Source organism: Lactobacillus kitasatonis DSM 16761 = JCM 1039 (assembly GCF_000615285.1).
In the GTDB taxonomy this organism is placed as follows: domain Bacteria; phylum Bacillota; class Bacilli; order Lactobacillales; family Lactobacillaceae; genus Lactobacillus; species Lactobacillus kitasatonis.
The window spans coordinates 1-57671 of sequence record NZ_BALU01000006.1 but is presented as its reverse complement, the minus strand read 5'-3'; the positions used below and the strand labels follow the sequence as shown (position 1 = coordinate 57671).

The following is a 57671-nucleotide window of genomic DNA, read 5'->3' as shown; positions in this document are numbered from 1 at the left end:
ACCGTATCAGAAAAGCAAAACGCTATTATCAAGATAATTTGCCTAAAGTAGAATATTGGACTACAGCAGGTAAGCAAAAAAGAGACCTTAACTCTTTGAACGTGCTTAAAAGTGCTAGTCAAGCGTTAGCGTCTCTTATGTTTAATGAACGTTGCAGCATTAAGGTAAACGATTCAAAGCTACAGAACTTACTAGATGGAATTTTCAAAGATAATAACTATTACTTAGATCAAGAAACTCACCTAGAAACGTGGATTGCGTTAGGAAGTGGCGCTATTCGGCCTTACGTTGAAAATGATAAGATCAAATTATCGTGGGCTAATGCTACTGAAGTATATCCGCTTGACGCAAACACAACCAAAGTTGATCAAATTGCTATTTCTCGTAAGTTACAAAAAGTCGAAAATAACACGGCCGTTTATTACACGTTGATAGAGTTCCACCAGTGGGGCAACTTAACAACAGACGAAAAAGGCCGTCAATATAGACCGTACACAATCACTAATGAACTATATAGGTCAAATGATCCAAACGTTGTCGGTGAGAATGTACCACTTGACTATATTGATGAATACGCTGGGCTTTCACCAAGTACGACATTCAACTATTTGGAAAAGCCTCTGTTTGCGTTTTATCGTAATGCAGGCGCTAATAACAAAAATCTTGTTAGTCCTTTGGGTATTGGCTTGTGTGATAACTGGTTCTCAACTGTTGATGACATCAACATGGTGCATGATGGCTTTGAATGGGAAGTTAAGACAGGCTATAGACGTGTATCTATTCCTAGAAGTTGGGTACGTCGTCAACAAAACATGAATGGTCATACAATTCCTGAAGATCAACAGTACTTTTGGGATCCTAATGATGCTGTTTTTGTTCCAGTGAATGCAAAAAACGATGACACAACAACGGCGTTTAGAGATTTGAGTATCAATATCAGAAATGAACAGTACGAAGGAGCTATGGATTTCTTCTTACGTGAACTAGAAAACGATTTGAAGTTAAGTCCTGGTACGTTCACTGTTACACCTTCAGGAGTTCAGACGGCAACCGAAGTGGTAACTAACAATTCTAAGACGTATCAAACACGTTCCAGTTACCTAACAATGCTAGAAAAGACAATTGATCAGCTTGTTTATGCTATTGCTGAATTATTGCAAAATGGTGACTTATGGTCAGATGGTAAAGCACGTTGGAATGGTGACTTAGACAACTTAGTTATTACTCCAGACTTTGCGGACGGTGTATTTGTTGACCGTGAAGCTCAACGCTCTGCAGATTTGCAAGCTGTTCAAGCTTCTGTAATGCCTAAAATACAGTTCATCATGAGAAATTATGACTTAGATGAAAATGAAGCACAGAAATGGCTACAGCAAATTCAAGACGAACAAAGCCCAACGCCACCAGATCAAGAAATGAGTATGTTTCCAGGTGAAGGCGGTGTAAACCGTGAACAAGAAGATAACTCAAGCTCAAATGATGCAGAAAGCGGATCAAATAGCTGATTATTACGCTTATAACGAGCAAGAAATGTTTTACATTCTTATTGATGCGTTTAAGCAAACACGGCCGGAACTGATGAATGCTGAAAAAGATCCAACCAAAATAATGGAGTGGCGTTTAAAAGCGTTGTCTCAAATTGGTGGGCTAACTGATAAAGTAATTAAGCTCATTAGCAAAAATTCCGGCTATTCAGAACAGGCTATATACGATTTAATCGAAAAAGACGGGCTAACTGTTACAAAGCAATTTAATAGACACTTAGCTAAAACGCTAAAAAAGCCCGTTAGAGGTATTTCTGCTAATTCAAGTGTAATTATACGAAGTTATGCTGAACAAACGATGAGAGACGTAAATAATTACGTCAATCAAACGTTATTAACTAGGAACTACGGTAAAAATTCCGCTGCTAGGACTTATCAAGAAATAGTCAACAAAACTGTTCTTGATGTGACACTAGGACGCAAAACACCGCAAAAAGCATTGTTTGACAATATTTATCAGTGGCGTGACAAGGGTATGAGTAGTTCATTGATTGATAAAGCAGGACATAAATGGAGTTTAGAGGGCTACACACGTATGGTGTTACAGTCCACAACGTCCAGAACTTACAACGATTTGCGTATTCAGTCGATGAAAGACTACGACACTGTTCTATGCACAATGAGTTCACACCCAGCAGCTAGACCGGCGTGCGCTCCGATACAAGGTAAAGTAGTTTGTATTGTGCCACACAGTGATCCACGTTGTGACAATGATTATCCAAACATTTATGATCATGGTTACGGCACACCAGCAGGCACTCAAGGAATAAATTGTTCCCACATTCTTAATCCTTATATCAAAGGAGTGTCTCATAACTATGCTGAACAGTTTGACCCAAAACAAGCGGTCGAAAACATGAAGATTCAGCAGAAACAAAGATATTTAGAACGTGGTGTACGTAAGAATAAGCGTAAATTGCAACTAGCCAAGCGTTTAAACGATTCTGACGGTATTTCTAAGTATTCCGCTAGTGTTAGAGGGTATCAGGGTAAATTGCGTCAAATCGTAAAAGAACACGACTTCCTAGCAAGACAATATTCAAGAGAGAAGATAGCAAAATGAAAATTAAACCACCAACACAAGATGAAATTAGATTAGACGACTTGAAAAATGAAAAGGCTGAAGTTGATACTAAGCTGCTTAATTTAGATAATTTCTTATTTGAACACCGTGGCGGTCTTGAATATGAAGAAAAGCGCTTATTACGAGTGCAAAGAACAATTATGTATTCTTATTCAACCGTACTTGGTGAACGTATTACAGCTTTGAAGGAAACAATTAGAAAATACTACGAAAATTAATAAACCGTGTTCCCTAGCATGAACACGTTAATCAAAAAGGCTTATTTTTTATGCTCTGAACGAGGTCGTCCCTCGTAAATTACACGTTAGGAGAAAACAAATGGAAAGAGAATTTCTTGAAAAACAAGGCCTTAATGCTGACCAAATTTCAGCGATCATGGCTCAATATGGCAAAGATGTTAACGGTATTAAAGACGGCTACGAAAGCAAGTTATCTAGCTTAAATAGCAATGTCGAAACGTTAAAAGGTCAAGTAACTGATAGAGATAAGCAAATTAAAGACTTAAGTTCTGCAGCTAAAGACAATGAAGAACTCAAAGCTAAGTTTGCTAACGCCCAAAAAGAAATTGCTGAAAGTGACAAGAAATACAAAGCCCAACTTTTAGATCAAAAGAAGGACTTCGCTATTCAGCAAGCATTGACTAAAGCCGGTGCTTATAACAATAAAGCTGTTATGGCTATCTTAGACGCTGATCAAATCAGTGTAGACGATAAAGGCAATATCTTACACGTTGAAGACGCTGTAGCGCAAGCACAAAAGGACTTCCCTCAAGGATTCAAACCCCAAGAAAAGGAAGAAACAAAGCCAGCTCCGAAAATTGTTACAACCGGCAATGCTACTTCCGAAACTGTTGAAAAGAAACCATCTGAAATGACTTTGCAAGAACAAAACGACTTGTACCGCAAAGACCCACAAAGATGGTCTCAATTATTTGATAAATAGAGGAGTTTTTAAATGGCTGAAACACATTTAAAAGATATGATCATTCCTGAAGTCTTCAACCGTTACGTACGTAACAACTCAATGAAGACTAACAACTTAATTAGTTCAGGTATTATTCAAAATGATGACTGGCTAGGCGGTCAATTAGGTCAACCTGGTACCAAGATCACCATTCCATATATCAATGACTTGGACGGTAAAGCTGACAATTGGACTGATACTCAAGATATTGGCGTAGAAAACTTAACTTCAGGATCACAATTGGGTATGAAGTTCTATCAAACTAAGGCCTTTGGTCAAACTGATATTTCTACCTTGCTTTCAGGCGCACCTATTCAAGATCAAATTGCTTCACGTTTCTCAAACTTTTGGAATACCAATGATCAATACATGTTATTTGCTGTTTTGAAGGGTATGTTCCAAGTTGATGAAATTGCTAACTCAAAGGTATTGGATTTAACTGCACAATCACCAACTGATTCAGAATTTTCAGCAAAGGGCTTTATTGCTGCACTTTCATTAATGGGTGATCAACCTGAAAACATTCTTTCATCAATTGCCGTTAACTCAACTACTTACGCAATGATGAAGTCTCAAAACTTAATTGACACTATTCAACCATCAAACGGCGGTACTGCTATCAATGTTTACAACGGTAAGCAAGTTGTAGTTGATGATGATATTCCAACTGATACTTCAGGCAAGGACGCAACTTCAGTAGCTTACTTGTTTGGTACCGGTGCTATTCGCTACTCAACTCAAATGTACGGTACTGAAGTTGTTACCGAACCATTGAAGCAAGGTGGTCGTGAATCAGTTGTACAAAAGCGTATTGGTTGTATTCACCCACTTGGTATGTCAATTGCTCCAGACTTTGCACCAGCTACTCCAAACTTCCCAACTCCAGACGACTTTGCAAAGAAGGAAGCTTGGACTATGCCTAAGGACGTTGATGTAAAGCATGTTCACTTAGTTCAATACAAGTTCAAGCTTGATCCATTCTTTGTTTTGAAGCAAAAGTCACAAAACGCCGTAGCTGCAGCTAAGACCGCTGGCACTGGCACACCTGGTACTGGCAAGTAATAGAGGTGTTCTAAATGCTACTTTCGTTCGCTGAATATCATGAAATGGGTGGCACGACACCTACTGACAAGTACGAAAAACTAGAGCAAGACGCTGAAGATTTAATCAATCCGATCACAAATGATTATTATGTTCTCCATTCAATTGACGACGATGAGGATAAATACCGTGTTCAATGCTTTAAAAAGGCGTTAGAACTGCAGATTAACTTTAGCTTTGAAATTGGAGCGTCAACTCCTTACGAAATGTCAAATCAAGACGTAAAAAGCGTATCAGTTGACGGCACTACCGTAACAAAAGGTACTACACCAACTAATTTTGTTACTAATGGTGTTTACAATTTAGCCCGTGATTATTTATACAGGGGCGGTTTCTTGTTTAGAGGTATTCCACATGCTTAGACCACCTAAAACGATGTTTCAAGACACTATCACTCTTAAAAAGCTTGTTACTGATCCTGATGATCCATACGGCGAAAAAGAAGTAGCAGAAGAAATAGAAATACAAAATTGTCGGTTTACGTTGCGGACTGTCTACAGTGGCACAAACAACGACCGACAAGTTGTATCTAATGCAAGTATCGTTTTGATGTCTACTTATACAACGCCGTTTATTGACTTTGATGACAGTTACCAGGGCGCAAAGATCGTTTTTAATGGTCGTGAGTACACGATTACAACAATTAATCGTGATATAGAGCCTTTTAGTCGCAAAGTCTATCAATACAAGCTAGGAGTGATCTAGTTGGGTGTTCATGTAAAAATCGACCTTGCAAAACTCAAAGAAAAAACTAGCTCTGCAGCATTTCTGAAAGCTAGGAGAATAGTTGCTAATGAATCGTTAGCAGCTATGGATAAGTACGTTCCGTATTTAGAGGGTAATTTGAGTAAACAAGTTTATATTGCTATTGACGGCTCAAAACTCGTTTACACAATGCCGTACGCTAAAGCCCAGTTCTATGGCCTTGTTGGCCCGAAACCGGGCTATCCGGTAAAGCATTGGACTACAGCAACACATAAGCTTGCAACAAAGCGCTGGGACTTGGCTATGAAGGGCAACAAGGAAGATATGGAAAAAATCATGGATAGTTATGTAAAGGCTATGAAGTGGACTAATGATAATTAACGACTTGCAAGAAACAATAAGACAAAGCCTTAACGAGCAGATACAGAATGGACTTTTTGAAGGTGATCTTTTTCCTGACCCCAAAAAGCCTATTTTTATTAGATATATGGATAAAGATGACACATTATGTTTTGTGCCTAATCCGGGTTCTCACGTTGTAGAACAAGACTACAGCGGTGTTCAGTATAAGCAATATAATTATGCTTTTACTATCAGAACAACAAACGGAGCGATGGCTAAGACACGTCTCTTTAAAATTAGTCAATATCTGCAAACGTTAAGCGATTTAAAAAGTATAAGCGGTGCGCATTGGCGCTTTGATCATATCGAGGTACCAAGTGAACCGGCCGAAATATTACAAGATTTAAAAGGAGCAGTTACGTACTCAATGGACGTAGCTGTTTTTATTTACACAAATAAAGGAGTTCTTTAAACATGGCAGAAGAAAATAAAGCTGCACAAACTAAATTTCTACCTGGTACTGATACTGAAAAGGGTGGTTTCCCAGAAAACTTTGTCAACAAGGTATTTATTGACATTGATCCAAAAATGAGCGATGCCGGTGACGTTGATTTAAACGACGTTACAACCGGTAAATGGGCTTGGGTGGCTTCAGGTATCAACAACAACACACCAAGTGCTAACGAAACTTCAACAAATGACGCTTACTACGACGGTGGCGGTTTTACTGAAACTGATGTTACTGGTAAACAAGTTCAATTAGCTATTTCAGGCTTTCGCAAGGTTGGTGACCCAGCTCAAGATTATGTTGACGGTTTGTTCTTAAAGTTTGGTACCGCTCTTAAGACCCGTGTTATTTGGGTAAAGAACAACTTACCAGTTATTTCAGAATGTACTATTTCTAATATTGTGCCTACTGGTGGTGCTGCTAATGCAAAGCAAACTTTCTCATTCAACATTGACTTCAACGGTCGTCCAAAGATTTTTGCTGGTCAATTAACTTTGAATCAAACCGCACAAGCCAAGGTTTATGCTGCAACTGTTGATACTTCAAAGACACCAACAGATGACCAACCAATTTTGCCAGCTATTATCAATGAAGAAACATCTTCAACTACTCCAAAGGTTGACGACAAGGGCACTGGAATCCATGCTTAACAATTATTTCTAGGAGGTCTATTAAATGAGCGTAATTTCTTTAGATAATTTCAAGAAGTTTAATAACGAAAAGGAATTGAAGTTCCTGGTATTGAAACTACTTGGAAGGTAACTTTTGACGACAAGTATAGAACTGAAGCAGCATTTGTCGCTTCAAAAATCGAAAAAATGTACAAAGAACAACAATCAAGCGACTTGGAAGACAAGTTATTGGCTATGACTGATAGCGCACGAAAAAAGGCACTTGAAAAGCAATTAGGCGATTACAAGGACGCATGTATTGAAGGAATTAATACTTTATTGCATGACGGAAAAGCCGGCCAACAATTGTATGACCACTTCGGCCACTCAACCGAAGTTTTGGCACAAATTATCGAAGCTATTAACGAAGCTGCAGATAAGACTTTAACTTTGGATAATGACCGTCAAGCTCTTTCAAAGTACGACGCAGAAAACTAGTGATTTATTATGCTAAGTTTAACGAAGAGCCCAACCACCGAAATGGCTTGGCACGGCAAAGTTTATAAAGTTAACTTGGCGTTTGACCATGTTTTGCTATTCCTTGAAATGCAAGAAGATACCAGTCTTGATGAATTTCAGAAGTTTCAGCAAACATTTAAGTTGTTTTTTGGTGAAAATGAAAGTTTGCCAAACGATCCTGACTTTTATGAAAAAGCTATGGAGCAAATATCTAAGGAAATCACGGATAGTCCTTATGGAACAACAGTAAAAAACGATGATGGAGGCGTAGAGACCACTAAGCAGTTCGATTACAAGCGAGATGCTGGTGCGATCTACGCTTCTTTTTTTGATCAGTACGGAATTGACCTGAACAAAGAACGGGGCAAAATGCACTGGTCTATTTTTAAGGCTTTGTTTGACGGTTTAGGGCCTAAAACATACTTTCAACGTATTTTGTCTATCAGGCAAGAAGACGCTTCAAAGATCAAAGACCCAACCGCTAAAAATGAACTTGTTCAAGCTCAAAACTACTACGCTGTTGACGGTGCAAAGACTGAAGAGCAATTGGAACAAGAAAGCCTTAACAGTGATTCACTTAGTCGATTGTTTGACAGCTTATTGGAGCAAGCAAAGAAAGGAGGTAACTAATTGGCTGACGGTACAATCACAATTGATGTTGATATTCAGAAAAATAAGGTTAAATCAGACGTTCAAGCAATCAATGAAGAAGTCAACAAAATTGGCAATAAAGCCGGTAACAAGCTAGATGAAAATTTAGATAAAAACCTAAATAAGGCCAAATCTAAGGCTAGCCAAACTGGTAAAGAAATTGATAGAAACTTAGGTAAAGACCATAAAACCAAAATAACGGTTGAAGATTCTGAAGCTAAGCACAAAGCTAATGAATTAAAGTCTGATTTGAATAAATTGCCTAAGGATCACAAAGTTAAGATTAATGCTGAAACTGGTGAGACTACTGAAAAAGTTGATTCAGTTAAGCATAAAATTAATCAACTTCCTGAAAAACATAATACTGAAATAAACGCCACGGATCACACCGAGGGCGTTTTTGCTAGGATCAAAAGTCACTTTGATAAGGTCAACGATGAAGGCAAAGAAACACACTCAATCTTTAAGAGTGTATTCAGTGCAAATATAGTTTCTGACGCTGTAAAAGGCGGATTTAGCTATATTCGTGGCGCATTGGGTGGAATGATTGGCGAAGCCAAGCAATATGCACTAGAACAACAAACTATGAACGCTACTTGGCTAACGCTTACTAATAGCGCAAGCAAGGGACGGGCTATGGTAAATCAAATTAATTCAATGGCGGCCGCTGCTCAAAACAGTACCCACATGGTTGACCAACTTTCTCAAAAGTTTTATGCAATTAATAACAGTGCGGAACAAACAGGAAAGTTAACTAAGGCTGTTTTGACATTGCAAGATGCGTTCGGTCAATCTGATGCAGCAGTTGAAAACTTTGGTACTCAATTTGCTCAAATGATGGCTAACGGTAAAGTTTCAGCTCAAGACATGATGTCTATTGTTAACACATTTCCTAAGTTGAAACCTATGTTGCTGGACTATGAACGACAAATACATCACGACAAGAATATGACTATGTCTGAAATGTCTGATCTTATGAGTAAAGGTAAGATTAAGTCTCAAGATATGATCAATGTTGTTCTTGAAGCTGGTAAGAAGTTTAAAAAAGCAACTGGTAACTTTACCGCTACTATTCCTGGTATGAAGCGTACTATTGACGCTCAAATGCCTAGATTATTGCAGTCATTTGAAAAACCATTTGTCAAAATGCAGAGCCCTATTTATGGTGCTGTTTCTAAGTGGGTATCAAGTAAGAAGACTGAAAATGAGTTCAGCAAGTTAGGTAAAACAGTATCTAACGGTATGAGCAGTGTTATTAAGGCGTTTAATCCTGGCAAGTCGGTCAATGTTACCAAAACTCTTGATAATGCTATCAACGGTATCGATAAAGGCTTGCAAGGTGTGTTTGGCTGGATAAGCGGACATGCTAAAGATCTTAAAACAATTGCTTCAAGTATTGCGTCCATTGGCGGTCAAATTGCTAAGGCCGTGTGGAAAGACTTCGCAAGTATTATCACTACGATAGGTAACATGTTTGGCTTAACCGCTAAAAACGGTAAAAGTTCAGCAAGTGCTATTCATGTTATTGCGGAATTTTTAAATCATTTAGCTAAAAACAAGCTGGCAATTCAAGCAATTTCTAAGGCTATAGTAGCTATGGCTGTTGTTAAAGGCCTTGACAAAGTCGGTGGCGGTTTATTTGCTATCGGTGAAAAAGGCTATGGTGCTTATAAGAAGCTAAAAGCACTTAAGGGTGGTCTTAAGGGCCTTAAACTTGCAGAAGAAGCAAGCAAAGGGGAAAAAGCTTGGTACAAGTTTGGTAAGAGACTATCTTCTTTACCTGAAATAGCCAAAAAAGCTGCTCGTGGTATTAAAAAGACTATGAACTTCAGCATGGGCAAGCGTCTAGCCGTTGGTGCTGTTTCAGGTGCAGCAGTAGCAGCTCCTGAAATTGTAAACGCCGTAAAGGATAGACACTCTGCAGATAAACGAAGTCAAGATATTGGCGGTGCCGTTGGTGCATTAGCTGGCGGTACGCTTACATCAATGATTCCGGTTGTTGGGCCTATGCTGGCACCAATTGGGGCTGTTATTGGTAAATATGCTGGACGTTGGGGCGGTCAAGCCGTCAACAACTTTACTAAGGGCTGGCAACGTAACAAGCCACCTAAACATTTTTGGAGTTTGGAGAACTTAGGCTATTCCGCTCACAATATGTGGAATGGCTTTACCAAAGGCGTAACCAACACAATTAAGTGGTTTAAGAAAAACTGGAAAGAAGTCGGCCTTTACTTTATTAGTCCGTTAGCTGGTGCTATCAACTCACTGTATAAACATAATCCTAAGTTTAGAAAGTGGGTCAAGGGCCTAGTTAAAGGCTTCAAAGAAGCATGGCACGGTGTAGGCAAGTGGTTCGGCAATATCGGTAAAGATATTAAAAAATCATGGCGTGGAATGACTAAATTCTTTAGCAAGTTAGGTTCTAACATGGCTAAAGGTTTAAAGAAGTCATGGCACTCAATGACTAAGTTCTTTAGTTCCATTGCTAAAGGCGTACGCAATGCCTGGCACAATATGACGGCTTGGTTCGGTCGATTAGGCCGGAATGCCGCTAACGGCTTGAAACGTGCATGGCGCAACATTGCCAAGTGGTTTAGTTCTATTTACCGTGGTGTGACAAGAGCATGGCACGGTTTAACTAGTTGGTTTACTAATTTAGGCTCTAATGCTGTTAAGGGATTCAAATCAGCATGGCACGGCCTTGTAAGCTGGTTCAAAGGTATCATTGACGGTATTAAGAATGCTTGGGACAACTTCTGGGACAAAATTTCAGGTCCTATCAAGTTTTTAGGCAAAGTATTCAGCGGTAAAGCGTCAATTGGTGGTATTCACTTTGCAAACGGTACTGATTGGCGTAAACGTCGTGATTTAACACCAGCTATCCTTAACGATGGTACAGATAGCCCGGCTACTCATAACCGTGAATCAATTATTCATGGTGACGGTAGCTGGGAACTGTTACCGGATATACCATTCTTACGGCGTTTCTTACTTCCTGGCGATGATGTTGTTAACGCAAAAGATACGGCAAACATGTTTAGCCGTGCTTATCATTTTGCAAACGGTACAGTTGGCCTTAACAAGTTAACTATTGATTTAGCTAAGCCTGATAAGGACAACTTAAACAAGATTTTAAGTACAGTAGTTAAGCAGTACAATCTTGATACTACTGAAGCTACTAAACGCCACCAGCGTGAACGAGATAAGGACGCAAAGGAACGAAAGCGGAACGCAACCGCAAAAAGTGGGAACGCTAAGGAACGCAAAGACAACTTCAAGTGGAATATTGATAACAAACGTCAAAAGGGCGACATTTTAATTGATAAGGGTCTTTTGACTGGTGCTCGTAAAGAGACTGGTAAACAAACTTGGATCAATGAAAAGCTCTTCAAACGTTTGATGTCATACACCAAGGCTAGACCTATCAAAGTAAGTAAGCATAGCCGTATTAGATACCGTGCTATTCCTGCTAAACGTGATGGTAAAGATTACCTTGTTGATAGTCATTGGTTGACTGGTGGCAAATCAAACACCGGTAAACTTGAAAAGATTACACGTGAAGGCTTCTTAAAGTTATTACAGTTCACTAAGAAAGAACGTAAATACAAACTTCCTAAAAAGAAGCGTAAGAAGACTGAACGCAAGAAGACAAGAAAACGACGTTCAAGTTCAAGAGAACGTGAAAGCAGATCATATTCAACTAGACGGTCAAGTTCACGTCGTAGTTACTCATCTGGTTCATATTCTATTGGCTCTGCAAGTTCTCGCATTAGTGCTAGTGTATCTGGTCTTAAAGAAGTTAGAGCGCTCTCGAAAGCTGTTAAGGCTATCAAGGGCAAAAAGGTAAAAATTTCAGCAAAGGCTAGTGGCACTAAGTCCGTTAAAGGTTTAGCAAAAGCTGTTAAGGCTATTAAGAGCAAAAAGCGCACTGTAGTTGTTAAGGCTAAGGGCACTAAGGCTCTTAAGTCGCTTTATAGAGCAACTAAGCGCATCAAAGGCTCAACTCATAAAGTAAGAGTTAAGACCTATGGTGAATCTGCTCTTAAATCACTAAGAAAGAATATTAGCGAAGTAGGCAAGACGGCCGAAAACCTAACTAAGACACTTAGGGGCAAAGGCAATTTTGCCAAAGAAATTGACAAGCTAGTTAAATCTAGTGATAAAGCTTTCAAGTCACTGCATTCAAATGCTACTAAGTCATTTAAATCAATGTGGTCACAACTTGAAAAGAACACTAGAAGTAGCGAACGATCAATTACTAACCAAACTAATGGATTTGCGGATAAGTTCAGAAAGCAATTCAGAAGTATTCAAAATGGTATTGAAAAATCATTCGGTCACTTCTGGAACTCAATGAAGTCTGAAGCTCGTAAAGGCCTTAATGGTGTTATTGGTGTATTAAATCAAGCAATTGGCAAGATTGATAATGTTGTTGGTCAATTCGGTGGCTCTAAGAGCGCTGTTCATAAGGTACAAGGGCTTGCAACCGGTACTGGTGCATTAGGTGGCGGTGTTCGTCGTCCTATTGTTTCACCTACCTGGGCTATTCTTAACGACGGTAACGATAGCCCCGAAACTGGCAACCGTGAAGCCGTTTGGAACAGATACACCGGCAATGTTGATGTAATTCAAGGTAGATTCACACCACGGTACATGAGGCCGGGTGAAGAAGTCTTCAATGCTACTGAAACTAAGGCACTTGGCTTAACTGTTCCTCACTTTGCAACTGGTACTGGTGCATTAAAAGAGCTTTACCATATCGCAAAGCACAACTGGGAAAAGCCAAAGCAAACAGGACAAGCTCTATTTAGCTCAATCAATGGCTTAAAGGGTGCTATTAATGCAATTGCTCAAGGTGCTAATGCTAAGGGCGAAAAAGCTGGCGTTAACTGGTGGTCTCAATTATGGAAGATGGTTGAAGACAAGGTTGACGACGATGATCTAGGCCCTGCAAGTGGTTTATTAAAAGCCGTTGAAAAATTAGGTAGAGGTACTACTTATAGTCAAGCTAGACGTTATGGCCCTGATTCATTCGACTGTTCAGGGCTAGTTTCTAAGGCTATGAACGAGTATTACCACAAAAATTGGGGTGCTTTAACCGTTGCTGGTTTGTGGCCTCATGCTCATAGAATTAGCAAAGAAGAAGCTAGACCCGGCGATCCTATTTTCTGGTTGCCTAACTATCATGTTGGTGTTTATGCCGGACACGGTATGTATTATTCAGCATTTAGTCCTAATGCACACCCTCAAGTTGGTATGCACTCAATTGCTGAATCAGTTCCAGGAGTAAGACCAACCTATGCTAGATTTAACGGAACTAACACCGAAGGCAATAAATCAGATAAAGACGTATCTGTTAAGGCTAACGGTAAGCTTCAGAAACAAATCAAAGGTCAAGTTGGTAAAGGATTTTGGCGTACAATTCAACGCATTGCGGATAAGTACGGTGAAAGCAATATTCCTGGTACAGCTACACCGGAACAAGCTAGACGAGTAATTGAAAGGGCTATGGATATTGCTGGTGTTTCTGGTTCTAACTGGCTTCACGGACTTGAAACAATTGCAGCGCATGAATCTAGTTTTAGAAACGTTGTTAACACTTGGGACAGCAATGCAAGGGCCGGAACACCTTCGGCCGGTTGGTTCCAAATGATCCAGTCAACTTTCGAGGCTAACCATAAACCTGGCTATAACAAGTGGCGTAATCCATTAGACCAAGCGATTTCAGCAATTAGGTATATCAAAAACAAATACGGCGGTATTAACAATGTACCTGGTATTGTTTCATTAGCTCACGGTGGCCCTTATAAAGCTACGCACGTGGTGGTATTGTTACTAATCCTCAAGTTGCTCTTGTTGGTGAAGGCAACGGCCCTGAAAGCATTATTCCGTGGGATCCAGCGCAACGTGATAGAGCATTAGATATTATGCTTTCAACCTTGACGCAATTTAAGGCTCAAGACGGTAAAACTCAACAGTTCCAACAACAAGGCCAACAAGTCGTGGACTTGTCTCAAACCAATGCTGAAATTCAAGTAATCAATGAGAAATTTGATCAGGCTTTGGCAGCACTAGGAATACTTACATCACAAAATGACGTGATCCAGGTAAATAACTATCTTGATAAGAACAAGATTGGTGAAGCTATGTTTAGCGTTATGAAGCGCTTAAACATGAGATCAACAAGAAATACGAGGTACAACATCAGTGGACATTAGAACTTATGACATTGTATTTCACAACCGAAGCTCAACGAGTTTCGGCTTGAAGGTGCTGTTTCCTTTTAACCCGTTGTCTCCAACACCTAACAAACAAATGCAGACAATACCCGGAAAATCAGGTGACTGGGCTGACAATAATCACACCTATGGGAGTGTAGAAACTCAAATTAATGCGGTTATTCATATGCCTAGACGCTACAACGATTGGGAACAGTTAAAAGGAGATATTGAAGATTGGTTATATGGTGATGAAGATTGGTTACGATTTAAAAGCGATTCAGATTATTTGTATCGTGCTCAAATTGTTACTGCTCCAGTATTTACACCTGTTAACTTTGAAAGAATTAACGCAACATTAACATTTCACTTTCAGCCATTTAAATATGATGCTGATTCAATTCATTGGGTGCCACTACCTAAAAGCGGTGTGGTAATCAATCCAGAGCCTGAAGTTGTGCGTCCTGACTGGCACATTAACGGAACGGGCTCTTTTTTGTTGAAAGTTAATGACATGCCGTATGAATTTAATGATATTGACGGTGACATTTATTTGGTTGGTGAAGAGGGTAACGCTTATTCATCTGATCCAACTAAGAGTTACTTAACTGATAATCTGCTAAATAGTCATTTGCGACTAGCTAATAATTCCACTCCTGAACTTCTTAGTGCTGGTAATGGTAATAATACAGTCACAATTGAAGCTATGAATGCAGATTCAAAACTAAATACTGCGGAATTTATACCAAGATGGAGGCGACTAGTTTAATGGCTGATACAACTGCGACGGTTGATGATACTGGTTACGATACCGGCCTAGATCGTGATGCGTCTGATTATCAAGACGTGCTGGACGCTCCAATTTTGTTAGATAACGCCGTAGATGATGATAGGACACAAGGAGTTTGTGTCCTTTTTGATTACAAAGAATGTAAGGTTACTTGGAATAGCAATCAAGTGCCTACATTGCAATTGATCTATCCAAGTTCCGGTAAGTTTGTTAGCAAATTACAAGCGGAAAAAGTGATTTTAGGTGATATTAACAGAATCCTAACTCACCAAAAATTTAGGATCACTGACGTGGTTAACACTGATCAGGACGTAACTGTTAATGCTACTCACATTTTGGGTGAGTACTTAGCTAAAAATCCTATCAAGGGCGAGAATATTACCGCTGCTAATGTTTCGGCTTCATATTTGTTAGGTCAAATCTTAGGCCACTTGGCTAAAGAAGTACCGGAAATTAACTATGATAGTGATGTTTCTAAAGTCGTTAACGTTAATATTGATACTTCAAGCACTGACGCTTTAAATGCTATTTTGGATCCAGACCAGCAAGGTGATAAGCCTGCTAACTCGGTATTAGCTCAATTTGGCGGTGATTTTTATTTTGATAACACAACTATCTATCATCGTGAAAATGCCGGCAGAGACACTAATATTACTGTTAAATACGGTAGTAATTTAAATTCTTACTCACAAGAAAAAAATATTGCCGATATGTATGTGGGTATTTATCCTTTTGCTAACTATGATCCAGGCCCAGCGCTTGCAACCGCTGATAACGTTGATTGGGCCGGAATAGCAAGTCAAGATACCACCAGTGTTGCTTCTGTTACTTATAGTGCAGCCGGTGGTGTTGATATTTACAGCGCACCAGTTAAAGGCGGTACTATAGTGGGTAGACTTAGCAACGGTGACCAAATTAGCTTGGGCAAACCTATTTCAGATGGTCAAATGGTAGCAAGTTCTACTAAGCCTGGTGCTCAATTGCAAGTTAACACGATTAACGGTGATCAATGGTACCCGGTGCTTAGCCCTATCATTGGTTGGATTGATGGCACATTCATCAACTTTGATAAAACTGGTGACTATGTAGTTAACAACGTTGTTGGCCACATTCATACTGCTATTTCATCATCAGGTGCTTTGATCAGATACCCAGTGAAAGGTACTGGTACAGTTTCTTACACTCAAGGTAATAAAAAAATTCATATTTATTACTCACCTGATCAAGGCCCAGGTCACTATCGACTTAAAGATAAGAATGGTAAGGAAAAAACCTTAAAGAATGGTCAAAAACTTAAATATACTCACGTTGAAAAAGATGAGAATGGCCACCTATGGTACAGAATAGGCCCTCACCAGTGGGTATATGGTGATCACTTCACTACTAACAAAGATGGTGACGTTCAAGTTTATGATTCTCAAGGCTATGGTCTAATTAAAAAAGATGCTAAAAAGTATTACATCAATACTAAGACCGGTAAGGTAACACAACCGCATGAACATTTAAGTATGACTGCTGCAAGAAAACAGCATAAAAAGAAATACAAATATGTTTATCGTGGTAAGGGTAAACATCGCAAACCATACCGTATTCCAAACCCAGATTATCAAGTTGGTAAGCCTTTAAAGCAAAAGCATAAGTATTACAACTTGAATTATGGTCAAGTTAGAGTTGGTGGTGTTCTTTACTACAAATTAAGTAATGGATCATACGTTAAAGCTTCAGATATTGACACTAAGGCTTCTAAAACTCGTAAACCTGATTCACCTGAAAAAATTATCAATCGTTCTACCCAAAATAATGGGAAGATTGAAATGTATTCAACACCATCTAAAGGATCGGCCGAAAACTGGTCTGTTCCTGCTGGTCAAGCGTTTGATATTACTAAGAGTGCTCAAGGTGCGGATGGTAAAACCTGGTATCAAATTACCTATGCCGGTCACACTGGTTGGATTCCTGCAGAATACACCAGTTCAAGCGCTGCTGAAGATTTAGAGCCTGAAGCACCTGATGACAGTCACAATTCATATGATGACAGTGATGATTCAGCAATTCCTACTATTGCAGATCAAACTGTTCATGTTGAATTAACTGATGATTTAGACGGCGTAGTTAATGGTGTTCTTTATCCTCAAGATATGACTATTCCACCTGAAAATACTCACATCATGAAGCTTGATATGAGTAATTATATTAAGCACAATGATCAGGATTTATCAGGTTTACAAGATGATGGTACTTATAAGGCAACCGCTGACGATATTCAGCAACTTTACTCTGCAGCACTCGGAGCATTGAAAGAATACGATATTGGGACAATTCCAATTAGTATGACTGTTTCTTACTCCGATTTAGATGGTACTAAGGCGGATTTACTAGCACTTAACATGTATGATCGTGTTAATGTTGATTTCTCTAAGTTTGACAAAATAGAACAAGGAAAAATAACTGGTACCGTTTGGTTGATGCGTGGCGAGGATAGTTGTTATGAATCAGTAACAATAGGTGATCCACCTAAGACTTGGCAACACTTGTTACTTGAACAAGCTGACAAACAAGCCGAATCACGTGTATCACGTTCAACCGGTCATATGACCGGGCTTTTATCAAGATTTGATCATATTCTTCAAGAAGAGGGCTCTAATCGTATTGCCGGTGAAAGAAAATTGATGGACGATTTAGGTTTGATCCAACACCAAGTGGATCAAAACGGCCACGATATTGCTACTCAATTGGTTAAAACTAAAGACTTTGAAAATCGAATGAAAGAAATTCAAAGTTTTGCCAATGATATAAAAGATTGGGTAACTAATGGAGGTTCTGGTGTTATTCAAGCCGTACCTAACTGGCAAGAACCTACAATGCTGACAGCTTCAACCGGTAACGGCGGTAAGATGGCGTTTTCTGGTAACGGTTTAGTCTTTTATGATGCTAATGGTAATCAAGAACCACGTGCCGGTATGGATTCCGAGGGGCGTATATATGCAGATGCTATTAAAGCCGGAACTATTGAAGCCGTTAATATTAAAAGTTGTCTTGTTGAAAGTGCACTTACCATTGGTACTAGTGGCGGATCAATGAACGTTTACATAGGTACCAACAATCCTAGATCAATCTTAAATCCGTGGAAAGGCGGTAATGTTATCTGGGCTATGTCTGATAATTACCAATCTATGATGAGTTCCGGTCAATTTGCTACGACTGACGGTAACAATTACACACGTGTTCACCCCTCCGCTATAACCGTTGGCGATGACATGAACGAAGTCCTAACGCAAAGAAACTTTGCGGCTCATGCTTACAGACGTATTAAATCGTGGGTAAGGCTTTGGATAGCTGACTGGATAACCATAAACAACAAACGTCATACTATTTGGAAAGGTATAGATAAAGGCGCAGACATGGGTAAGTTACGTAATTTAGCTGGTCAAGGAAAAGCAGATTACTCCTATGAGCCTGGGAATGATGACGATTATGGTACTGATTCTTATTCTGGCGATGGCGATGGTGAAGACTTAGGATACTTCACAACACCTGAAGATATGCAAAACTTTGCAAACCAAGTCAACTCACAAATTTCTGACATGAATAATCAATTGAGTAATATTGCCCAAAACTCCGGTGGTAGTTACGATCCTGGATCAGGAACTATTACAATCAATCCAAACTATACCGACTCAACAAGCGGAATGCTCAATTTCCACGAAGCATATAATTTGGGATTGGCAAACAATGCTAACGGTAACTACCCTGAGTCTTTGGGAACTACCAAATGGGGCAACGATGGTAATGTTTATGTACTTAAAGTTTATTCAGCAACTGGTAGAGCTCACTGGTATAGACAAGGATGGAGTTAATTATGGAAAATAATCAAAATACTGAAGTTGAGTACACTTTAGCTGGCAACATGGGCAATACGATTGGTCAATTATCTCTGCAAATTGCTAATTTGCAAGTTACTATTCGTCATCAAAATGATGAAATTACTAACTACAAAGCTCAAAATGCTGAATTGAAGCACCAGCTTGAAAAATTGAGAGGACGTGATGCACAACATGACAAACGATCAATTAGTATTACAGGTCAACAAGATAAACATTAGCCCTGATAAAACTTACGTTAAGTACAATCAAAATGAACGTGGAAAAGTTCTTGATGTAACTGTAATTGATAATGACGGTATCAATGCTTATGATTTAACCAACAAAAAAATTAGATTCGTTGATGATAAGGAAAATAACAAATTAATTGTCGACGATGAAGCGGACAATCCTAACAGATTTACTAGAACGAACGACTCTCAAGGCAAATTTTCCTATACTTTAAATGATCTAGCTTATCAAAGATCAGGTATAGCAAGATTCGAAATTTATACCGACGCTGATCATATTGACGCTACTTCAAACTTTGAAATTCAGATTGAAAATATGACTTCAACAGTTGTAGCTAATGAATCATATATTTCTAGTCTTGAAGGACTTGTAGCACACCATCGTAGTACGATTGATACGACTGAAACGGAAACTAATCAATTAATTGATAGCTTAAACAAACAGATTGCACAGGCTATTTCTGATGGCAATAAGAGCGTCGCAGATGAAGTCTCTTCGATTAAAGAGATTATTCAGCAGATGCAAACTGAATATAAGTCTAAATCTGATGCACTTGCTAAGCTCACTAGCGATTGGCAAACTCAAACGCAAACAATTCAAAATAGCGCAGATGATCAATTAAAGCAGATCAATGAGAATGCTAATTCTGAAATTGATAAATTAAAGCAAGATGCAGATGATCAGTTAAAGACTAATCAAGAGAATGCAATAGCTGCACTTACTAAGATCAATCAAGATGCTGCCGATCAATTAAAATCTAATCAAACTGCTAATGATGCTGAGATTAATAGCGTTAAACAGCAATTATCTGATGAATTAGCAAAAGTTGAGACTGATAAGGCTACTGCTATTAAAGGTGTTACTGATGCTCGTGATAAGACTATTCAAGACGCTACTGATAAGCTGACAGCTAAGCTACAAAGCGTGCAAGCTGATTATGATTCCTGGAAGACTTCCACAGTGAGTGACTTCCAAGCAAAACTTGATAAGTTAACTCAGCAATTAAATACTGATGAAACTGATCAAGCAAGCCTGAGACAAGCAATTGATTCTGCCAAGGAAACAGTAAGCAAGCTTCATGATGTTGATTTTACAGTTTATGCTCATAAATCAGATTTGGAAAACTACTACACCAAGACTGAAACGGATGCTAAATTGGCTGAAGCTGGCAAGGTCAAGACTGTCAACGGCATTCAACCGGATAGTGTAGGTAATATTGCCATTCCAGCTCCTGATTTATCAGGGTTAGAAACAAAAGCCGATGCTAAAACTGCTAACGATACATTAGATAAGAAGATTAGTGACAATACAGTTGCCATTAGGAAGAATAGTGATGCTATTGCTACTAAGGCTAATGCATCAGATGTTTATACCAAAGCAGAACTTGATCCTAAACTGGCTGATGCTGGCAAGGTCAAGACAGTTAATAATGTTCAACCTGATAGTTCAGGTAACATTACTATTCCAGCTCCTGATTTATCAGGGTTAGAAACAAAAGCCGATGCTAAAAAAGCCTTAGATGCTAAGGCTGATAAAACAGATTTAGATAGCAAAGCCGATAAGACTGATGTAAATAACTTGCAAAATAAGGTTACCAGCCAAGAAATAGAAATTGCAGATCTTAAGAAGTCCGGTACAAAACTCGTTGGAGTAACTCAAGCACAATATGATCAACTGGTTAAGGACGGCAAAGTACAACAAAATGTTATCTACGCGCTATCAAATAGCTAGGAGGTGGTGTAATGCTAACTGTTAACGGTAAAAATGTCGATTATGTAATGATTAACAATAGTTGCTTTAAGTATAAGCTCGATTGGTTGGATAAAAATCAAACGGGTGCAGCAAAACAAAACGCAATTTATCGTGGTAAGAAATTAGGTGTTCTTACAGATGATATGAGTTTAAACATCAAGTCTGGTAATTTTGATGATTTTTGTATCGGTGATTATTTCACTATTGGTCAAAATCAATACACAATTGCAGGAATCAATTACAAAATTGATGATGATAACCCAACTTTAAATAATCACTTGGTACTTTTAACGAGTGCAGACAGTCAAAAGTATCAAATGAACCCAACGGCTACTACTGAAGGCGGTTTTGTAGGTAGTGACTTCTTTAAAAACTCGTTGCCTACAATCGTTGATCGGCTAGAAAAAGACTTTGGGGACCATCTTTTAAGCTTCAATGAAAAGCTAACTGACAAGGTTGAAGACGGTGTGCCCACTCACATGAGCGATTATACAGTTAAAGCATGTATGTGTAGTTCAAAGATGATATCTGGTAGTGCGCACGGTAGCACTGATAGCGGTAAAATTTATAACTCTGGTAATGATAATCAGTTACCAATTTATAAATTAAGACCAAATTTAGCTACTGGTAATGCCAACTGGTATTGGTTGAGAGATGTAACTAATGCTACTGATTTTGCGCTAATTAATACCTCGGGCAAAATTGTTTGGGACGATCTCCCTAACCATACCAGTTGGTACAGTGCGTACTATAAAAATCAAATGAGAGCATATTTTTTAATTAATTAGGAAGAAAGTTTTTTTAATAAGAAAGGAAAATAAAATGACAGAAACAGAAAACACTCAATCAACTGAAACAAAGTCTGATCAAGTTACAGACTTGAAGCCAAAATGGTTAATTGAATATGAAAAACTACAAAAGATTGTGGCACAAGACCCTACTCTTCAAATTGTTTTTAAATCTGATCGTGATGACAATTGTGTACCACAGCTTTCAACTAAAAAGATGACTACTGATAATTATCCGTTAGTAGTTGAAGCTCCAATTGGATTTTGGGCACCACAACGTGATTGGGGCAAAGGCAAGTGGATTGAAACTGCAAATATTCAACAAGGAAAAGAAATTGAAGATTTAAAGAAACAAGTATCTGAATTATCAAAGACCACTGAAACGGTGCAAACTCAACAAAAGAATCAAAATGTTGAATCTGCTCAAAGCTCTCAATTGATGATGATGGTTACTAAACAATTAGGAATCATGAACACTAAGATTGATAACTTAGCTGATAAAATCGCCCCTGCTAAGCCTACCAAAACAACTACACCATCAACAGAAGGAGGTGCACAATAATGTTTAGCATTTACAAGTTTATGTACGATAACGGTATGTGTGATAAAAGTTATCTTTGGTCTTGCGTGCCGGATGCTGGATTGTCAAAAGTGGAATACGATCAAATCGTAGGTGATAGCAATGAAAGAGAAGCTCAACCAACTGCGTAAAATCAACCACCCACAACATGCTATTTTGGCCGTTGCTATGATTGGTATTGGCTTAATTCTCGTATGTAATGACTATTATTTCTTTTGGCCTCCGTTTGCCGTTGGATTTTTAAACGATGACTTAACAGGAGGCATTTTTATTGCGGTAGGAGTTTGGCTATTTAGCTGGGCAATTAGTAATAAAAACAAGATAGCTACTAATCGCAACTTACTAGTTATTACAGCCGGTTTATTAGCGTTTGAATCAGTGTCAGAGTTTATTCATGGCTCTATTTCAGGACAACCGCACATGATTATGGCCGGCTTCTTGGAAATAATTGTATTATTGTTTGATTTTTTGATTATTTCAAAAAGTAAAAAGCATAATTATTAAAGTGAGGTGGTGCTTTATTAATGATTTAGTTAAGGCACTGCCTTATTTAGCTAGTATTTCGGCCTTCTTAATTGCTATCTGGAAGTGGGTATTTGACGCTTTGAAAGAAGAAAGAGACCACTATCAGGAAAAATGCGAGAAACAAGAAGGCGTAATAGATGATTTAAAGCAAAAGAATTTGGATTTGCAGCAGAAGATTGATGAACAAAAGTTTTTAATTGATCAGTATGTTAAGCGAATGCCAAAAAATGAAGATGGAGGCAAAGATGTCAGTTAGTGATTACATTCAATTAGGATTTTTATTATCTTGGATTTTTTGTTTAGTTGGTTTGAGTATTTTGGCGCACATTCACTTTAAGAACCAAAAAGCTGAAAAGTATCGTTTAGCTGCTCTTAATGCAATGAAAAAGTGGGTAGCTTATTATGATAAACAAGACCTTGATAATCCTCAAAAAGCTAATGGTGCTCTTAATGATGCTGTAGTGGAACTTAATCATAAAGGCTATAACATTTCAGATCAGCAAATTAAGGATTTGGAAGCTTTGAGAGAATTAGTATTATCTAATTTGCGTCTTAAACAAGCACAAGCAGGTTTAAATGATGATGAGGATATTCACACGGAAGTTGCTCAAAACGTCCCAGCCGGTGAAGTTTTAAAGCCAACCGAGCCTGTTAATGGCGGAGTAGTTAAAACTGATCAGACTTTAATTGCGGGTGAACAAAATGGCAACTAGAGAATATTTAGTTGATGTAGCAATTTACCAGGGAAAATCAGTTGCTAGATTTGCTAATACTGGTGCTAAAGGTGTGATTGTCAAAGGAACAGAAGGAACTTGGTATCGTAACCCGATTGCGGTAGACCAAGTTAAATCAGCTCATCACAATCATCTTTACGTCCATATGTACCACTTTGCTAACTTTGGTAATTCTGTTGCTAGAGCAAAACAAGAAGCAAAATTCGCTCTTGCTGAAGCTAAGCATTTGAATATTTCTAAGAAGAGATACATTTGCCTAGATTGGGAAGCAAGCTCTACCAACACTGTTATTAATGGTTGGTCATCAAACACGAGAGCTATTTTGGCTTTCATGAATATAATTGAAGAAGCTGGCTATAAGTGCTTGCTTTATTCCGGTGCAAGCCTTATGCGTAATAATATTCAAACGAGTGCCGTAATTAATAAATTTGGTGCTTGTTTGTGGGTAGCATCATACGCTACTTCGGGTAGAATTGATGAACCTAACTTCAATTACTTTCCATCAATGAACGGCGTAGCATTGTGGCAATTTACTGATAATTGGCACGGCCTTAATGTAGACGGTAATATATCATTAATCGACTTACATGCAGAAAAAAAGGCTCAACATCAAGCGGTTAAGCCTAAACCTGCAGAAAAAACTGCAGCAAAAATTCCTAAAAAGGTATTTATTCCAGTGATTAACAATAATCCAAAATACATGGTAAGATTGTTAGACAGTGCCGGTCATTATCAGGCACAATACATTCCTACTAATTCTAATTGGAAAGTGTGGGAAACAAAAACAATTAAAAAAATGAAATGCTACAGAATTGGTACCGACAAACAGTGGGTACCGGCTAAATTCTGCAAAGGATAAAAAGAAGGAAGTGAAAAACTCCTCTCTAAATCTGTCAAGAAAGCCACCTGGGAGGAAAACTCCTGGGTGGCTTTTTTGTTGTTTTTTAGTCGAAAATATACTGTTGAGAGCGCAATTCTACGGCGCTTAAAAATATTTTAGGTGGTTAATTGTATTTAAATGTTAACTTTCAAAAACAAAAAAATAGTTCAAAGTTGGCGCTTTGAACTACTAACATAAAATATAAGTTATTCGAATTTTTGGCACATTTATTTTAACATAAAAAAGCATTATTTCTGATTAGGAAACAATGCTTTGAATTTTTTATGTTAAACTAGTTTAATAGTAAAGAAAAATCGTTCATAGCATAAAGCTACAAACGATTTAACGTTTTAGGTTGATAATAGCATTTAGCAGAAAATCTACAGAATACTTAGCTAAACTAATGTAACTTAATGTGACTTTTCAAAATAAAAAATGCTATAAATCAATCATTATGAGGTAGTGTAATTGGTATTTATATTGATATCAAAGGCAAGTAATCATGGCTAAGAATAAACAAAAAAGTTCTGTTAGTTCAATTGTAATCAGAGTTTTAGCCGTCATTTTATTGATCGTTGGTGTAGTTTTGATTTTCAATAAACCAATTGGCAATCAAATGATTAGCCACAATCAACGAACTGCTCTAACTGGTTTAACTAGAAAAAAAGTTGAGCAAAATCAAAAGAAAAAGGGCATGTATGACTTTAAGAAAGTCAAATCAATTGGCATAGGTCAAGCCACGAGGTCGCAAATAAGTAAGACTTCAGGTGCGATTGGTGCTTTGGCAATTCCTGATGTGAATATGCATTTACCTATTATGTTGGGGATGTCCGATGATGCGATGTCGACTGGTGGCGGAACGATGCGTGCTGATCAAGTGATGGGTAAAGGAAATTATCCTCTTGCTGGTCACTATATGACCGCTAAAGGCATACTATTTTCACCACTAGAAGATGTTAAAAAGGGTGAACTGATTTATTTAACTAACTTAAAGAAGGTTTACGTTTATCGAATTTATATGAAGAAGATAGTTGATCCTTCAGCAGTTTGGTTAGTAAATAATACCCCACAAAATATCGTTACTTTGATTACCTGTGCCGATGGGGGTAAAAATCGCTGGGCAATCCGCGGCAATTTGATTAAAACCGAAAAAGCCACAGACAATAATTTGAAGGTCTTTAATTTGAAATAATTGTCTGACTTTGATCAGTTTGGTATTTGCGTTAAAATTATTAATAGATTTGCAAGAAAGACACTCGCTTGTGAGTGCCTTTTAGTTTTGATGAGGGTGTTTTACGGTAATGAAATGGCAACAGAGAACGGCTGAAGATTTAGATTCCAGTTTGGTAGAAAAATATCAACTAAGTCCAATTGCGGCAAAACTTTTTGCTTTACGTGGTATTGATACTGATGAAAAACTTGATTTTTGGTTTAATGCGACTGAAGAAAACTTAGCTGATCCTGCATTGATGCATGATATGGAAAAAGCCATTGATCGAATCAATCAGGCAATCGATGATGGTGAAAAAATTACGATTTATGGCGACTATGATGCTGATGGGATTACTGCCACAACGATTATGACAGAAACATTGAGCATTTTAGGTGCGGATGTGCATTACTTCATTCCTGATCGTTTTAAGGACGGCTATGGTCCTAATATTGACCGTTATCACGATATTGTGGCAGATGGTACCAAACTAATCATTACTGTAGATAATGGTGTTACAGGCGTTGATGAAGTTAAATATGCTAAAGAACATGGTGTAGATACAATCGTGACTGACCACCACACTTTCCAAGAACAAAAGCCTGATGCTTATGTGATTGTTCACTGTAATTATCCTGGTCAAAAATATCCTTTTGATGATTATTGCGGCGCAGGTGTAGCTTATACAATCTGCCGCGGATTAATGCAAGATACGATGCCTGAGTTACTTGATTTAGCTATGATTGGTACAATTGGCGACATGGTTAAAGTAACCGGAGAAGGCCATATTATCGTTAAAAGAGGTTTAGAGGTACTTAATCAAACTGAACGCCCAGGGTTGCGTGCTCTTATTAAAAATGCTGGTTTAACTATGGGGTCAATCAATGAAACTGACGTAGGTTTTAATATTGCTCCTCGTTTAAACGCAGTAGGTCGTTTGGCTAATGCTAATCTTGCAGTTGAATTGTTGCTAAGTGATGATGATATTGAAGCGCAAAAAATTGCTGATCAAATTGAAGATTTGAATAATAAGCGTAAGGAATTAACAACGCAGGTTTACGACAAATGCATGGCATTAATTCGTGAAAATAGTTGGCAAAAGCAAAATACACTGGTTTTATACGATCCAGATTTTCATGAAGGCGTCTTGGGTTTAGTGGCTAATAAAATCGTCGAAAAGACGCATAAGCCTACGATTGTTTTGACGAAAAATCATGCTGGCGAAATTAAGGGATCAGGTAGATCAATTACCGGCTTTAATTTATTCGATGCGCTTAATCCGCTAAAGGAAGAATTATTTACTAAATTTGGTGGACACGATTTTGCTTGTGGTTTATCAATGACAGAAGACAAAATTAGTGCTTTAAGAGAAAAGCTTGAGAGTGGTTTTCATGTTGAAGGTGGACTTGAAACTAAGGAATATGACATGGAATTGCCTTTGCAAGGTTTATCGCCACAGGCCTTAGCGCAAATTAATCAAGTAGGTCCTTTTGGAACTGGGGATGCACAACCAATTTTTAGTGTCTCCAACCCAACAATTACGCAATTCTTTAAGATCGGTAAAGAAAAGAATCACGTTAAGTTTAATGTTGCCAAAAAGGGAGGAAGTTTAGCCGTTATCGGTTTTAATAAAGACTTTTTAAATAATAATTTGTTGCCGTTTATTGCCAAAGTCTTTGTCCAATTGTCACTCAATACTTATCGTAATAAGGTATCGCTCCAAGGTATCATTGAAGGAATTGAATTTGCTTCTCCTAAGTTAGCTGTTCCTACCACTGTTATTGACTTACGTCAGGAAAAGCTGGTCATGGGTTTTGCTGATCGCTATTTGCTTTTTGATAAAAAGAACATTCCAATTGTTAGAAATAGACTGCAAGTCAGTGATGATAAGATTAGCTTAGTAAAAGATTATGATAAATCTGGTGAAACGGTTGCTTTACTTGATGTGCCTCATAATCAAATTGAGTTGAATACAGCGCTAGAAAAGAATTACCAACAAATCTATTTACGCTTTTTACTTGATCAATTACCAGTAGAGCAAATTCCTGCTAAAAGTTATTTTGGTAAAGTTTTGAAATATATCTATAGGCATCCGACATTGAGTCCAGACGATTATCGAACTGTAGCACCATATCTGGGTTTGGATTATGATAGCGTGTTGTTCATTTTACGCGTCTTCTTTGAATTAGGTTTTGTTAAGCTAGAAGATGGTAAATTAATAGGTAAACAAAATCCTAAGAAACAGCCTTTGACAGCATCCAAGTATTTGCGAGCAACTGAGTCTCAGATTAAGTTTGTTGATCAATTAAGAACGATGCCAACTCAGCAAATCATTACATATGTTAATAATTTTATGAATAATTAGATAAATATCAAGATTTTGATGCTTTTACTCTGAAAATCTGTTAAAATATACAAGTTAAAAGTGTTTGAATACAAACGCAAAGATTTTTGGAGGTTTTTCTTCTTATGGCAATTGATTTTAGTAAGTATATTGCAAGCGTTAAGGACTTCCCTAATAAGGGAATTGTGTTCCGCGACATTACACCAGTCTTGCAAGATGGCGATTTATACCGTGCTGCTACACATGAATTAGCAGAATACGCAAAGAGCAAAAATGCAGATGTAATCGTTGGACCAGAAGCACGTGGCTTTATCGTTGGCTGTCCTGTAGCAAATGAATTGGGTATTGGCTTTGTTCCAGCAAGAAAGCCTCACAAGTTGCCTAGAGAAGTTGAACGTGCTTCATACGACTTGGAATATGGTTCAAACAGCTTGGAAATGCACAAGGATGCAATTAAGCCAGGCCAAAGAGTAGTTGTATGTGACGACTTAATGGCTACTGCTGGTACTTTAAGAGCTTCTAAGGAATTAATTGAAAACCTTGGTGGTAAACTTGTAGGTGCAGCATTCTATATTGAGTTACCTGACTTAAAGGGTAGAGAAAAGTTGCCAGACGTTGATATTTACTCATTGGTACAATATCACGGTGCTTAAAAAGTAAATAAATTGAAAGACCTAATGTGTGAGCATTAGGTCTTTTTTATTTTATTTTGTTCTTGTAAAATTATGAGTTAAGTATGAAAATAAAAGCATATGAAAAGCAATACTTCGATCAACTGGGCATGGTGATGGATAAAGCTAGAATGCAAGAACTTAAGAGTGAAAATTTAGAGCAAGTTTTTGTGGCGTTTAGGGATACACCGTATTTGGATTATTTAATGTCTTGCAAAATTTTTCTAGCTTTTGAAGATGAAAAATTAGTAGGCTTTATTGGTTTTAAACCTGGAAAAATAGAATTTATTTATGTTGATCCTGATAAACAAGGTAGAGGGATAGCTACCATGTTAATGGAGAAAGCACTAAATGAGTTGAAACGTCCAATAAAACTTGAGGTATTTACTAATAATAAACAGGCAAAGTCTTTGTATAAAAAATTTGGCTTTAAAACTATTAAAACAGTAACTGAGAAGTGGTCAGATGAATATCCTGTTCTTTTTTCAGAAGACACGATGGAACTAGAATAAAGGGGATATAGATGAATTTTTGGATAAAAAGGACTATCAAAGCCATTGCAATTTGGGTGATCTTAATGATGATTTATTTCACCTTAGATTTGTGGTTTAACTTAAATATACCCATTATTTAAACTATCTTTGGTGTTGATCTAGTAACTAATAGTGAGACAGGCAGGTCAATAATAATGACGTCAATCTTTCCAAATTGGATCATTAGCTTACTATGTTTTGTCGCTTTATATGTAAGTGCAGGATTGTTTTTGAAAAGGACTAATAAATACAAGTAAAATAAATATCATTATGTGTTGCACTAGTAATTAAAGATAGTTATACTAATGAGTATAACGCTTAATAATAGCGTGAAATCAACAGAAATAAAATAATACCCCCGAAGGAAATTTCTTTCAGGGGTATTTATTTTGACTTATTTACTGGTTAACTTAAATTTAGTCCATGGTTTAATGAAATCGAGTAAGAACAATTCATCCTTAGCAATTCTACCAATTTTATTCTTTCTAGGTTCCTTATGTGGTTTTAGTACAATTTGCAACTCATTCTTGTAGATGCCAAAATTGTCATTACCAATTAAAACATCACCACGTTGAAATTCTTCACTATTATCGTGAAGTGGGTTAGGAATATTCTTATAAGTTACACGAGGCATGGTTGAACGAATTACGATTTCATTCATATCACCACGACGGAAATGCTGTGGCTTTTCAACGATCGTTTTTTCAATATCACTAATTTGCTTTACGTAGTCAACATGAAGCATTAATTGATAACGATTTACTTGCGATAAAGCCTTTAATTCTTCTTCACTAGCATAAGCATTACCGATAATTACATCATCAATTAAACCAGAGGCAAAAAGATGCATTGCTTGAACATCAATAGGCAAGTCACGATCTTGTTCAAGAGTTGGCAAACCATCCTCAACGTTCCATGGGCCAATTTTTCCTACTTGACTAGAAACAAACGCTGCAGTGTGAATACCAAATTTCTTGAATCGTTCACTACATTCGATAAAGAAATCGTAAGGAAGAGCGGTACCACGTTGAGGATAGAAGTTGTGGCAGCCATAGATGAAAGGTGTATTTGCCTGGTAAGAAATAATGTTATTTAAGTAGTCAACATTATTACTCATGTTTAATTCGATGATCAAGCCGTATGAATTGTAGGAGAGCATGGCTTCAGTTGCACCGTCAAATGCTTGGTCTAATCGAATTCCAGCCGCGCCAGCTTCTGCAAAGAATTTTAAGTCGGAGTAGTCGATACCAAGTTGATCAAATAATTGAGGAGAAACATCAAGGAAAGTTTGATAACCAAGTTTATTTCCATATTCAATGATTTTCTTATACTTAGCTTGAGTTTCTGCCGGGCTACCTTGTACTTCAAGCATACTCATAAAAATACGTGAGAAACCATATTTATGACCAAGTTCTAAGTATTTGGCATTATCTTCGAAGCTACTGTGATCTGGATAAATGGATAGACCTAAGGACCTCATTGTCATTTTAAATACCTATTTCCGTTAATATGTGTCTATACCAATTATAATTGATTACAGTAAAAAGGTCTAGCCCAATAATCTATGCAAAAGAAAAGGATGAATCATAAAGATCCATCCATAATGAAATGATTTCAGTAATTTTTGGGAATTTTATTCTTCATTAAACAAAGCAGTTGAAAGGTAACGGTCACCGCCATCCGGACTTACAGTTACAACAGTGTGGCCCTTGCCAAGCTTCTTAACTAATTCAATAGCACCATGAATGTTGGCACCAGCAGAGATGCCAGGTGAGAAGCCTTCGTTCTTAGCAACTTCACAAGCGGTGTCCATTGCTTCATCAGTTGAAACTTCAACAATGCCATCGTAAACGTTCTTGTCCAAGTTGTTTGGAATAAAGCCTGCAGCAATACCTTGAATACCGTGCTTACCAGTCTTACCTTCCTTTAATAAAGGAGCTTCACTAGGTTCCAATGCATAAACCTTAGTGTTAGGATCTTCCTTCTTCAAAGCACGACCAATACCTGAAAGAGTACCACCAGTACCAACACCGACAACGAAGGCGTCGACAGATTTGCCAATACCATTCATTGCGGCGATGATTTCTGGACCAGTAGTTGATTCATGAATATTAGGGTTCTCAGGGTTATCGAATTGCATTGGCATGTAGTAACCCTTTTCCTTAACTAATTCTTTAGCCTTGGCAATTAAACCTTTCATGCCTTCAGAGCCTGGTGTCAAAATAAGTTCAGCACCGTAGCCCTTCATTAACTTACGACGTTCTACACTCATAGTTTCTGGCATAACAATGATAATGTGGTAGCCCTTTGCTGCTGCAACCATTGCTAAACCGATACCGGTGTTACCTGAAGTTGGTTCGATAATAGTGCCGCCTGGCTTCAAGTTGCCATCACGTTCTGACTTTTCAACCATTGCTAAGGCAATACGGTCCTTGATTGAACCTGCTGGGTTTTCAAATTCAAGCTTTACGTAAACATCGACTGCATCTTCCAGAACAACGCGATTCAACTTCAATAATGGTGTGTTACCAATCAATTCTGTAACTGAATTATAAATTGTACTCTTTTTTTCCTCTTAATTTAAAACTAATTTGCTTTTTTCAACTTGTTTAAGCCAATTGTTAAAAAATGTCTTTTGTGTATCTTTCCACTGGAAGAGTGGAGAAGTCATTGAATAATTTTCTGGCTTTTTATAATGATGATCAGGATGTGCCGCAATTACTCTTCGGTATTCGTCCCTTAAGCCATTTCTACCATACTCGATATGAGAAAAGATAAAGTTTTGTTCAGGCTTTTCTTTTGATGAAACCATGAACAGGTGACCATTATCATCCACAGAGTTGATGACTAAGCGTGGATCTTGCATGATCCGTTCTTTATCCATTTCTGCATAGCGAGCATGTGGAGCGATAAATCCTTGGCTAAGCCCATTTAATAAGGGATGTGGTTCGATTATTAAATGAGGAAAGATGCCAAAAATCTTTTCTGCTAAAATTCTCTTCTTAATGCCATAAAAGTAGTTCATAGCAGCAATTGCACCCCAACAGAAGTACAATTGCTGCTTTCTTTGTCTGTCTAATTTTTGAAGTAAACATCTTTAAAGGCAAGATGATCGATTGGGGCACCCGTAATAATGAAGCCATCAAATTCATTGATTCGTGAAATATCTAGTGGCTCTGAAGTTGCGGCTACCTCAGCAGGAACAGGTCGATTTTGATAATGAGAGCGTGGATATAAAAACGTTAACTCTGCGTTGGGCAAAACTTTATAGAAACGTTTTTGTGTATCTATCTTATCATGCATCAAATTAAGTATGCCTATTTTTACCTTAACCAAGTTTTAACTTCCTTACTTATTAAAAGTTAAGTCAACTATACAACTTATAAAAAATAAGTAAAGCAAAAAGTAAAAGAAAAACTGACAAATTTTTGTCAGTTTCAAAATCGTTTTAAAAGATTGGTGAAAGTAATCTGGAGAAGTATTGTTTAAACTTTAACCAAGATGATTGTTTAGCAAAATAGTCATTAGTTAAAAGAGTACATTGCTCTAGATCTTTTTCAAAAATCTCTTTTAATTCTTTTGTTAAGGCTGGATTGTAGTTAAATGAATTAACTTCGAAGTTCAAAGTATAACTACGGAAATCTTGGTTGGCAGAACCAACAGAAGAAATATTTGAGCCACTAACCATAGTTTTTGCATGGATAAAGCCATCGTTGTACTTGTAAACTTTAACGCCGTGTGCAACTAAATATTTGGCATAATACTCGGTTGCGCGATAAACAAATGGGTGATCGGGCATGCATGGAATCATGATTCTTACATCAACGCCACTTTTTGCGGCAATAATTAGTGATTCTAAAATTGAGTCTTCTGGGATAAGATAAGGAGTTTGAATATAAACGTATTCTTTTGCTCCAGCAATTATTCCTTCATAGCCACGGCGAATACCATAACGTTGATTATCAGGTCCGGATGAAACAATCTGCATAGCTACGTTATCATCTTTATCAAAGTCTTTTCGATCAATGGTGAAGTCTCTAAGCTCGCTTAGTTCGAATTTAGGTAAATTAGTTCTTCTAGTTGAAGTGTTCCAATCCATTGCAAAACGAACTTCCATCAAGATAGGAGATTGGCCCACAACACGAAGGTGAGTATCACGCCAGTGACCAAATTTCTTAGATTGGTTAACGTATTGATCACCGATATTAAAACCACCAATGTAGCCGATCTTATGGTCAACAACTACTAATTTGCGGTGAAGGTGATAGTTCAAACGAGGAGTAGTAAACCAGTATTTTTTTGAAGTAGAAATAAATGGCTGGGCTTGACCACCCAATTCTCTTAAGTGATCAAAAAAGGCTGGCTTAGTACCGCGTGAACCTGAAGTATCATATACTACTCGAACTTTGGCACCATTTTTAGCTGCCTGTTCAAGAGCGGCTAAAACGCGATGTCCCAATTTATCTGCGTAGAAAGTATAAAATTCTAAACTGACAGACTCTTTAGCATTTTTGATGTCTTCAATCATTTGGTCAAAAAGTTCAGGTCCATCAATGTAAACCTTAACGTGGTTGGCAAAAGTTAAGATGGCATCGTCATTGTTTAAGTTCAGCTCGGTTAGCATTCTAGCTCGCGGTACACGTTCTTTTCTAGGCAAAAGATCATATTCTTCTAGCATTTTCTTTTGCTGATTTAAATAATGATTTCGTGTTTCTTTTTGTTCTTCTTGAATGGCAAAAATTTCATCTTGTGATAATTGGCGTCCAAAGAATAGGTAAAGAATAAAACCAATACCAGGTAGAATTGTCAAAACGAGCATCCAAGCCCAAGTTGAAACTACGCTTCGACGACTTCTGAAGACTGTCCATACGGCGAAGATGACGTTGATTATCCAGAGAACTTCTAACGTTCGCCTTATAATGTCCCATGTTAAAATCATTATTTTGTGCTCCCCCTTTGAATAGTTTCAATTAATAATTTTAGCAGATTTAATTCAAAAAATAGTTTAAATTTATTGATCTCTGATAAAATAAAAGTGAAAGCAAAAAACGGATTAAACGGGGGTAGAGAACGATGAGAAAGAGAATAGTTTATCTTGCTGGGTTGGCATTGATGGCACTAGGATTAGGTGCGGCAAGTAACGTGCAACCAGTTAATGCAACAATTGCTGATCCAATTCAAACAGGTAAGAAATTAAATTTAACTAGAAGTACATATGTTTACAACAAGCGCGGTGTTAGAGTGGGTCGTTTAAAGAAGGGTAACATGTGCAAGATCCACGTTATCAAAGTAATCAACGGCGACACTTACGTTAAGATTGGCAAGAACAGGTTCGTAAAACAAGAAGCATTTTTACCATATGTTAAGTCTGCTCGAGTAGAAAACATCATCAAGAAGACTTCATATATCTATGATGAAAATGGTGAAAAAATTCCAGGCAAGTTTGTCAAGCGTGGTACCAAAGTAGACTATTTAGGTCATAAGGAAATTAATGAAAAGCCATTTATTCAAATTGGTGATGGTGAATACGTTAAGGCATTTAATGTTTTAACTATTATGATTAATAACTAAATAATCAAGGCAAAACAAAAAGAAGTGATGATTATCATCACTTCTTTTTTATTCTGGTTAAATTATCTATTTTTCATTACCGGTTGGTAAACCAAATCAATTAATACCGCCGCAATTACTGCAACGACTACTGTGATTAATAAGTTTTGCCAGCTAATTTGTACCATTGCTAAACCGCAGAGAGCCAAGATAAAGGTTAAAACTACGTCTGCAATTTGAACGATACCAACTAATTTAGATGGGTAATCTTGCCAGAAGTACTTACGAGTTCTAGTAATTAATACAATGAGCATTGCACTTAATACTAAGTAAACGTAGACCATCGTTGAGATAGTACCATGACTCCAGCCATGAGTGTTTAAGTACCAGACAAAGATAAAGCCGATCACGGTCCAACCTGCGGCAAGTGAGAAGGCAATCTTAGCCAATTTTGCCATATTCCAGTTTTCTGGCTTGTAAGTGATATGGGTTCTATCAGTACCAATCATCATAGTAACCATGTTGTTCATGATAGTGTAGATAACCATCGCATTCAAAGCCATTGGAATGTAGTTGAAGAACAAGTAGCCGAATGTCAAAAGCATAGTTAATTCTGCAGTTCTAGCAAGCTTAGTCAATGACCAGGTAGTCATTCTTTGATATACACGGTGACCAGCGTCCAAAATTTTAACGATTGAGCTTAAACCATCATCTAAGAGAACCATCTTACCTGAACGCTTAGCAACGTCGGCAGCGTTTGAAACAGCGATACCAACTTCGGCTTGCTTCAAAGCAGGTGAGTCGTTAACACCGTCACCGGTCATACCAACGATGTAGCCCTTCTTTTGGAAGAACTTAACCATGTTTAACTTATCTTCTGGTAAAACATCAGCGATACCAGCTAAGTTATCGATGTTTGTATTATCGTTAAAGTCATGAATAGAAATAACTTCACCGGTTAAATCAACTTGTTCAGCTACGGCTGCAGCAGTTTTTTGGTTGTCCCCAGTTAACATGATAGGACGAACGCCACGCTTCTTTAATTCAGCTAAGGCAGCCTTAGAGTCTTTTCTAACTTTATCTTGTAAGATGAAGACACCGGCCAATTTATCGTCGATTAAAACAGCAACTGAACGACCAGCTTTGAAGTTAATATCCTTTACTTCTTCGTTGACATTTTTGTCGATTAATGACAACTGCTTAAATGAACCCAGTTTAATATTATGGCCATCAGCTTCAGCCATTGAGTAACCAGTGTCAGAAGTAAATGGAACAAACTTAGTGGCTTCAGCTGCAGGGATGCCATTTTCCTTCAAGTATTCATCAATAGCAGTGTCAATGATACCAGCATTACGCTTGTCAGTAGCTGCGCCAGCCAAAGCTAATACATCCTTGTCGGATAAGTTACCAAATTTGGTCCAACTAGCTACAGCAGTCTTGTTTTCGGTAATTGTTCCAGTTTTATCAAGTAACAGCAAGTTTAAGTTGGCGGCATCTTGGATACCAGTTAAGTCAGAAGTCAAAACGCCTTCTTTACTTAAACGAGTTGCTTCAAATGAGTTAGACAAAGCAAAAGTTGATGGCATTGCCACAGGAATTGAAGCAATGAACATCATGGCAAGGAATGGCAACATGTTAATAAAGGTATTGAAATTACCACCCTTGAAGAATGAAGCAATGATGATTACTAAAGTAAGAACACCATCTAATAAGCAAAGGTAGTAGATAATCTTAGTTAGCAATTGTTGCAAGTGACCAGGAGCAGCAGAATTGTTAATCAAGTTAATAGTCTTACCACTTCTTGAGTGTTTACCAGTCGCAGTAACAATTGCTAAGCCGTCACCTTCAACTACAGTAGTACCAGCATAGGCAGTGTCATCGACATTCTTTTTAACTGGCTTTGATTCACCAGTGATTGAACTTTCGTCGCAAGCTAAAGTACCAGAAACGATTTTGACATCAGCTGCTAGCACATCACCACGTTGCAATGAAATTAAATCGCCTTTGACCAATTGCTTAGAATCGATCTTGATCCATTTACCGTCTCTTTCAACAGCAACGGTTGGCGTTAATTTATGTGAGATGTTGTTTAAAACACGTCTAGATTGTTTCTTCTTTGAAGCACCATTAAAGGCCGCAAAGAGCAACATTAACAACACAAATAATGATTGAACCCACTTGCCTAAGATACATTCAAGAATTAATGCACCTTCTAGAATCCAAGCAGAAAGATTCCATAACTTAGACAAAAATTCCTTAAAGAAATTATATTCAGGCTCAGGTACTTCGTTTAAGCCATCTTCTTTAAGTCGTTTGTCTGCTTCGGCTTGAGTTAAGCCATGAAAATTTTCAGACATTTATTTAATTCCCTCCAAATCTACCTTATTAAATTAGCACATAAATTGCCCGGATTAAAATACTAAAATATAATATATGATATTAAAAAATTTAATATCTGAATTTACTGAAATAAAAGGGATAGATTATGAATCTTAAACAATTACATTATTTTTTAGTAGTAGCTGAAGAAAAGCAAATAACTTCTGCTGCTAAAAGATTGTACATTGCACAACCGCCACTTAGTTATCAATTAAAGCAACTAGAAAAAGAATTAGGTGCACAGCTTTTTAAAAGAACAGCCCACGGCATTGAATTAACAGATGCAGGACAAATCTTGCAAGGATATGCTAGTGAAATTTTATCACTGGCTCATAATGCAGAAAATCAGGTGCAAAAGACCATTTCTGGTGAATTAGGAACCATTGCAATTGGAATGGCCTCTTCATCAACTGGACTTATTCCAATGGATTCGTTTAAAGAATTAACACGTTTTTATCCAGAAATTAGTTTTGATATTTATGAGGCCAATACTTTTGGTATTCTTGATAAATTAGAAAAGAAAACAATCGATTTGGGAATAGTACGAACCCCATATAATCGTAATGGCCTAAATGCACGTAATTTAACTACCGAGAAGATGATGGCGGTAACTGTTGATTCAAAATTTAAAGATAAAAAAGAATTGCGAATTAAAGATTTGGCCAACCAACCTTTGATTATTTATCACCGTTTTGAAGGTATCTTTGATCAAACTTTTGCTCATCATGGAATTACACCTTTTTATGCAGTTAAATGTGATGATTCGCGAACGGCAATTACTTGGGCTAAAAGAAAGATGGGGTTAGCACTTGTACCAGAATCAATTGCTTCAACTTATGCTAAGGACAATATGATTCCAATCAAACATGCTAATTGGGTAACGCATTTACAGCTCGTGTGGCGTAAAGACAGACAAGTTACACCTTTGATGAAAAAAATTATCGACTCACTAAGCTAATAGGTTTGTAACTTATAGCCAATTGAGCCATAACAAGTGTAAGCGAATACATTGATTATGGTGAGAGGGTGGTTAAATGACTAGTCCAATTCATGTTTATTCAGAAATTGGTAAGTTGAAAACAGTTATGCTTCATCGACCTGGTAAAGAACTCGAAAATCTTTCACTGGAGATCTTGAATCGGATGCTAATTGACGACATCCCTTACTTGAAAATTGCACAAAAAGAGCACGATTATTTTGCTAAAACTTTGCAAAAGCAAGGCATTCATGTTGTTTATTTGGAAAATTTGCTGGCAGAGTCGTTAGAATCGTCAAAAACGAGAACTTCTTTTATTGATCAATTATTAGAAGAATCTGGCATTAAGAAAAATGATCCTTTGCATCAACTACTGATGGATTATTTACTTGCAATGAAACCAACAGAGATGGTGAAGCAAATAATTGCTGGTATTAAAAAGAGTGAGATCAAGAATGCGGAACCATCGTTAGCTGATTTAGCCGAAGATCCAGATTATTATTTGGATCCAATGCCTAATGTTTACTTTACTCGTGATCAACAAGCGGCAATTGGTAATGGTATGACGATTAACCGTATGACTTTTAGAGCAAGAAGGCGTGAATCCTTATTTATGAAAACGATCTTGAAACATCATCCGGACTTTGAGGATCAAGATATTCCTGTTTGGCGTGATCGTTATCACCATGGTCGAATCGAAGGCGGGGATGAATTAGTTTTAAACAAACATGTCCTAGCTATTGGAATTTAGCAAAGAACTTCCGCAGCTGCTATTACTGATTTAGCTCACGCTTTATTTGGTCACTCTAGTTTTGACACGATTTTAGCAATTAGAATTCCACACAATCATGCCATGATGCACCTAGATACTGTATTTACAATGATCAATTACGATCAGTTCACGGTGCATCCCTTCATTCTTTCTAAATCAGGTAAAATCGATATCTATGTGCTTCAGCCAGATAAAAATGGAGATGTGAAGATCAAAACAAAGAATGATTTAGTTGAAGTATTAAAAGAATATTTGCACTTATCTGAGATCGATTTAATCCCAACCGGTGGTGCCGATCCAATCGACGCTCCAAGATGTATGTCATGTCCATTAGTTCGTGAAGATTTATAAGAGGCCAAAAAATGAAATACTTACAAAATGTGTTTCAAGGTAGAAGCTTTTTAGATTGTAAGGATTATACTCCTGCAGAGATTGACTATTTAATTGATTTTGCACTTCACTTAAAGGAATTAAAGAAAGAGCATATTCCACATGAATATTTAAAAGGTAAGAATATTGCGCTTTTATTCAAAAAATCATCAACTAGAACTCGTTCAGCCTTTGTCGTTGCCTGCAATGATTTAGGTACTAACCCAGAATATATGGGTGCAGGTGAGATCCACTTAGGTAAAAAGGAGAGTATTAAAGACACTGCCAAAGTTTTAGGCAGTATGTTTGATGGTATTGAATACCGTGGTTTTGCTCAGAAAGATGTTGAAGATTTAGCTAAATATTCTGGTGTCCCAGTTTGGAATGGCTTAACTGATAAGTGGCACCCAACGCAAATGCTCGCTGACTTTATGACTATTAAAGAAAAGTTTGGTCATTTAAGGGGCATTACCTTGGCTTATGGTGGTGATGGTCGTGACAACGTTGCAGACAGCTTATTAGTTGCTGGTAGCATGTTAGGCGTTAACATTCATATTGTTACACCTAAGCCTTTGTTCACTCACCCAGACGTTCAGGCAATTGCTGTAGGTGGTGGCATTCCGGTTATTGTTGATCATGGTTGCTTGAAAGGTGTGGCTGAATAGATAAAGACTTTAGCGCTGTCAAAATGGCGGAAGATATTAATGCCGATGAGTTGGTTATTTTAACAACTGTTGATAATGCTTACTTGAATTATCGAAAAGAAGATCAACAAACTATTGTTAAAGTTACAGTTGATCAGTTAAAGCAATATCTAAATGAAGGTCATTTTGTCGAAGGAAGCATGAAGCCGAAAATCGAAGCTGCAATTGAATTTACGGAAAAGACAGGCAATTCTACAATTATCACCTCTTTAAAAAATGCTGCTAAATTAAACGACGGAGTAGGAACGATCGTTTATAATTAATTGCGGTGATAAAATGAATATTTTTAATGAGGGAAAAGAGCAGAATATAGCTCAGGTTCTTAAAGCTAAAGATAAACGTGTAGTTTTGCAGCAAAAGATTTTTGAAAAATATCCTGATCAGACATTGGTTGATGTTAATCTGAATATTCCAGGCCCAATTAAGAACAATCGCTACTTAGAAAAACTGTTTAATTATGGTATTAAAGAATTAGAAAATAGCTGGGATAAACTAGGTTATTCTTATAAATTGGTCGTATCTTTGGATGAAGATACGGGATGCGAGAATTTCTATATTTTAGATTTACCAATTAAAACAGTAAAGAAAACGACGATCGATTTTGAAGATCAAACAGAACTTGGTCGCTTATTTGATGCAGATGTTTTAGTCAAAGATAAAAACGCGGCTATTTCTCGAAGAGATTTAGGAAAGCAACCACGTAAATGTTTTATTTGCAATCGTCCAGCAAAAGAATGTGCTCGCTCCAGAAGACATTCTGTTGTAGAAATGCAAAATTATATTTCTAAGCTATATACAAAAAACGTAAAATAAATCAAATAATCACTCAACAGCAGATGAGTGATTATTTTTATTTGAGCTCACTTACTTTTAGTAATATACTATCAATATCTATGAAATAAGGTTTAAGTGAGAAGTGAAAAGATGAATAACAAAATTTACATGGATAATGCTGGTACCAGTCCAATGGCACCTGAGGTTATTAAGACTATGACTGATGCAATGACCAATGTATTCGGTAATGCTTCAGCAACCAACTACTATGGTCGCGAGGCCAAACGCGTCTTAGAAAACAGTCGTCACGTCATAGCTCAGTCAATCAATGCAGATGATAAGGAAATCATTTTTACTAGTGGTGGTACTGAGAGTGACAACACTGCCATTATTCAAACAGCCTTAGCTCGTCAAAATGAAGGTAAGCATATTATTTCTACTAAATTTGAACATGAAGCAGTCTTACGTCCACTTGCTCGTCTTGAAAAAATGGGCTTTGAGGTAACTTATTTGGACGTCGATGAAAACGGACAAATTAATTTGGATGATTTAAGAAATGCAATTCGTCCAGATACCATTTTGGTAACTATTATGATGGTTAACAACGAAGTAGGAAGCCTAGCTCCAATCAAAGAAATTGGTGAAATTGTAGCTCCAACCAATGCATGGTTCCATACTGATGCAGTTCAGGCTTATGGTGAAGTTCCAATTGATGTCAAAGATATGAAGATCGATCTTTTATCAACTTCAGCTCATAAATTAAATGGTCCTAAGCTAATTGGATTTCTGTATGAACGTGATGGAATTGATTTGCCACCATTTATGCTGGGTGGAGATCAAGAATTAAAGCGACGTCCAGGGACAGAAAATGTTCCAGCAATTGCGGGCTTTGCCAAAGCTGTTGAAATTCACTCTAATAAGGCAATTTTAGCAAATGAGGAACGCTACTTTAACTTTAAACATACTTTGGTCGGCGGACTTAAAAAGAATGGTATTGATATTGAAGTAAATGGTAATATCGAAGATCAAATGGCTCCTCAAGTAATTAGTATTTGGTTCAAGGGAATCCGCAACGATGTTTTGGTAACAAATTTGGACTTAGCTGGAGTAGTAGGAGCAGCAGGATCTGCATGTACTGCTGGATCGCTCGATCCTTCACATGTGTTAATAGCTATGTATGGCAAGGATAGTCCACGAGTATGGGAATCTTTAAGATTTAGCTTTAGCATTGAAAATACTATTGAAGAGGTAAGATCAGTAGTTGATACTTTAACTAAAATTATTAAGCGTTTAAATAAGTAAAAAGAAGATTGGCTATTAATTTGATAGTCAATCTTTTTGTTTGTGAAAAAATTGCTTTAATTTGAATAAAATGGATAAAAATGATTTAAAATAAATGATAGAAAGAATTATAGATATATATGTTTTATAGGGAAAATATGAAATTAAAAAAGAATCAAGAAAATTTAAAGCAAATAGCTTCATTAATTAAATATGCTTTTGGAAAAAATAATGATCTGCTTCATGATAATAATTTCATGTCTCGTTATGATCATAGTAATGGCTATGGTTTTTTTAATGATGATAAATTAACTAGCTACATTATGGTGAACAAGTTTAAGAGTGAAGTATTTGGTCACCATGTACCAATGGCTGGAATTGGTTATGTTGCTTCGTATCCAGAATATCGAGGTCAAGGCCATATTTCTAAATTGATGAAAGAGATTTTGAATGATTTACATGATGAAGGAATTCCTTTTACTAATTTAGCTCCATTTTCAGAGAGTTTTTATCGTCATTATGGCTTTAGTAACAGCATTTATCAAAAAGAATATCGTTTTTCTGGTGGTGCCTTGAGAACATTCAAACTACCACGTACGGGTCATGTTATTCGCGGAAAATGGGATGACTTGATGGTTCAAAACGGAGTAATTCAGCTCTATGAAAGACAACTTCATACGGATGATGAACGTAATACGGTAATTCGTGAAGCCTGGTGGTGGAACAGAATGGATACGTATTATCACAATCGTAATATAGCTGTTTATATCGATAGCAATGGTCGCCCAATCAGCTATTTGATTTATCGCATTCAAGGTGATGTTTTCTTAGCCGATGAATTATACTCAATTACTGCCAAAGGTTTAGTTGCTCTATTAGGATTTATGGGTTCTCATGCCGGTGCAATCAAGGAATTTCGCATGACTTTGCCAGAGCATTCATTAATTGGCGAACTCTTCCCAGAACAAAATCAATTAAAAATTAGTCTTCATCCATACATGATGAGTAGAATTGTTAATTTTGCCAAAATGATTACTTATATGAAGCCACTTCAAGAAGGAACATTCAACCTTGAAGTAATTAGTGATGATCATTGTCCATGGAATATTGGTGTCTGGCAAATGACCAATAAAGATGGCAAAGTTTCTTGCAAGCAAATCGAAGATGGTTTGGTTGATTTTTCTGGTCCAATTACTGCTTGGACGCAAGTTCTTTTAGGTAGAATAAGTATGAGGGATGCTGTTAAACTAGGGTTAATTACAGATTACCGAATTAAAAAGCTCGAATTTAAAAAAGGCGATGTATCTTTCTACGATTATTTCTAGTAAGAAGGTATTTAAAATGAGTAGACAAAAGAAAATCAACTTATTAAAGTTTTTAGGTATTATTGTCAGTGGTATTAATGTAGTGATCTCTTTAATGATTATGCTTAATAAATACCAAATTAGAAGAGATAAAAAGAAACTAGCAGACGAGGGTTGTGCACCTTTAGGTGAGGATTAGTATGAAGCAATTGAATATTGCATATTTTAACCAGTTAGGGCGCAAGGAATTAGATCAAGCTAAGGCTAAGTTTGAACAAAAAAATTCTGATGTTGAAGTTAAGTTAATTGGCACAGGGTATGATGATGCTTTTGAAAAGCTAGCAGATGGTGAAGCTGACTTAGTCATTGCAGATGAGCGTGACGAAAAGAAAGATTTTGAAAAAGAAAATCTGGCTCAAGTCGGTGTAATGGCTGTTTTGCCTAAAGGCAGCTATCAAAACGGAATTCAAATGGTCGATAAGCTAGATTTATCAGATATGACTTGCTTTATTGTAGCTAAGCCTGAAGAAGAAGTGGCTGAATTGCATTTGCTGAAGGATCTTTATCAAGTTAACAGTCCTTTTATTGCATCTAATTCAGTTGAAGAAGCTGCGCTACTTGTGGCATCTGGATCTGGCTACTTTTTAATTAATGAGATTGCTGCTAATTTAATTAAAAATGATTCATTGCAAAAACTTTTTTTAACTGATAATGGTAAGCCAATGCGTCAAACGATTGTGGCATTTTATGCTAATGCAGATCCAGCGGCTAAACAATTTAGCGATATTTTGCAAAAAGAATATTAATTTCAGCAAGTGGCATGGTTACCACTTGTTTTTGTATAGCCAAGTACTGTAAAATTAAGTATGAAAGCGGATGCAAACTATTCTGGAGATGATTTTTATGCTTAGAAAAAATATATTCCCTTTAACCTCAATGGTACTTGTTTTAGGTCTTACCAGATTGGCTACGCAAGTTGAACCTGTAAAAGCTTCAACTTATGGCAATGGCGCTGTAGTCACTGTACCTAAGAAGATGCAAGGAACATGGTATTCATATGATCGGGATGCACACGATGGTCAAAAGATTACTTTCGGTGCTCACACTGTAAATGGCAAGCTCATTTATACGCAAGATAAGAACGTGATCAGTGATTACTTTAACGGCAAAATCAAGAATCAAAAGAAGTTTGACCAAGTTACTAAGAATTGGATGTCAGGTAAGACAACCACAATGAAGAATGACACTTTCTATGAGATTGATCCATGGGTCACTTTCGAAAAATGGAGTCTTTATAGAGTAACGCCACAAACAATTAATGGTCAAAAACATAACATTTTGGTATACACAAGTAGATACGATGGCGGTAATTATTACAGAAGTAAGAAGCTTGCTAAGCAAATGAAGGACTACAAGTTCGAAAAAGTAAATTACACAATGTAATGATGATAAGTGTTCATATAAATTGAACACTTATTTTTTTGACTAAAATTTCTCTGTCATTTATCATATTTCATAAAAATACAAATAAGTGAGGAAAAGCAATGAGATTAAAAGAAGCACCTATTTTACGCCTATATAAATTAGAGACAGACTCTAAAGATCATCAAAGATATGTTCAAGCTGACATAGATAATATGCTCGCCTCAATTAAAAATGAACCAGGAACTTTGTTTATGCAAACTGGTCATGAGGATGAAGGTACGAATTATGTTTTTGAATGCTATAAGGATTTGGATCAATATAACATTCATGCAAATTCACCACAATTTAAGAATTTTACCAAAACAGCAAAAGAAATTTTGACTAATCGTGTGATGGTTGAATTGCAGCCAGAATTTATCGCTACAAGTAAGGAAAAATTGGCTGTCGCAGAACCAGAAGGCTATGTAGCTTATTTAACAGAAATCGGCGTTGGCTTTGATAAAGGTGATGAATTTGCTCATGGTGTACTTAAAGAAATGGAAGCAGCAATTAAGCAGGAAGCTGATATTCTAACAATGATTGCTGGTACAGTGGTTGATCAACCAAATGAATGGCTTTCACTAGAAATATATAAGAACGAGGGAGCTTACCAAAAGCATACTGAAACTACATACTTCAAAAATTATCTTAAAGAAACAAAATACTGTGTTGAAAGTAAAGGCCTGCACAAATTTACACCTGATGTAGTTGCCAGCCAAGGTGAAATTTTATATCATCCTTAAAATAATGCTAGGCAAAGGTATTTATATTTTGTAAAATATAGATAGAGTCAAGTCTAATGCCTAGCCAAAAATGAGTCACATTATGTGACTCATTTTTATTTTAGTCTTCAATTGTAGCGTAACTTGTTCCTCTAGCAAAATAAATGATTAAACCGATAATTAAACCGGCTAAGCTGAAAGTTAACCAACTGAAGCCTAGATTGAACATAGGTAAGTAACGTTCAGCATATGAAAGAATAGTTTGGATGATAGAGGTTGAACGTAATGCATCAGGTAAAGCGTTAATCATATCGAATAAAGCAGGAATCAAGGCTAAAGCATTATTTATCTTGTGAACAACTGGGTCGTTTTTAAATAATGGTGAAAGGATGCCTAAAATAACTAATGAAATTGCCAAAGGATAAAGAAGCATAAGAACTGGGGTAGACCAGCTAATGATCATGTCTAATCCCATGTTGGCAATGATGAATGAAAGAAGACAATTGATGGCTAAGAAAGTCTTGTAAGGAATCTTAGGAAAACGTTTATGGAAGTTTTGGGCAAAGGCAACAACTAATCCCATTGCTGTGGTGATACAAGTGATTGTGGTTAAAGCAGCAATTAATGCATCCCCAGCAGTACCTAAATAATGATGAGAAATTTGTGCTAAAGCAGTACCACCGTTTGAACTTAACTTGAAGTTGTGCAAACTGGTAGCACCAAGCCAAATTAAGCATATGTCCGCTTGTGCACAGATGCTCAGCGCAACATAATATTACGGCTTAAGAATTAAGATTTTACCGAGAAATGTTGAAGAACATAGAGACGTAACTCGTACAATTATTGTTACTGATCCAAATGGTAATAGATCAACCATTTTCTTGAAAGGAGAAACAGAATGTATCAAGTACAAATGCTGTTTGAAAAATTATTCGGGACTAGATCCGCAAATTAGGCACAGCGACTAAAGTAAAAAGAATTTTGGGGAGAGAAGAGAAAAATGAATTTAAAAAAGGTATTAATGTTAAATGCCGCTGCTTTATCGACTTTATTTTTGACGGCATGTGGACATAATGCTGCAGGACAAGGCGAGCAAGAACAAACACTCCATCTAATGGAAGGTGGAGAAATCATGTCATTAGATCATTCCAATGAAGCAAATATTCATCAATAGGATGTTTTAGAAAATACTATGGAAGGTTTATACCGGGCTAATCATAAAGGTGATCCAATTCCAGCTTTGGCTACTAGCGTAGTGAAGCCAACTAACCATGGTAAGCGTTATACGTATAATTTGAGAAAAAAGCAAAGTGGTCAAATGGAGATCCTGTAACTGCATAAGATTTTGTAGCTTCTTGGTATAGATCAGTTAGTCCTAACTCGCGTTCAGGTTATGCTTATATATTTACCGGTGTAAAGAATGCCACTGCAATCACTGCTGAGAAAATGCCTGTTGATAAATTGGGAGTCAAAGCATTAAATGATCACACTTTGCAGGTGGATTTGGAATATCCGATGCTATATTTTAATAGAATGATGATTATGCCAACGTTTTTCCCTCAAAGTAGAGCAGCTTTGAAGAAATTTGGTAATAAATATGGGACAGATTCGAGCAAAATGTACTATGATGGTCCATTTAAAGCAGACGGTTGGACCGGTAGTAATATGTCTTGGAGTTTGGATCGAAACAAGAAGTACTATGATCCTAAGTCAATTCATTTGAAACAGATCAAAATGCAGGTGGTTAAGGATGCTAACACTGCTCATCAATTGTTCCAACAGGGTAATTTAGAGGATGCACAGATTACGGGAACTACCGCTCAAGGGATGCAGAATGATAAGAACTTGAAACATTTACATCGAGCAGGAGTATATTATTTACAACTAACCATGCGTAAGAATCGCGTTTTCTCAAATGCAAAAATGCGCGAGGCATTAAATTTAGTATTAGATAAAAAACAACTTGCACGTAAAGTTTTAGCAGATGGTTCTACGCCAGCCGATACTTTTGTGGCACCAACGTTTGCTAAGGATCAAAGTACTGGTGTAGATTTTGCAAAAGAAATGAAGCCGGAAGAGACACACAATATAGCTAAAGCACAAAAATTACGGGATGAAGGACTAAAAGAAGAGGATAGAAAAAAGGCTGATTTAACTTATTACACCGATGATCAAACGATCAATAAGAATATTGCCCAGTTTGTGCAATCGCAAGTTGAAACTAAGTTAAAGCATACCAATGTTGAAATTCATGCGGTTTCTACTAAGAATGTTCAAGACAACGTTATGTGGGGGGAATTTTGATATGTATTTGATTTGTGGCTGGCCGATTACTCAGACCTAATGGGTGATATGGCTGCTTTACAATCAAATAATTATCAAAACCATGGTAGATATAATAGTACCGATTATGATAGATATGTAAAGGCTGCTAAGAGTAAAAGCGCAGAACAAACAGATCGTTATCGGGAAAATATGCGTAATGCACAAAATCAGTTGACTAAAGATACAGCTGTGGTGCCTCTTTACAATTTGGCTGAGAGTCATTTGGTAAGAAAGAATTTAAGAGGAGTATTATGGCACTCAGTTGGTGAAGTTGACTATACTAGAGCATATTTTGACTAAACGAAAAAACTCCGAGGTTCAATTAAGAATCTTGGAGTTTTTATTATGCATAATCATAATTATGTCAAGTTATTTATAAAAATTGATTTTTTAGTTATTTCTATTATTCTTATTTGTCTTTTTAACTTTAACTGGGGTGGGAGCTGTAATTAAAACAGAACTGATAGCCATGAGACCTAAAACTAACATAACAGATAGAATTACTTTAAACATTGCTCTCATTCCTTTCTAATATTTAATTAGAAATATACAGAATAAAGATTAATAATTGTTAGGTAAAAAGTAATATATTGCTAAAGAATTATCTGAAAAAGTTGACGATGATCAAGTTATAGTTTTGTTTCTTCCTCTAGACTAATCAACGAAATGAGGAGGAACATATATGGTCAAAGTTCAACGCTTTTTTATCAAATATAAGAAACAAGTCTTAATTACAATTAGTATCTTGCTAATCCTAGCTGAGGTTTTTAAGTGGGCGTTTAAATTAATACTGCCATATCAAATTTTGATGGCAATCGCCGGAGTGGTCGGTGTGATTCCAATAATTTTAACTGCCGTGTCATCCTTAAAAGTCAAGCTGATTTCAATTGATGTTTTGGTTTCCTTAGCAGTAATTGGAGCGTTTATTATTGGCGAATTCAATGAAGCTGCTATTGTTACTTGGCTCTTTATGCTAGGTGAAGTACTTGAAGATTTTACGCTTAAGAAAACAAGATCTGCTGTTTCAGATTTAGTTAGTATGGCCCCAAAAACGGCGTTAGTCTTGCAAGACGATGGAACTACTGAAGAAGAGGATGTTGATTTTATCGATCCAGGCGATCAAGTCGTAATTAAAACCGGGGATCAAGTGCCTGTAGATGGAAAGGTCGTTAATGGTAATGGCAATCTGGATGAAGCAAGTATAAATGGGGAATCCAGATTAGTAAATAAGAGCGTGGGAGATGCAGTTTATGCAGGAACCATGCTTGAAAACGGCAATTTAACGATTGAAACCACTGCGGCCGGTGAAGACACTACTTTTGGCAAAATTATTGAAGTAGTCGAAGAAGCAGAAGATTCCAAGTTGCATACAGAAAAACTAATTAATCGTTTCGCTAAGTATTACACGCCTTTTGTGTTAATTGTTGCTTTTGTCGTGGGATTGATCACTCGCAACTTTAGATTGGCGATTACTATCATGGTTTTAGGCTGTCCTGGTGCATTGGTAATCGGTGTTCCCGTTTCTACAGTTGCCGGAATAGGAAATGGTGCTAAGAACGGCATTATTTTTAAAGGCTCACAAGTCATGGATGAAATGCGTAAAGTCGATGAAATTGCTTTTGATAAAACGGGCACATTAACTGTAGGTCATCCTGAAATAAGTGCTGTGAAAGTCATAAATGGCGATAAAGATGAGATCGTTAAGTTAGCTGCTGCTATTGAAAAAAAGAGTAATCATCCATTAGCTAATACAATTGCCAAAATGGATCCTTTTACAATTGATGCAGACATTGAAACTGTTAAAGGCAAGGGTGTTATTGCTACATATGAGCAAGAAAAGTACTTTGTAGGTAATTTACAACTTGTTGAAGAAAATACCGAAAAGAATAATAAGCTGGCACAAATCGTAGATGATCTTAGCAATCAGGGTAATTCGATTGTTGTCTTTTCTAATTATGATCAAAGTCAATTGGTTGTATTTGGGATTAAAGATCAACTTCGTCCTCAAGCAAAAGCTGCTTTACTCAAATTAAAGAAACTCGGAATCAAGAAATTAGTCATGCTGTCCGGTGATAAACAACAAACAGCTGAAAAGATTGCTGCTGAGCTACCGATTGATGAAATTCATGGTGAACAAATGCCTAGTGACAAGGCTAATTTTATTAAAGCTGAACAGAAAGAGGGGCATCGAGTTGCTTCATCGGTGATGGAATTAACGATGGACCTGCGCTAGCCAATGCCAATGTGGCAATTGCTGTTGGTAATGGTACTGATGTTGCGGTTGATGTTTCAGATCTTGTCTTGGTCAAAAATGATTTGAAACAGATTGCATATTCATTTTCTTTATCTAAGAGGACGATTCTAAATATGAATGAAAATATTGCGATTGCGCTGTTAACCGTACTGATTTTATTTATCGGATTGTTTGTTGGTTATATCGAGATGGCTAGTGGGATGCTCGTTCATGAGTTAAGTATCTTAGTGGTCATTTTAAATGGAATGAGATTATTGAAAAATCGCTAAAACTTGATGACCATCAAGTTTTGAATTTGAAATAAGCTCTACCATAAATGCTGAGAAAGGAAGATCAAGTTATGAAAAAAGTAATGATGAAATTAGATGGCATGACTTGCCCATCTTGTTTAACAAAGATTAAAAAGGCCGTAGAGTCAACTCCTGGAACCGACGATATTAAGGTCCTATTTAACGCAGGAAAGCTAAAGTTCGTGATGGATCCAGCTCAAACTAATTCAAATGAAATTAAAAATGCCATTGAAGAAATGGGTTATGAAGTTAAGGGTGTTAAGGAAAAGGATATTTAAGAATGAACGCAGAAGAAAAGTACCAAGCAGAATTAAAACAAAGTGATATTGATCATCATACGCCTACTGCAGGAGCAATGACGGGCCATATTATTGCCAATTTAGTTATTCATTCATTAAAGATTAATCAAGCTAGTTTGTTTGCTAAAGGTTCAGCAAGCCCGTTTTTAGATGAATATGCTGAAAAATGGTTGAACTTTGAAAAGAATGAATTTGAGCGATTAAACCATTTGCTGGTAAACAATGGTGAGAGTATCCCTACAACCACTGATCAATTTAAAGAATTTACCATGTTAGAAGAAAATGGTGCAGATAAGTACAATGATGCAGATGATCAAGTATTCGCTTTAGTTAAGGATTTTGATACGCAAACTTTGTTTATTACTAAGGCAATTTTCTTAGCTGAGAAAGAAGATTGGCCAGAATTAGCTCAGAACTTAATCAGTTTTCTAGCTTGGATCAAAGAACAAATCCGTCTTACGCAGAACTTCTTAGGCCATGATTTGCATGAAGGACTATATAATGAAGAAGGCGATGACGACGATTTTTAGTTAAAAGGTGAGAAAATGGCAGATTTATGTGTTCGTTTAGTTCCTTTATTTAATATATTAAGTCAAGAAAATCAGATAGAAATAGAAGATCTTGTAAGAAAAAAGACTTATCAAAAAGGCGAATTGGTAGTGGATCCTAGCTCAGACGATAATTTGATCATCGTGGCTTATGGCGGTGCTAAACTTTATAACCTAGATGAAAATGGCCATGAAAATATCACACAGATTCTGCACACAGGAGATTATGCTGGTGAAGATTGGCTATTTGGTAAAAAGAATAGCAATACTTATGTAGAAGCAACAAAAAACAGTAAAATTTGTTTGCTAAATAGAAAAGACTTTTTGAATCTGTTAGAAGATCAATCTATGTTAAGTATCAAATTGCTTGAACAAAGTATGACTAAGATGCAGTCGATGCAAAGGCAAATAGATCTGTTGTCTTTGCCTAAAATTGAAGATCGCTTATCTGAGTATTTACAAGAATATGCGGTAAAAGTTGGTAAAAAGACGTTTAATTTGCCGTTAAAGATGAAGGATTTAGCATTATATTTAGGAACTACGCCGGAAACTTTGTCACGTAAGTTTGCCTTGCTGGAGAAACAAGGCGTGTTAACTAGAAAACTACGCAAAATTATTTTGAATTAACAAAAAAGCAGAGCAAAGCTCTGCTTTTTACATTGATAAAATTATGTTAAGTTCTACTTGCTGATGAAGTTTTCTGGGATGTACCCTGGTTGATCATTTGAATAGAAATATCTTTCTTACCAAGAGGGTAGAGAATGCTGGCACATAGAGTCAACTTGTCTTTCATATCTTCACCAACAGCCATCGTGATGGCATAGTCGTCAATCCATTGCATCTGATCAGGATTTAAACTGGTTTGAATTTCGTTACAAATGACATCGATCAATTGATCGCTTAAGGCATCTTTTTTAAAGATAACGGTCAAATCAGCAATACCATATGGCATGTGTTCGTAAGAAACATGGTGACGGTTGAAAATTTCCATTAGCTTTAATGTGAAGCCTGCTCCTTTATTAAGCATGTATTTTCTTAGATATAAGTCATCTTTTTAATTGGCTTGGGCTGATCTATAATGTGCGGATTAGCTGAGAAAATTGCGTCAACGTCGGTGAAGTTTTCATATAGAGCCGCATTAAGACCGCGAGCTAAGACTGCCCCTGTAATATCTGAACCACCACGAGAAAAAGTAGCGATATGGCCAGAAGGCGTAATGTCATAAAAACCAGAGAAGATAACTCGTTCATCGTCATTGAGTTTGACACGTTTTAAATTAACGTAAGTTTCAGGGTTAACTTCAGCATTATTCGGCGTACCAGTAACAATTAAGCCCGGCTGAAGAAAGCGAGTTTTAATACCTTGATGCTGCAAAATTTTAGCTATTAAAATAGCGTTTAAACGCTCACCGTGAACCTTAAGGTTAGCCATCCGATAATCGGCATTAGGATAATCTAATTGTGGCAAATCAAAATACTGGATAATTAATTCGTAGCGCTGTAAATTTTATTAACGATATCCTGATAATTATTGCTTCTCAAACTAGTGTAAGCATAGGTGATTGGTAAATCAGTACCTTAATATCATCAGTTCTTTTGCCAAGTGCGGATACTACGATAACTTTGCGCTGAGAATCGCTTTTAATAATGTTTAATGCCTTATCAACGCTATTTTCAGCAGCTAGAAAGGAGCCGCCAAATTTAACAACTTTAATATCTATTCCTCTAATAAATTACTTTAAATCTAAAATTGAACTGATAGCTGCTTCCATGTTGACTGGATCAATTACTTTTTCAACATGTGGTTCGTGGTCGAATAAGGTACGTACACCAATAGATAGTTGACCGCCTAATTCATCATGCAACTTCTTAATAGCAGCTACGCCAGTTTGAGGACAGATTCTACCTGTAATAGCCTCATAAACGGTTTCAGGGAACTTATAAGGACTAGCAGTAGACACAATCACCATTGGTGTTTGATCGTTTGTCTTGCTCTTATATTGCTGAGCAACGTATGAACCTACTGCAGTATGAGGATCAATTACGTAGCGATCATAATTGTAGACGCGGTGAATTTCTTCTTTTACTTCATCTTCAGTGGCAAAACCAGCCGCAAAAATGGTTTGTAATTTGTCTAAGACCTCTTTGTCGACTTGGTAATGACCTCTTTGCGTTAATTGATTCATTAGACTAGCAATTTTTTCATTATCTTCATCATATAAATCGAATAAAAGTCGTTCTAGATTGCTTGAAACTAAAATATCCATTGCTGGTGCGTTAGTTAAATGGAACTTACGACGTTTGTCGTATTCACCTTTGGCAAAGAAGTCAGTAAGAACGTTGTTTTCATTTGAAGCACAGATCAATTTGTTGATTGGCAAACCGAGTTTTTCTGCATAGTAACCAGCAAAAATGTCGCCGAAATTGCCTGTAGGTACGGTAAAGTTTACTTTGTCGCCCAAGTTGATTTCACGACGGCGAACCAATTGACCATAAGTGTAAAGGTAATAAGAAATTTGAGGAACAAGACGACCAATGTTCATTGAGTTAGCAGATGAGAATTGGAAACCGTTTTGGTTTAGTTTCTTTCTGAAGTTTTCATCGTTAAAAATCTTCTTTACTTCAGTTTGCGCATCGTCAAAGTTACCCTTGATCGCGATGGCTTCCAAATTGTCGCCGTGTTGACTGAGCATTTGTTTAAGTTGGACAGGGCTAACGCTGCCTTCAGGATAGAAGACGATGACGCGTGTACCTTTTTGGTTAGCAAAGCCGCGCATTGAAGCAGTTCCGGTGTCACCAGAAGTAGCAGTCAAGATAATGATGTCACGATCGATTTTCTCAATTTGTACTGCACGTGTCATTAGCTGTGGTAACATCTGCAAAGCAATATCTTTAAAAGCTAAAGTTGGACCGTGAAAGAGTTCCATGTAAAAATTATCGTTGTGTTTTTCAATTGGCACAATGCTGCGTTCGTCCCATTGTTCGCTATAAGCATTGATTACTGCAGATTTAATTTGATCCTTAGAAAAATCATCAAAAAATAAGCTAATGATCATTGCGGCAATTTGCTTATAAGATAACTTAGGTAAATCTTTTAGTTGAAAATTAGCTTTTGGAAAATTTACTGGTACATAAAGTCCACCATCTTGGGCCAACCCTTGGATGATTGCGGCTGGTGAAGTTAACGCATTGTCTTTTGCGCCTCGAGTACTACGATATTTCATAAAAATCTTCCTCTTCTTATTTAAGTGATAAATATATCTATTTAACATTGTAACTTGTTTTTCCCATGTGTTACAATCATAAAAATAAGAAATTCATTAAAAAAGAGGGACATAGGAAAATGGCAATCAAAATCGCATTACTTGGTTTAGGAGCCGTTGGTTCCGGTGTTTTAAAAATCATTAAAAATAATCAAAAAAAGATTAAACAAACAAGTGGAGAAGAGATTGTTATTAAAAAAGCCCTTGTTTGTAATCTTAAGAAGCACCAAAATATGGCTAAAGAAGTCGAATTGACGACTAACTTTGATGATATTTTGCATGATGCAGAAATTAAAATTGTAGTTGAATTAATGGGCGGTTTGCATCCCGCTAAGGAATGCATCTCTGATGCATTAAATGCAGGCAAGAATGTGGTTACTGCCAATAAGGACTTGATGGCTACTTTTGGTTCAGAACTTATTGCCTTGGCTGCTAAAAATAAGTGCGATTTGATGTACGATGCGAGTGTAGCAGACGGTATTCCTATTTTGCGTACTCTTAGCACATCTTATGCTAGTGACAAGATTTCAGATATTCATGGAATTATTAATGGTACGACCAACTATATCTTGTCCCAAATGGGAGAAAAAGGACTAAGCTACGATAAAGCTTTGAAGAATGCACAAAAGTTTGGTTTTGCGGAAGCTGATACAATTAATGATGTAACAGGAAAAGATGCGGCTTACAAGATTGTCATTTTAAGTAAGTTTGTCTTTGGGACCAAGATTAGTATTAATGATTTCACTATTGAAGGGATCACTCACTTGCAAAAGTTCGATATTGAACAGGCACAAGCAATGGGTTATGTGATTAAGCTGATCGGCATTGCAAGAACATTGCAGGTAAGCTCTCTGTGGAAGTAGCACTATGTCTTTTGCCAAATAATGCAATTATGGCACATATTAAAAATGAAATTAATGCTTTGCAAATTAAGAGTAAAAGTCATGGCACCGCTATTTTTACTGGACCTTGTGCTGGGAGCTTAGCTACCGCTAGCTCAGTAATGAGTGGCGTAATTGCGTAAACCAGCAATTTTGTAAAGCAGACTAACGGTCAACCATTCAGTAATTTCTCTAGAACGATGAAATTAACGAGTTCAGAAGAAGTTAAGTATCTATATTACTTATCTTTTGAAACTGAAGAAATTAGTCGTAGACAATTGCAGGACTTAGCAATTCAAGATAAGTATTTGAAGGTAAGTTACAAGATCTTATAACTATTGTGAGGGGGAGTTATAGATGATTATTAAGGTACCAGCTTCAACGGCAAATTTAGGGCCCGGTTTTGATTCCATTGGAATGGCTGTTTCACTTTATCTAGAAGTAGAAATCTTAAATGTTTCGGATCGTTGGCAAGTTGACCATGTAATGCCTAAGATTCCTCATGATGAGAATAATTTAATTGTAAAGACGGCTTTGACGGTTTATCCAGGAATGCAGCCGCTTCATTTGCGTGTAAAGAGCGATATTCCGCTTGCTCACGGTTTAGGTAGCAGCTCTAGTGCAGTTGCTGCAGGTATTGAATTAGCTGATCATTTTGGCAAATTAGGCTTGTCTGATGAAGAGAAAGCCCAGATTGGTGCTCAAATTGAAGGCCATCCTGATAACATTGTTTCTACGATTTTAGGTGGTCTGGTGGTAGGAACCGAAGTAGACAATCATTTTGATGCGGTAAAAGCTCCGCTTCCTCCATATAGCTTGGTAGCTTATGTGCCTGACTATAATTTGCCAACTAAAAAGGCACGTGGTGTTTTACCAAAAGAATTATCATTAAAAGAAGCAACTCATGGTTCAGCGATTGCTAATACGTTGGTTGCTAGTTTGTTTGCACAAAATTATGAAATGGCAGGAGAACTTATGGAAAAAGACGTTTTCCATGAGCCATATCGTGAAAAGTTAGTGCCTGAGCTTTTGAAGGTGAGAGAAGTGGCTCATCAAAAGCATGCTTTGACAACGTATCTTAGTGGTGCCGGTTCAACGATTATGACTTGGATTGAAGATGAGCATGTGAAAGGTTTCTTGTCAGGTTTAAATAAGCATGGCTTGAAAGCAAATACGCTTGTCTTACATCCTGATGAACATGGTGTTCAAATAATTGAATAAAAAGAAAAGTGACCTTGAATTTTTATTCAAAGTCACTTTTTGATTAAAGGATAATTTATTTATTTTTGTATACTGCAATTCTACGATATGCAAGTTCTAGGAAAATAAAGTTTAGTAAGGCAAAGAATGCTAAGTAATATTGAGATGTTGAAATAATGACTAATAAAATCCCAATTGCTTCTGTGATTAAACCGATTCGAATGGGTTTCCTATCGAATAAACGATAAGAGATAAGACCGGTAATTATTCGTCCTAGCATTAAACCACCGAAAATTAAAGAACCAAATGATGCAACAAGCTCCGAATTAACATTACTTTTGGTACCGGCAAAATAGCTGGATGTCCATAAAAAAGAAGTGGCTTCACCTGAACAGTAGGAGAAGAAGGCAATTAAAGTCAAAACTACGTCAGGTACTTTTAATGAAGAAATGATTCCGACTGATTCAGAGACTTCATTATCTTCATCAGCGTCTTTGTTTACTTTCCAAAGTGGCAGTGAAATGATACAGATGAACAAAATGAAACTTTGTAACATTGCAGTCCAGAGATAACCTGCATGCCAATTAGCTTTAAGTAAGGCAAATGCCATGATGTTTGGACTTATTACAGCTCCTAAACCATAGAAACAATGTAAAAAGTTCATAACTCGTAAAGAATAATGACCTGCTACATAAAAGTTTAAAGCTGCATCAATAGATCCGGCCCCTAAGCCATAAGGGATTGCCCAAACAAGCAAATACTAATATTGACTAACAGAGAGAAGCCTAATAGACCACATACTGTCAGGGCAATAGAAATAATGACAATCCATTTGACTGCTAGCTTTTTGATTAAATGTGGACTGAATAAAGATGAAATTACAGTCATTAAAAAATAGTCATTGAAATATAGCCTGCATAAGAGCTCGGTACATTTAAACTTGATTGCAAACCGGACCCAAGTAATTAATCAGGTAGTCCCAGATTAATAAAGGCTAAATAGATAACGGCTAATAATAAAGATCCCAATATTGTTTTCTTTCGCAAAAAGTATCTCAATATACTTTTTATTCTAGTTTTTCTTTATTAATTATAGCATTAAAGGATAAAATCAAAGAGTCAATTGAAAGTAAAAAAGACAGCAGATTTTTTG

Annotated in this window: 55 protein-coding genes and 6 pseudogenes (1 of these 61 running past the window's edge); 52 read left to right on the top strand and 9 right to left on the bottom strand. The window is 37.0% G+C overall.

What is annotated here, in order from left to right:
- From JCM1039_RS05195 to JCM1039_RS05055, 29 genes are all read left to right on the top strand, one after another.
- Positions 1-1505, top strand: the 3' portion of a protein-coding gene (locus JCM1039_RS05195; RefSeq protein WP_025014929.1) for a phage portal protein. 127 nt of this gene lie to the left of the window's left edge; 1505 of the gene's 1632 nt are visible here — the last part of the coding sequence; its start codon lies off the left edge, out of view; the stop codon is at positions 1503-1505.
- Positions 1450-2607 (top strand): phage minor capsid protein, encoded by a 1158-nt coding sequence (locus tag JCM1039_RS05190; protein WP_025014928.1) that lies wholly within the window; start codon positions 1450-1452, stop codon positions 2605-2607. Before JCM1039_RS05195 ends, JCM1039_RS05190 begins: the two co-directional genes overlap by 56 nt.
- Positions 2604-2846 (top strand): crAss001_48 related protein, encoded by a 243-nt coding sequence (locus JCM1039_RS05185; protein WP_025014927.1) that lies wholly within the window; start codon positions 2604-2606, stop codon positions 2844-2846. Before JCM1039_RS05190 ends, JCM1039_RS05185 begins: the two co-directional genes overlap by 4 nt.
- A gap of 100 nt (positions 2847-2946) precedes the next feature.
- Positions 2947-3570, top strand: coding sequence for a phage scaffolding protein (locus JCM1039_RS05180; protein ID WP_025014926.1), 624 nt, complete (start codon positions 2947-2949; stop codon positions 3568-3570).
- A gap of 12 nt (positions 3571-3582) precedes the next feature.
- Complete coding sequence (locus JCM1039_RS05175; protein WP_025014925.1) at positions 3583-4653, top strand: hypothetical protein; 1071 nt, start codon at positions 3583-3585, stop codon at positions 4651-4653.
- 14 nt (positions 4654-4667) lie between these two features.
- Positions 4668-5054 (top strand): hypothetical protein, encoded by a 387-nt coding sequence (locus JCM1039_RS05170; protein WP_025014924.1) that lies wholly within the window; start codon positions 4668-4670, stop codon positions 5052-5054.
- Complete coding sequence (locus tag JCM1039_RS05165) at positions 5047-5397, top strand: putative minor capsid protein (RefSeq protein ID WP_025014923.1); 351 nt, start codon at positions 5047-5049, stop codon at positions 5395-5397. The genes JCM1039_RS05170 and JCM1039_RS05165 overlap by 8 nt, the downstream gene beginning before the upstream one ends.
- Positions 5398-5778 carry a minor capsid protein gene (locus tag JCM1039_RS05160; RefSeq protein ID WP_025014922.1) on the top strand — a complete coding sequence of 127 codons (381 nt, stop codon included), beginning with the start codon at positions 5398-5400 and terminating at the stop codon, positions 5776-5778.
- On the top strand, positions 5768-6211 hold the full coding sequence (locus tag JCM1039_RS05155; RefSeq protein WP_025014921.1) for a phage capsid protein: 444 nt from the start codon (positions 5768-5770) through the stop codon (positions 6209-6211). Before JCM1039_RS05160 ends, JCM1039_RS05155 begins: the two co-directional genes overlap by 11 nt.
- A gap of 2 nt (positions 6212-6213) precedes the next feature.
- The gene (locus tag JCM1039_RS10795) at positions 6214-6897 is read left to right on the top strand and encodes a phage tail tube protein (RefSeq protein ID WP_025014920.1); all 684 of its coding nucleotides are present in this window, start codon (positions 6214-6216) and stop codon (positions 6895-6897) included.
- A gap of 168 nt (positions 6898-7065) precedes the next feature.
- Positions 7066-7356, top strand: coding sequence for a hypothetical protein (locus JCM1039_RS10790; RefSeq protein WP_244438042.1), 291 nt, complete (start codon positions 7066-7068; stop codon positions 7354-7356).
- Between the two features lie 9 nt (positions 7357-7365).
- The gene (locus JCM1039_RS05140) at positions 7366-8007 is read left to right on the top strand and encodes a Gp15 family bacteriophage protein (protein ID WP_025014919.1); all 642 of its coding nucleotides are present in this window, start codon (positions 7366-7368) and stop codon (positions 8005-8007) included.
- The gene (locus JCM1039_RS05135) at positions 8008-13950 is read left to right on the top strand and encodes a tape measure protein (RefSeq protein ID WP_025014918.1); all 5943 of its coding nucleotides are present in this window, start codon (positions 8008-8010) and stop codon (positions 13948-13950) included.
- 5 nt (positions 13951-13955) lie between these two features.
- On the top strand, positions 13956-14246 hold the full coding sequence (locus JCM1039_RS05130; RefSeq protein WP_025014917.1) for a hypothetical protein: 291 nt from the start codon (positions 13956-13958) through the stop codon (positions 14244-14246).
- Between the two features lie 73 nt (positions 14247-14319).
- Positions 14320-15015, top strand: a complete 696-nt coding sequence (locus JCM1039_RS05125; RefSeq protein ID WP_244438041.1) for a phage tail protein — start codon at positions 14320-14322, stop codon at positions 15013-15015.
- Positions 15015-18893 carry a phage tail spike protein gene (locus tag JCM1039_RS05120; RefSeq protein ID WP_025014915.1) on the top strand — a complete coding sequence of 1293 codons (3879 nt, stop codon included), beginning with the start codon at positions 15015-15017 and terminating at the stop codon, positions 18891-18893. The genes JCM1039_RS05125 and JCM1039_RS05120 overlap by 1 nt, the downstream gene beginning before the upstream one ends.
- A gap of 2 nt (positions 18894-18895) precedes the next feature.
- A complete protein-coding gene (locus JCM1039_RS05115) occupies positions 18896-19138 on the top strand; it encodes a hypothetical protein (RefSeq protein ID WP_025014914.1) in 243 nt (80 codons plus the stop codon).
- Entirely contained in the window at positions 19092-20879 is a 1788-nt protein-coding gene (locus JCM1039_RS05110; protein WP_025014913.1) for a hypothetical protein, read from the top strand. Before JCM1039_RS05115 ends, JCM1039_RS05110 begins: the two co-directional genes overlap by 47 nt.
- An 11-nt stretch (positions 20880-20890) precedes the next feature.
- Complete coding sequence (locus JCM1039_RS05105) at positions 20891-21688, top strand: hypothetical protein (protein ID WP_025014912.1); 798 nt, start codon at positions 20891-20893, stop codon at positions 21686-21688.
- A 34-nt stretch (positions 21689-21722) separates the two neighbouring features.
- Positions 21723-22250, top strand: coding sequence for a hypothetical protein (locus JCM1039_RS05100; protein ID WP_025014911.1), 528 nt, complete (start codon positions 21723-21725; stop codon positions 22248-22250).
- A complete protein-coding gene (locus tag JCM1039_RS12160; protein ID WP_155831121.1) occupies positions 22250-22399 on the top strand; it encodes an XkdX family protein in 150 nt (49 codons plus the stop codon). The genes JCM1039_RS05100 and JCM1039_RS12160 overlap by 1 nt, the downstream gene beginning before the upstream one ends.
- A complete protein-coding gene (locus tag JCM1039_RS05090) occupies positions 22371-22772 on the top strand; it encodes a hypothetical protein (RefSeq protein WP_025014910.1) in 402 nt (133 codons plus the stop codon). Before JCM1039_RS12160 ends, JCM1039_RS05090 begins: the two co-directional genes overlap by 29 nt.
- Position 22773: 1 nt before the next feature.
- Positions 22774-23049 carry a hypothetical protein gene (locus tag JCM1039_RS05085; RefSeq protein WP_025014909.1) on the top strand — a complete coding sequence of 92 codons (276 nt, stop codon included), beginning with the start codon at positions 22774-22776 and terminating at the stop codon, positions 23047-23049.
- Positions 23039-23506, top strand: a complete 468-nt coding sequence (locus JCM1039_RS05080; RefSeq protein ID WP_025014908.1) for a hypothetical protein — start codon at positions 23039-23041, stop codon at positions 23504-23506. Before JCM1039_RS05085 ends, JCM1039_RS05080 begins: the two co-directional genes overlap by 11 nt.
- A complete protein-coding gene (locus JCM1039_RS05075; protein WP_025014907.1) occupies positions 23496-24386 on the top strand; it encodes a GH25 family lysozyme in 891 nt (296 codons plus the stop codon). Before JCM1039_RS05080 ends, JCM1039_RS05075 begins: the two co-directional genes overlap by 11 nt.
- A gap of 523 nt (positions 24387-24909) precedes the next feature.
- The gene (locus tag JCM1039_RS05070; RefSeq protein WP_025014906.1) at positions 24910-25599 is read left to right on the top strand and encodes a class A sortase; all 690 of its coding nucleotides are present in this window, start codon (positions 24910-24912) and stop codon (positions 25597-25599) included.
- A 109-nt stretch (positions 25600-25708) separates the two neighbouring features.
- Entirely contained in the window at positions 25709-27982 is a 2274-nt protein-coding gene (gene recJ, locus JCM1039_RS05065; protein WP_025014905.1) for a single-stranded-DNA-specific exonuclease RecJ, read from the top strand.
- A gap of 104 nt (positions 27983-28086) precedes the next feature.
- Positions 28087-28614 (top strand): adenine phosphoribosyltransferase, encoded by a 528-nt coding sequence (locus JCM1039_RS05060; protein ID WP_025014904.1) that lies wholly within the window; start codon positions 28087-28089, stop codon positions 28612-28614.
- 83 nt (positions 28615-28697) lie between these two features.
- Positions 28698-29144: a GNAT family N-acetyltransferase gene (locus JCM1039_RS05055; RefSeq protein ID WP_025014903.1), complete on the top strand. Its 447-nt coding sequence runs from the start codon at positions 28698-28700 to the stop codon at positions 29142-29144.
- 415 nt (positions 29145-29559) lie between these two features.
- On the opposite strand, the gene JCM1039_RS05050 is transcribed toward JCM1039_RS05055, so the two are convergent.
- From JCM1039_RS05050 to cls, 4 genes and pseudogenes are all read right to left on the bottom strand, one after another.
- A complete protein-coding gene (locus JCM1039_RS05050) occupies positions 29560-30651 on the bottom strand; it encodes a DUF871 domain-containing protein (protein WP_025014902.1) in 1092 nt (363 codons plus the stop codon).
- Between the two features lie 147 nt (positions 30652-30798).
- Complete coding sequence (gene cysK, locus JCM1039_RS05045; protein WP_034533013.1) at positions 30799-31722, bottom strand: cysteine synthase A; 924 nt, start codon at positions 31720-31722, stop codon at positions 30799-30801.
- A gap of 18 nt (positions 31723-31740) precedes the next feature.
- Positions 31741-32468, bottom strand: a pseudogene (locus JCM1039_RS10785) (homoserine O-acetyltransferase/O-succinyltransferase family protein).
- 145 nt (positions 32469-32613) lie between these two features.
- The gene (gene cls / locus JCM1039_RS05035) at positions 32614-34104 is read right to left on the bottom strand and encodes a cardiolipin synthase (RefSeq protein ID WP_025014900.1); all 1491 of its coding nucleotides are present in this window, start codon (positions 34102-34104) and stop codon (positions 32614-32616) included.
- Between the two features lie 134 nt (positions 34105-34238).
- On the opposite strand from cls, the gene JCM1039_RS05030 reads away from it, so the two are divergent.
- Positions 34239-34736, top strand: a complete 498-nt coding sequence (locus tag JCM1039_RS05030) for an SLAP domain-containing protein (RefSeq protein ID WP_025014899.1) — start codon at positions 34239-34241, stop codon at positions 34734-34736.
- A 62-nt stretch (positions 34737-34798) separates the two neighbouring features.
- On the opposite strand, the gene JCM1039_RS05025 is transcribed toward JCM1039_RS05030, so the two are convergent.
- Positions 34799-37072, bottom strand: coding sequence for an HAD-IC family P-type ATPase (locus tag JCM1039_RS05025; RefSeq protein ID WP_025014898.1), 2274 nt, complete (start codon positions 37070-37072; stop codon positions 34799-34801).
- 128 nt (positions 37073-37200) lie between these two features.
- Between JCM1039_RS05025 and JCM1039_RS05020 the strand changes: the two genes are divergently transcribed.
- The 10 genes and pseudogenes from JCM1039_RS05020 (at position 37201) to JCM1039_RS04970 (ending at position 45481) form a co-directional block, all read left to right on the top strand.
- Positions 37201-38052 carry a LysR family transcriptional regulator gene (locus tag JCM1039_RS05020; protein ID WP_025014897.1) on the top strand — a complete coding sequence of 284 codons (852 nt, stop codon included), beginning with the start codon at positions 37201-37203 and terminating at the stop codon, positions 38050-38052.
- Between the two features lie 76 nt (positions 38053-38128).
- Positions 38129-39193: pseudogene (locus JCM1039_RS10780) on the top strand (arginine deiminase).
- Positions 39194-39204: 11 nt separating this feature from the next.
- Positions 39205-40178, top strand: a pseudogene (locus JCM1039_RS12920) (amino acid kinase family protein).
- A 13-nt stretch (positions 40179-40191) separates the two neighbouring features.
- Positions 40192-40728 (top strand): citrate lyase holo-[acyl-carrier protein] synthase, encoded by a 537-nt coding sequence (gene citX / locus JCM1039_RS05000; RefSeq protein ID WP_025014894.1) that lies wholly within the window; start codon positions 40192-40194, stop codon positions 40726-40728.
- A gap of 111 nt (positions 40729-40839) precedes the next feature.
- Complete coding sequence (locus JCM1039_RS04995) at positions 40840-41991, top strand: cysteine desulfurase family protein (protein ID WP_025014893.1); 1152 nt, start codon at positions 40840-40842, stop codon at positions 41989-41991.
- 137 nt (positions 41992-42128) lie between these two features.
- Positions 42129-43295, top strand: coding sequence for a GNAT family N-acetyltransferase (locus JCM1039_RS04990; RefSeq protein WP_025014892.1), 1167 nt, complete (start codon positions 42129-42131; stop codon positions 43293-43295).
- 16 nt (positions 43296-43311) lie between these two features.
- Entirely contained in the window at positions 43312-43473 is a 162-nt protein-coding gene (locus JCM1039_RS12375; protein ID WP_155831119.1) for a hypothetical protein, read from the top strand.
- A 1-nt stretch (position 43474) separates the two neighbouring features.
- Positions 43475-44080 carry a LysR family transcriptional regulator substrate-binding protein gene (locus JCM1039_RS04980; RefSeq protein WP_034533011.1) on the top strand — a complete coding sequence of 202 codons (606 nt, stop codon included), beginning with the start codon at positions 43475-43477 and terminating at the stop codon, positions 44078-44080.
- An 88-nt stretch (positions 44081-44168) separates the two neighbouring features.
- The gene (locus tag JCM1039_RS04975) at positions 44169-44717 is read left to right on the top strand and encodes a hypothetical protein (protein WP_025014890.1); all 549 of its coding nucleotides are present in this window, start codon (positions 44169-44171) and stop codon (positions 44715-44717) included.
- Positions 44718-44818: 101 nt separating this feature from the next.
- Positions 44819-45481, top strand: coding sequence for a putative quinol monooxygenase (locus JCM1039_RS04970; protein WP_025014889.1), 663 nt, complete (start codon positions 44819-44821; stop codon positions 45479-45481).
- 100 nt (positions 45482-45581) lie between these two features.
- Here the strand turns inward: JCM1039_RS04970 and JCM1039_RS10770 are convergent.
- Positions 45582-46199, bottom strand: a pseudogene (locus tag JCM1039_RS10770) (branched-chain amino acid transport system II carrier protein); the annotation flags it as partial.
- Positions 46200-46460: 261 nt separating this feature from the next.
- Here JCM1039_RS10770 and JCM1039_RS12615 point away from each other — a divergent pair.
- The 8 genes and pseudogenes from JCM1039_RS12615 to JCM1039_RS04940 all read left to right on the top strand — a co-directional run bounded on the left by JCM1039_RS12615 (position 46461) and on the right by JCM1039_RS04940 (position 51803).
- Complete coding sequence (locus JCM1039_RS12615; RefSeq protein ID WP_236692543.1) at positions 46461-46634, top strand: YgdI/YgdR family lipoprotein; 174 nt, start codon at positions 46461-46463, stop codon at positions 46632-46634.
- Positions 46635-46652: 18 nt separating this feature from the next.
- The gene (locus JCM1039_RS12610; RefSeq protein ID WP_236692542.1) at positions 46653-46793 is read left to right on the top strand and encodes a hypothetical protein; all 141 of its coding nucleotides are present in this window, start codon (positions 46653-46655) and stop codon (positions 46791-46793) included.
- A gap of 68 nt (positions 46794-46861) precedes the next feature.
- A complete protein-coding gene (locus JCM1039_RS12605; RefSeq protein WP_236692548.1) occupies positions 46862-47764 on the top strand; it encodes an ABC transporter substrate-binding protein in 903 nt (300 codons plus the stop codon).
- A gap of 48 nt (positions 47765-47812) precedes the next feature.
- Positions 47813-48085, top strand: a complete 273-nt coding sequence (locus tag JCM1039_RS12600) for a hypothetical protein (protein ID WP_236692541.1) — start codon at positions 47813-47815, stop codon at positions 48083-48085.
- A gap of 382 nt (positions 48086-48467) precedes the next feature.
- Positions 48468-50343, top strand: a pseudogene (locus JCM1039_RS10760) (heavy metal translocating P-type ATPase).
- Positions 50344-50379: 36 nt separating this feature from the next.
- A complete protein-coding gene (locus tag JCM1039_RS04950) occupies positions 50380-50607 on the top strand; it encodes a heavy-metal-associated domain-containing protein (protein ID WP_025014888.1) in 228 nt (75 codons plus the stop codon).
- Positions 50608-50609: 2 nt separating this feature from the next.
- Positions 50610-51158 (top strand): ferritin family protein, encoded by a 549-nt coding sequence (locus JCM1039_RS04945; RefSeq protein WP_025014887.1) that lies wholly within the window; start codon positions 50610-50612, stop codon positions 51156-51158.
- 15 nt (positions 51159-51173) lie between these two features.
- Positions 51174-51803: a Crp/Fnr family transcriptional regulator gene (locus JCM1039_RS04940; RefSeq protein ID WP_025014886.1), complete on the top strand. Its 630-nt coding sequence runs from the start codon at positions 51174-51176 to the stop codon at positions 51801-51803.
- A 73-nt stretch (positions 51804-51876) separates the two neighbouring features.
- On the opposite strand, the pseudogene JCM1039_RS11965 reads toward JCM1039_RS04940, so the two are convergent.
- A pseudogene (locus JCM1039_RS11965) lies at positions 51877-52890 on the bottom strand (amino acid kinase family protein); the annotation flags it as partial.
- An 18-nt stretch (positions 52891-52908) separates the two neighbouring features.
- Positions 52909-54399 (bottom strand): threonine synthase, encoded by a 1491-nt coding sequence (gene thrC, locus JCM1039_RS04925; protein ID WP_025014883.1) that lies wholly within the window; start codon positions 54397-54399, stop codon positions 52909-52911.
- A gap of 119 nt (positions 54400-54518) precedes the next feature.
- Between thrC and JCM1039_RS10750 the strand changes: the two genes are divergently transcribed.
- From JCM1039_RS10750 to thrB, 4 genes are read left to right on the top strand one after another with little or no spacing between them, the layout of a single operon-like run.
- A complete protein-coding gene (locus JCM1039_RS10750) occupies positions 54519-55301 on the top strand; it encodes a homoserine dehydrogenase (RefSeq protein WP_244438040.1) in 783 nt (260 codons plus the stop codon).
- Positions 55292-55462 carry a hypothetical protein gene (locus tag JCM1039_RS12595; protein ID WP_244438039.1) on the top strand — a complete coding sequence of 57 codons (171 nt, stop codon included), beginning with the start codon at positions 55292-55294 and terminating at the stop codon, positions 55460-55462. Before JCM1039_RS10750 ends, JCM1039_RS12595 begins: the two co-directional genes overlap by 10 nt.
- A 57-nt stretch (positions 55463-55519) precedes the next feature.
- The gene (locus JCM1039_RS12840; protein ID WP_269082117.1) at positions 55520-55654 is read left to right on the top strand and encodes a hypothetical protein; all 135 of its coding nucleotides are present in this window, start codon (positions 55520-55522) and stop codon (positions 55652-55654) included.
- Positions 55655-55676: 22 nt separating this feature from the next.
- Positions 55677-56540 carry a homoserine kinase gene (gene thrB / locus JCM1039_RS04915; RefSeq protein WP_025014882.1) on the top strand — a complete coding sequence of 288 codons (864 nt, stop codon included), beginning with the start codon at positions 55677-55679 and terminating at the stop codon, positions 56538-56540.
- Between the two features lie 55 nt (positions 56541-56595).
- Here the strand turns inward: thrB and JCM1039_RS10745 are convergent, their stop codons facing one another.
- Positions 56596-57276, bottom strand: coding sequence for an MFS transporter (locus JCM1039_RS10745; RefSeq protein ID WP_201780307.1), 681 nt, complete (start codon positions 57274-57276; stop codon positions 56596-56598).
- Positions 57277-57671: the final 395 nt, after the last annotated feature.

Coding starts and splice junctions, on each gene's coding strand:
- JCM1039_RS04975 (WP_025014890.1), top strand. CDS start 44,169: ATGATTTTTATGCTTAGAAAAAATATATTCCCTTTAACCTCAATGGTA.
- JCM1039_RS05020 (WP_025014897.1), top strand. CDS start 37,201: ATGAATCTTAAACAATTACATTATTTTTTAGTAGTAGCTGAAGAAAAG.
- JCM1039_RS05170 (WP_025014924.1), top strand. CDS start 4,668: ATGCTACTTTCGTTCGCTGAATATCATGAAATGGGTGGCACGACACCT.
- JCM1039_RS05090 (WP_025014910.1), top strand. CDS start 22,371: ATGAAAGAGAAGCTCAACCAACTGCGTAAAATCAACCACCCACAACAT.
- JCM1039_RS05165 (WP_025014923.1), top strand. CDS start 5,047: ATGCTTAGACCACCTAAAACGATGTTTCAAGACACTATCACTCTTAAA.
- JCM1039_RS04990 (WP_025014892.1), top strand. CDS start 42,129: ATGAAATTAAAAAAGAATCAAGAAAATTTAAAGCAAATAGCTTCATTA.
- JCM1039_RS05155 (WP_025014921.1), top strand. CDS start 5,768: ATGATAATTAACGACTTGCAAGAAACAATAAGACAAAGCCTTAACGAG.
- JCM1039_RS05110 (WP_025014913.1), top strand. CDS start 19,092: ATGACAAACGATCAATTAGTATTACAGGTCAACAAGATAAACATTAGC.
- JCM1039_RS12610 (WP_236692542.1), top strand. CDS start 46,653: ATGGAAGGTTTATACCGGGCTAATCATAAAGGTGATCCAATTCCAGCT.
- JCM1039_RS12840 (WP_269082117.1), top strand. CDS start 55,520: ATGAAATTAACGAGTTCAGAAGAAGTTAAGTATCTATATTACTTATCT.
- JCM1039_RS10790 (WP_244438042.1), top strand. CDS start 7,066: ATGTACAAAGAACAACAATCAAGCGACTTGGAAGACAAGTTATTGGCT.
- JCM1039_RS05180 (WP_025014926.1), top strand. CDS start 2,947: ATGGAAAGAGAATTTCTTGAAAAACAAGGCCTTAATGCTGACCAAATT.
- JCM1039_RS04950 (WP_025014888.1), top strand. CDS start 50,380: ATGAAAAAAGTAATGATGAAATTAGATGGCATGACTTGCCCATCTTGT.
- JCM1039_RS05070 (WP_025014906.1), top strand. CDS start 24,910: ATGGCTAAGAATAAACAAAAAAGTTCTGTTAGTTCAATTGTAATCAGA.
- recJ (WP_025014905.1), top strand. CDS start 25,709: ATGAAATGGCAACAGAGAACGGCTGAAGATTTAGATTCCAGTTTGGTA.
- JCM1039_RS04995 (WP_025014893.1), top strand. CDS start 40,840: ATGAATAACAAAATTTACATGGATAATGCTGGTACCAGTCCAATGGCA.
- JCM1039_RS05030 (WP_025014899.1), top strand. CDS start 34,239: ATGAGAAAGAGAATAGTTTATCTTGCTGGGTTGGCATTGATGGCACTA.
- JCM1039_RS05130 (WP_025014917.1), top strand. CDS start 13,956: ATGCTTTCAACCTTGACGCAATTTAAGGCTCAAGACGGTAAAACTCAA.
- JCM1039_RS04980 (WP_034533011.1), top strand. CDS start 43,475: ATGAAGCAATTGAATATTGCATATTTTAACCAGTTAGGGCGCAAGGAA.
- JCM1039_RS05050 (WP_025014902.1), bottom strand. CDS start 30,651: ATGACAATGAGGTCCTTAGGTCTATCCATTTATCCAGATCACAGTAGC.
- JCM1039_RS10750 (WP_244438040.1), top strand. CDS start 54,519: ATGGCAATCAAAATCGCATTACTTGGTTTAGGAGCCGTTGGTTCCGGT.
- JCM1039_RS10795 (WP_025014920.1), top strand. CDS start 6,214: ATGGCAGAAGAAAATAAAGCTGCACAAACTAAATTTCTACCTGGTACT.
- JCM1039_RS12160 (WP_155831121.1), top strand. CDS start 22,250: ATGTTTAGCATTTACAAGTTTATGTACGATAACGGTATGTGTGATAAA.
- cls (WP_025014900.1), bottom strand. CDS start 34,104: ATGATTTTAACATGGGACATTATAAGGCGAACGTTAGAAGTTCTCTGG.
- JCM1039_RS12615 (WP_236692543.1), top strand. CDS start 46,461: ATGAATTTAAAAAAGGTATTAATGTTAAATGCCGCTGCTTTATCGACT.
- JCM1039_RS05105 (WP_025014912.1), top strand. CDS start 20,891: ATGCTAACTGTTAACGGTAAAAATGTCGATTATGTAATGATTAACAAT.
- JCM1039_RS05080 (WP_025014908.1), top strand. CDS start 23,039: ATGTCAGTTAGTGATTACATTCAATTAGGATTTTTATTATCTTGGATT.
- JCM1039_RS05185 (WP_025014927.1), top strand. CDS start 2,604: ATGAAAATTAAACCACCAACACAAGATGAAATTAGATTAGACGACTTG.
- JCM1039_RS12375 (WP_155831119.1), top strand. CDS start 43,312: ATGAGTAGACAAAAGAAAATCAACTTATTAAAGTTTTTAGGTATTATT.
- JCM1039_RS05115 (WP_025014914.1), top strand. CDS start 18,896: ATGGAAAATAATCAAAATACTGAAGTTGAGTACACTTTAGCTGGCAAC.
- JCM1039_RS04940 (WP_025014886.1), top strand. CDS start 51,174: ATGGCAGATTTATGTGTTCGTTTAGTTCCTTTATTTAATATATTAAGT.
- thrB (WP_025014882.1), top strand. CDS start 55,677: ATGATTATTAAGGTACCAGCTTCAACGGCAAATTTAGGGCCCGGTTTT.
- JCM1039_RS05060 (WP_025014904.1), top strand. CDS start 28,087: ATGGCAATTGATTTTAGTAAGTATATTGCAAGCGTTAAGGACTTCCCT.
- JCM1039_RS12600 (WP_236692541.1), top strand. CDS start 47,813: ATGGCTGCTTTACAATCAAATAATTATCAAAACCATGGTAGATATAAT.
- JCM1039_RS05175 (WP_025014925.1), top strand. CDS start 3,583: ATGGCTGAAACACATTTAAAAGATATGATCATTCCTGAAGTCTTCAAC.
- JCM1039_RS05100 (WP_025014911.1), top strand. CDS start 21,723: ATGACAGAAACAGAAAACACTCAATCAACTGAAACAAAGTCTGATCAA.
- JCM1039_RS05120 (WP_025014915.1), top strand. CDS start 15,015: ATGGCTGATACAACTGCGACGGTTGATGATACTGGTTACGATACCGGC.
- JCM1039_RS04945 (WP_025014887.1), top strand. CDS start 50,610: ATGAACGCAGAAGAAAAGTACCAAGCAGAATTAAAACAAAGTGATATT.
- thrC (WP_025014883.1), bottom strand. CDS start 54,399: ATGAAATATCGTAGTACTCGAGGCGCAAAAGACAATGCGTTAACTTCA.
- JCM1039_RS05140 (WP_025014919.1), top strand. CDS start 7,366: ATGCTAAGTTTAACGAAGAGCCCAACCACCGAAATGGCTTGGCACGGC.
- JCM1039_RS05055 (WP_025014903.1), top strand. CDS start 28,698: ATGAAAATAAAAGCATATGAAAAGCAATACTTCGATCAACTGGGCATG.
- JCM1039_RS04970 (WP_025014889.1), top strand. CDS start 44,819: ATGAGATTAAAAGAAGCACCTATTTTACGCCTATATAAATTAGAGACA.
- JCM1039_RS05075 (WP_025014907.1), top strand. CDS start 23,496: ATGGCAACTAGAGAATATTTAGTTGATGTAGCAATTTACCAGGGAAAA.
- JCM1039_RS05025 (WP_025014898.1), bottom strand. CDS start 37,072: ATGTCTGAAAATTTTCATGGCTTAACTCAAGCCGAAGCAGACAAACGA.
- citX (WP_025014894.1), top strand. CDS start 40,192: ATGAATATTTTTAATGAGGGAAAAGAGCAGAATATAGCTCAGGTTCTT.